This window comes from Stutzerimonas stutzeri (assembly GCF_024448935.1).
Classification (GTDB): domain Bacteria; phylum Pseudomonadota; class Gammaproteobacteria; order Pseudomonadales; family Pseudomonadaceae; genus Stutzerimonas; species Stutzerimonas stutzeri_AO.
Map to the genome: position 1 here is coordinate 1 of NZ_JAMOIE010000026.1, position 51,236 is coordinate 51,236.

The 51,236-nt window shown below is 63.6% G+C and carries 50 protein-coding genes and 1 pseudogene; 31 read left to right on the forward strand and 20 right to left on the reverse strand.

Annotation, left to right across the window (positions count from 1 at the left end):
* The 3 genes from NA637_RS09745 to NA637_RS09755 form a co-directional block, all read right to left on the reverse strand.
* The coding region (locus tag NA637_RS09745; RefSeq protein ID WP_272888976.1) for a DUF4297 domain-containing protein at positions 1-848 on the reverse strand (848 nt) is incomplete at its 3' end.
* 470 nt (positions 849-1,318) lie between these two features.
* Positions 1,319-1,879, reverse strand: coding sequence for a DUF6602 domain-containing protein (locus NA637_RS09750; protein WP_256072054.1), 561 nt, complete (start codon positions 1,877-1,879; stop codon positions 1,319-1,321).
* Between the two features lie 477 nt (positions 1,880-2,356).
* Positions 2,357-3,112: a hypothetical protein gene (locus NA637_RS09755; protein WP_256072055.1), complete on the reverse strand. Its 756-nt coding sequence runs from the start codon at positions 3,110-3,112 to the stop codon at positions 2,357-2,359.
* Between the two features lie 904 nt (positions 3,113-4,016).
* On the opposite strand from NA637_RS09755, the gene NA637_RS09760 reads away from it, so the two are divergent.
* The 4 genes and pseudogenes from NA637_RS09760 (at position 4,017) to NA637_RS09775 (ending at position 7,448) form a co-directional block, all read left to right on the forward strand.
* A complete protein-coding gene (locus NA637_RS09760) occupies positions 4,017-4,961 on the forward strand; it encodes a hypothetical protein (protein WP_256072057.1) in 945 nt (314 codons plus the stop codon).
* 22 nt (positions 4,962-4,983) lie between these two features.
* Positions 4,984-5,085 (forward strand): annotated as a pseudogene (locus NA637_RS09765) (integrase); the annotation flags it as partial.
* A gap of 556 nt (positions 5,086-5,641) precedes the next feature.
* Positions 5,642-6,526, forward strand: a complete 885-nt coding sequence (locus NA637_RS09770) for a sugar nucleotide-binding protein (RefSeq protein ID WP_256072058.1) — start codon at positions 5,642-5,644, stop codon at positions 6,524-6,526.
* Positions 6,519-7,448 (forward strand): NAD-dependent epimerase/dehydratase family protein, encoded by a 930-nt coding sequence (locus NA637_RS09775; protein WP_256072059.1) that lies wholly within the window; start codon positions 6,519-6,521, stop codon positions 7,446-7,448. The genes NA637_RS09770 and NA637_RS09775 overlap by 8 nt, the downstream gene beginning before the upstream one ends.
* Positions 7,449-7,522: 74 nt before the next feature.
* Here NA637_RS09775 and NA637_RS09780 read toward each other — a convergent pair whose 3' ends face one another.
* Positions 7,523-8,209 (reverse strand): OmpW/AlkL family protein, encoded by a 687-nt coding sequence (locus NA637_RS09780; RefSeq protein ID WP_256072060.1) that lies wholly within the window; start codon positions 8,207-8,209, stop codon positions 7,523-7,525.
* A 198-nt stretch (positions 8,210-8,407) separates the two neighbouring features.
* On the opposite strand from NA637_RS09780, the gene NA637_RS09785 reads away from it, so the two are divergent.
* From NA637_RS09785 to NA637_RS09810, 6 genes are read left to right on the forward strand one after another with little or no spacing between them, the layout of a single operon-like run.
* On the forward strand, positions 8,408-9,178 hold the full coding sequence (locus tag NA637_RS09785) for a DUF3450 domain-containing protein (RefSeq protein WP_256072061.1): 771 nt from the start codon (positions 8,408-8,410) through the stop codon (positions 9,176-9,178).
* Positions 9,175-10,521, forward strand: coding sequence for a MotA/TolQ/ExbB proton channel family protein (locus tag NA637_RS09790; protein WP_256072062.1), 1,347 nt, complete (start codon positions 9,175-9,177; stop codon positions 10,519-10,521). Before NA637_RS09785 ends, NA637_RS09790 begins: the two co-directional genes overlap by 4 nt.
* Positions 10,514-11,059, forward strand: coding sequence for a MotA/TolQ/ExbB proton channel family protein (locus NA637_RS09795; RefSeq protein WP_256072064.1), 546 nt, complete (start codon positions 10,514-10,516; stop codon positions 11,057-11,059). The genes NA637_RS09790 and NA637_RS09795 overlap by 8 nt, the downstream gene beginning before the upstream one ends.
* 10 nt (positions 11,060-11,069) lie before the next feature.
* Entirely contained in the window at positions 11,070-11,483 is a 414-nt protein-coding gene (locus tag NA637_RS09800) for an ExbD/TolR family protein (RefSeq protein WP_256072065.1), read from the forward strand.
* Positions 11,483-12,193, forward strand: a complete 711-nt coding sequence (locus tag NA637_RS09805; RefSeq protein ID WP_256072066.1) for an energy transducer TonB — start codon at positions 11,483-11,485, stop codon at positions 12,191-12,193. The genes NA637_RS09800 and NA637_RS09805 overlap by 1 nt, the downstream gene beginning before the upstream one ends.
* A gap of 1 nt (position 12,194) precedes the next feature.
* Positions 12,195-13,286, forward strand: a complete 1,092-nt coding sequence (locus NA637_RS09810; RefSeq protein WP_256072067.1) for a hypothetical protein — start codon at positions 12,195-12,197, stop codon at positions 13,284-13,286.
* A gap of 98 nt (positions 13,287-13,384) precedes the next feature.
* Here NA637_RS09810 and NA637_RS09815 read toward each other — a convergent pair whose 3' ends face one another.
* Entirely contained in the window at positions 13,385-13,888 is a 504-nt protein-coding gene (locus NA637_RS09815) for a DUF2796 domain-containing protein (RefSeq protein ID WP_256072068.1), read from the reverse strand.
* Between the two features lie 108 nt (positions 13,889-13,996).
* Between NA637_RS09815 and NA637_RS09820 the strand changes: the two genes are divergently transcribed.
* Positions 13,997-14,338, forward strand: a complete 342-nt coding sequence (locus tag NA637_RS09820) for a hypothetical protein (protein ID WP_256072069.1) — start codon at positions 13,997-13,999, stop codon at positions 14,336-14,338.
* A gap of 21 nt (positions 14,339-14,359) precedes the next feature.
* On the opposite strand, the gene ypfJ is transcribed toward NA637_RS09820, so the two are convergent.
* Together ypfJ and NA637_RS09830 are read right to left on the reverse strand one after the other, a co-directional pair.
* Positions 14,360-15,220 carry a KPN_02809 family neutral zinc metallopeptidase gene (ypfJ, locus tag NA637_RS09825; protein WP_256072070.1) on the reverse strand — a complete coding sequence of 287 codons (861 nt, stop codon included), beginning with the start codon at positions 15,218-15,220 and terminating at the stop codon, positions 14,360-14,362.
* Positions 15,221-15,309: 89 nt separating this feature from the next.
* A complete protein-coding gene (locus NA637_RS09830; protein ID WP_256072071.1) occupies positions 15,310-15,744 on the reverse strand; it encodes a DUF411 domain-containing protein in 435 nt (144 codons plus the stop codon).
* A 172-nt stretch (positions 15,745-15,916) separates the two neighbouring features.
* On the opposite strand from NA637_RS09830, the gene NA637_RS09835 reads away from it, so the two are divergent.
* The 8 genes from NA637_RS09835 to glp all read left to right on the forward strand — a co-directional run bounded on the left by NA637_RS09835 (position 15,917) and on the right by glp (position 25,563).
* Entirely contained in the window at positions 15,917-16,456 is a 540-nt protein-coding gene (locus NA637_RS09835) for a DUF4345 domain-containing protein (RefSeq protein ID WP_256072072.1), read from the forward strand.
* Positions 16,457-16,660: 204 nt separating this feature from the next.
* A complete protein-coding gene (locus NA637_RS09840) occupies positions 16,661-16,876 on the forward strand; it encodes a hypothetical protein (protein ID WP_256072073.1) in 216 nt (71 codons plus the stop codon).
* A gap of 444 nt (positions 16,877-17,320) precedes the next feature.
* Complete coding sequence (gene ttrB, locus NA637_RS09845; RefSeq protein ID WP_256072074.1) at positions 17,321-18,100, forward strand: tetrathionate reductase subunit TtrB; 780 nt, start codon at positions 17,321-17,323, stop codon at positions 18,098-18,100.
* Positions 18,081-19,199, forward strand: a complete 1,119-nt coding sequence (gene nrfD, locus NA637_RS09850; protein ID WP_256072075.1) for an NrfD/PsrC family molybdoenzyme membrane anchor subunit — start codon at positions 18,081-18,083, stop codon at positions 19,197-19,199. Before ttrB ends, nrfD begins: the two co-directional genes overlap by 20 nt.
* 19 nt (positions 19,200-19,218) lie before the next feature.
* Positions 19,219-22,308 carry a molybdopterin dinucleotide binding domain-containing protein gene (locus NA637_RS09855; RefSeq protein ID WP_256072076.1) on the forward strand — a complete coding sequence of 1,030 codons (3,090 nt, stop codon included), beginning with the start codon at positions 19,219-19,221 and terminating at the stop codon, positions 22,306-22,308.
* A 258-nt stretch (positions 22,309-22,566) separates the two neighbouring features.
* Positions 22,567-23,556, forward strand: coding sequence for a GTP 3',8-cyclase MoaA (gene moaA, locus NA637_RS09860; RefSeq protein ID WP_256072078.1), 990 nt, complete (start codon positions 22,567-22,569; stop codon positions 23,554-23,556).
* 232 nt (positions 23,557-23,788) lie between these two features.
* Positions 23,789-24,334, forward strand: a complete 546-nt coding sequence (gene moaB, locus NA637_RS09865; protein WP_256072079.1) for a molybdenum cofactor biosynthesis protein B — start codon at positions 23,789-23,791, stop codon at positions 24,332-24,334.
* The gene (gene glp / locus NA637_RS09870; RefSeq protein ID WP_256072080.1) at positions 24,331-25,563 is read left to right on the forward strand and encodes a gephyrin-like molybdotransferase Glp; all 1,233 of its coding nucleotides are present in this window, start codon (positions 24,331-24,333) and stop codon (positions 25,561-25,563) included. Before moaB ends, glp begins: the two co-directional genes overlap by 4 nt.
* Positions 25,564-25,618: 55 nt before the next feature.
* Here glp and NA637_RS09875 read toward each other — a convergent pair whose 3' ends face one another.
* From NA637_RS09875 to NA637_RS09910, 8 genes are all read right to left on the reverse strand, one after another.
* Positions 25,619-26,170 (reverse strand): cytochrome b, encoded by a 552-nt coding sequence (locus tag NA637_RS09875; RefSeq protein WP_256072081.1) that lies wholly within the window; start codon positions 26,168-26,170, stop codon positions 25,619-25,621.
* 88 nt (positions 26,171-26,258) lie between these two features.
* Complete coding sequence (locus tag NA637_RS09880; RefSeq protein ID WP_256072082.1) at positions 26,259-27,698, reverse strand: ATP-binding protein; 1,440 nt, start codon at positions 27,696-27,698, stop codon at positions 26,259-26,261.
* Positions 27,692-28,351, reverse strand: coding sequence for a response regulator (locus NA637_RS09885; RefSeq protein WP_256072083.1), 660 nt, complete (start codon positions 28,349-28,351; stop codon positions 27,692-27,694). The genes NA637_RS09880 and NA637_RS09885 overlap by 7 nt, the downstream gene beginning before the upstream one ends.
* A 62-nt stretch (positions 28,352-28,413) precedes the next feature.
* Entirely contained in the window at positions 28,414-29,064 is a 651-nt protein-coding gene (locus NA637_RS09890) for a tetratricopeptide repeat protein (protein ID WP_256072084.1), read from the reverse strand.
* A complete protein-coding gene (locus NA637_RS09895; protein WP_256072085.1) occupies positions 29,061-29,894 on the reverse strand; it encodes an SDR family oxidoreductase in 834 nt (277 codons plus the stop codon). Before NA637_RS09895 ends, NA637_RS09890 begins: the two co-directional genes overlap by 4 nt.
* A complete protein-coding gene (locus NA637_RS09900) occupies positions 29,881-30,552 on the reverse strand; it encodes a TenA family transcriptional regulator (protein WP_256072086.1) in 672 nt (223 codons plus the stop codon). The genes NA637_RS09895 and NA637_RS09900 overlap by 14 nt, the downstream gene beginning before the upstream one ends.
* Positions 30,553-30,567: 15 nt before the next feature.
* Positions 30,568-32,013, reverse strand: a complete 1,446-nt coding sequence (locus NA637_RS09905; protein ID WP_256072087.1) for an AMP-binding protein — start codon at positions 32,011-32,013, stop codon at positions 30,568-30,570.
* A complete protein-coding gene (locus NA637_RS09910; protein ID WP_256072089.1) occupies positions 31,997-32,686 on the reverse strand; it encodes a thermostable hemolysin in 690 nt (229 codons plus the stop codon). Before NA637_RS09910 ends, NA637_RS09905 begins: the two co-directional genes overlap by 17 nt.
* A gap of 200 nt (positions 32,687-32,886) precedes the next feature.
* On the opposite strand from NA637_RS09910, the gene NA637_RS09915 reads away from it, so the two are divergent.
* Together NA637_RS09915 and NA637_RS09920 are read left to right on the forward strand one after the other, a co-directional pair.
* Positions 32,887-33,837: an SdiA-regulated domain-containing protein gene (locus NA637_RS09915; RefSeq protein WP_256072090.1), complete on the forward strand. Its 951-nt coding sequence runs from the start codon at positions 32,887-32,889 to the stop codon at positions 33,835-33,837.
* A gap of 221 nt (positions 33,838-34,058) precedes the next feature.
* Positions 34,059-34,394: a hypothetical protein gene (locus NA637_RS09920; RefSeq protein ID WP_256072106.1), complete on the forward strand. Its 336-nt coding sequence runs from the start codon at positions 34,059-34,061 to the stop codon at positions 34,392-34,394.
* Between the two features lie 69 nt (positions 34,395-34,463).
* Here NA637_RS09920 and NA637_RS09925 read toward each other — a convergent pair whose 3' ends face one another.
* Together NA637_RS09925 and NA637_RS09930 are read right to left on the reverse strand one after the other, a co-directional pair.
* Complete coding sequence (locus NA637_RS09925) at positions 34,464-35,201, reverse strand: phosphatase PAP2 family protein (RefSeq protein WP_256072091.1); 738 nt, start codon at positions 35,199-35,201, stop codon at positions 34,464-34,466.
* A gap of 41 nt (positions 35,202-35,242) precedes the next feature.
* Positions 35,243-37,201 (reverse strand): LTA synthase family protein, encoded by a 1,959-nt coding sequence (locus tag NA637_RS09930; RefSeq protein ID WP_256072092.1) that lies wholly within the window; start codon positions 37,199-37,201, stop codon positions 35,243-35,245.
* A gap of 108 nt (positions 37,202-37,309) precedes the next feature.
* Between NA637_RS09930 and NA637_RS09935 the strand changes: the two genes are divergently transcribed.
* From NA637_RS09935 to NA637_RS09960, 6 genes are all read left to right on the forward strand, one after another.
* Entirely contained in the window at positions 37,310-37,993 is a 684-nt protein-coding gene (locus tag NA637_RS09935; RefSeq protein WP_256072093.1) for a response regulator transcription factor, read from the forward strand.
* 4 nt (positions 37,994-37,997) lie between these two features.
* Positions 37,998-39,275, forward strand: a complete 1,278-nt coding sequence (locus NA637_RS09940; protein ID WP_256072107.1) for a sensor histidine kinase — start codon at positions 37,998-38,000, stop codon at positions 39,273-39,275.
* A gap of 81 nt (positions 39,276-39,356) precedes the next feature.
* A complete protein-coding gene (locus tag NA637_RS09945; RefSeq protein ID WP_256072094.1) occupies positions 39,357-40,034 on the forward strand; it encodes a class I SAM-dependent methyltransferase in 678 nt (225 codons plus the stop codon).
* A 2-nt stretch (positions 40,035-40,036) separates the two neighbouring features.
* Positions 40,037-40,756, forward strand: coding sequence for a lipopolysaccharide kinase InaA family protein (locus tag NA637_RS09950; protein WP_256072095.1), 720 nt, complete (start codon positions 40,037-40,039; stop codon positions 40,754-40,756).
* 13 nt (positions 40,757-40,769) lie between these two features.
* Positions 40,770-41,174, forward strand: a complete 405-nt coding sequence (locus NA637_RS09955; RefSeq protein WP_256072108.1) for a diacylglycerol kinase — start codon at positions 40,770-40,772, stop codon at positions 41,172-41,174.
* A gap of 11 nt (positions 41,175-41,185) precedes the next feature.
* Positions 41,186-43,351: an LTA synthase family protein gene (locus tag NA637_RS09960; protein ID WP_256072096.1), complete on the forward strand. Its 2,166-nt coding sequence runs from the start codon at positions 41,186-41,188 to the stop codon at positions 43,349-43,351.
* A gap of 85 nt (positions 43,352-43,436) precedes the next feature.
* Here the strand turns inward: NA637_RS09960 and NA637_RS09965 are convergent, their stop codons facing one another.
* From NA637_RS09965 to NA637_RS09975, 3 genes are all read right to left on the reverse strand, one after another.
* Positions 43,437-43,667 carry a diheme cytochrome c gene (locus tag NA637_RS09965; protein WP_256072097.1) on the reverse strand — a complete coding sequence of 77 codons (231 nt, stop codon included), beginning with the start codon at positions 43,665-43,667 and terminating at the stop codon, positions 43,437-43,439.
* A gap of 7 nt (positions 43,668-43,674) precedes the next feature.
* A complete protein-coding gene (trmA, locus tag NA637_RS09970; protein ID WP_256072099.1) occupies positions 43,675-44,763 on the reverse strand; it encodes a tRNA (uridine(54)-C5)-methyltransferase TrmA in 1,089 nt (362 codons plus the stop codon).
* A gap of 194 nt (positions 44,764-44,957) precedes the next feature.
* A complete protein-coding gene (locus NA637_RS09975; protein ID WP_256072100.1) occupies positions 44,958-46,253 on the reverse strand; it encodes an NCS2 family permease in 1,296 nt (431 codons plus the stop codon).
* Positions 46,254-46,610: 357 nt separating this feature from the next.
* On the opposite strand from NA637_RS09975, the gene NA637_RS09980 reads away from it, so the two are divergent.
* From NA637_RS09980 to NA637_RS09995, 4 genes are all read left to right on the forward strand, one after another.
* A complete protein-coding gene (locus tag NA637_RS09980) occupies positions 46,611-47,213 on the forward strand; it encodes a nucleotidyltransferase family protein (RefSeq protein WP_256072101.1) in 603 nt (200 codons plus the stop codon).
* A gap of 205 nt (positions 47,214-47,418) precedes the next feature.
* A complete protein-coding gene (locus tag NA637_RS09985; RefSeq protein ID WP_256072102.1) occupies positions 47,419-47,952 on the forward strand; it encodes a (2Fe-2S)-binding protein in 534 nt (177 codons plus the stop codon).
* Positions 47,949-48,935: an FAD binding domain-containing protein gene (locus tag NA637_RS09990; RefSeq protein ID WP_256072103.1), complete on the forward strand. Its 987-nt coding sequence runs from the start codon at positions 47,949-47,951 to the stop codon at positions 48,933-48,935. Before NA637_RS09985 ends, NA637_RS09990 begins: the two co-directional genes overlap by 4 nt.
* Positions 48,932-51,136 (forward strand): xanthine dehydrogenase family protein molybdopterin-binding subunit, encoded by a 2,205-nt coding sequence (locus tag NA637_RS09995; RefSeq protein ID WP_256072104.1) that lies wholly within the window; start codon positions 48,932-48,934, stop codon positions 51,134-51,136. The genes NA637_RS09990 and NA637_RS09995 overlap by 4 nt, the downstream gene beginning before the upstream one ends.
* Positions 51,137-51,236: the final 100 nt, after the last annotated feature.

Genomic DNA, 51,236 nt, shown 5'->3' on the forward strand with positions numbered 1-51,236 from the left:
CCAGTCCGCCTGGCGCAAGAGGTAGCAAGCGGATTGCGAAACGGAACTAGGATATGAGGTAGCTGGCGTTTGACGTAGACCTTACGTCCAGCTCGCTTCTGATCCTGCTCGACCAGGACTTCGAACCACTTATTCAAATCTGCGCGAAGGTAGGATTTGCTGTCGACGGAGTGGATTCTGCGCGACAAAGCTCCTTTGCGGGTAACCGTGTCCAGAATGTCTCGCCAGATGTCCTCTGCCGATGCCTCGGTGCTCAATATCACACCGTGAAGGTCATACGCCGCTCTTCGTATGTTGCTCATACCCAGCAGTTCGATCTCGCGCATGGTTCGGAGCACTTGCCAGAGAGTAGCGTCTACCCAGGCCGCTACGTTCACTCCACTGGGGGCGACATAGCTGTTGCTCTTACCATTCAGGTAGTCGACTAGATCTTCGCGCCCAGGTTTTCCGGCGCGCTCGTCATGGTTGATGAGCAAGTACTCAAGAGTGACATTGACCGGATGCTCTGTGACGATCCTGAATTTTCTAGGCACGGTAAGTGAGGGTTCGCTCTGCATGGACTTATGCATGATTGAACTGCTTGGTATCTTCTTTTTGTCGGCACCTTTGCTGAGGACTAAAAGATCGTTTCTTGCCCAATGGGCCTTCGTGGTCGTTTTCACCTGCACGAATTCGACGAAGTCGTCACAGACGACATCAATATCGTCTGTGACTTCACATCGAATACGTTGAATTTTTTTGTCACGCAGCATCTGAGTGACGTAATAGGCGGCGACACAATCCTGGAAGATGAAGCCGTGCTTGGCAGCGACTCCGCCAGCGTCATTAGGTTCCATCTCGACATCCATGGCAGCTTTGACCACGGAATTTATGGCAATAGCCTCTCTGCGTCCAGATTACAGATGGCTCATTGCCTTATTTAGTTAGACCATCACTGTCATGTGGATCAATCCGAGGACCGTAACCCTAAGCGCAGAAACGACTTGTCCCCCCAAATAATCAAGGTAATCACCTGCGACTTCAGGCGGGCGATTAAAATAAAATTGCTTGGTGTCAGGCCTTGCGATTGAGCAAATTTTGCAGGAGTGACGTGTTGAGAGTTCGAGACCAATCAATCGGAAGCAAATCAATCCAACTCAGCGCTTGAAGGAGCACTACAAGCCCCAGGCCGTACGCATTACCCACGGCCGGCTCCACACGAAGCCCCGACCAATATTTGGCGTCATAGAAGAGCGACGACTTGATCCCGTCTGGGCCTAGATTAATGCTCTGAGTCGCGATGTAGTCATTCCCGAGAATCAGCAAATCTGGCGTGTACTCATCCCCAGCTGTGCGCGGAAGGGGCAACGTCAGAAGAATATTTGCGAGAAAACACTGCGCAAAACGGTTGGTTCTTGAGCGGCGGAAACTCTCTCGGCCAGTCACGTATCTTATTGCCGTATCTTGGCCCTTCTGCCTCGTAGTCAGGATTGGATAGAGATCGCCGGGTCAGCACCAATCTCTTCACGGCTTCGGTTTGGCTGATGGCCTTTTCTAGGACAGTCGGATCGGATATAGAATGCTTGCACTCGATGTAGGCAAACACCGCATCAACCGGAATTTGCTCCTTGACTGGAAACTGACGGCTCATGCCAGAACGCAAAATGGGGCTAGCCATCCTGTCGTAGATTATAACGTCATCCCCAGCGGTTGAGCCGTCCTCAGCAACGACAAACCCTCGACATACGCCATATTTCGCGGGCAGTAGACCCTCTAACAGAGCGCAGATTGCGAGTTCAAACTCGTCCCCTAAGTCGAAGTTGTAGATCGCTTCAATATCCTGCAGACGAGCCTCTACTTTCCTGGCCAGTCTCTCTATGTACCCGCCGTACAAACCCATTCTCCCTCCTTCCATTTCGTGGTCAACACCAGTTAAGTGCCTCTCAGTCGCAAAAAACTGATGACGTCGAACCAGGCGAATGTTACCTATATATCCTCAAGCCCAACACGTGCTTTTATAACGGTGATAAATTCACCAAAAGCGGCAAAGAGCGTACGAACGACAGGCTAAAATGGGTCGAATTGAGCGTAGTACCCCCCAGCGCGAATGGCGATGAAACAGGATTGAAGTGTGCTGGAGTTGAGGTGGCCGATAAGTCAGTCACCAGAGGTTCGACACTTGATCAAAGTAGCCGGGCTCCAAGCCCACACCTACCAAGAGCCGCACTGAAACTTCATCGCCACGGCAGCTATTAGCCGGTTCCTGCTTGTAGGCGACAGCCAGGAGCCGGCCAGAAGCGGACGCTTCAATGAGACTCCGCTCTCTTAGTATTCCCATTCTGCCAGGTCTTAAGCAGGCTAGAAACGATTGCGATCGCTAGCGGTGTTCAGTTTTCGAACTAGAGTCTTCAAGCATTTTACAGACTTCTCTAGCATTTCGCCTTTGAGTTTCGAGCCGCTTGATCGCCTCTCTCCGAACGTCCCCTAGGGCTTCACTCAAAATATGCCTATACAACTCGTTAGGTAATGCCAGTTCCTTCAAGGAGAGTGGCGTTTTGACATAGAGTTTGGCTTTGGATTGGAGAATAGTACTGAGCTGGGTGAAGTAATCCTCATTAACGCCCTTCAGGTAAATAACTGGCTCCTCACCTGCTGCTTGCATAGTTACTAAGCGAGGCCGAATAAGATCTTTGCCTAACGAGATAACGTCAGTTTGGCTGAGGCTCAGGAACTGCATTACTTCTCCCCTATCTAACCGCTGAGGGAATGCACTGCCTTTTGGAAGCCGTTCAGCAAGATCTATTGAATCCAAGTGGTCATGTTCAATATGAGCGCCTAAGATAGTCACTGGGGCGTGTCCTTCTGACACAATTCCCAATGCAATTCCGCTGGATTTCATATCGTAATGCATAATTATCCGTGGTTTCTCACGCTCCTGTTGACGATGTACCTGCCACAGGGCCGTAGCAACGGCAAGCAAAGCCCCGATACCTGATACCCAGTCGCCTACACTCCCCCAATCAGGAACAAAATGAACGGTGGAGGATGGGTTTAAATTAATTCCTGCTGTAAGCCCCAACAGCGCGAACAACGAGGAAGTGCAAATTGAGGCAATAATCCAAGCCAGTTTCAAGGGGCACCACCAATTAAAAAGCCAAATTATAGCATTTGAGCTGTCCCTGTTGAACATTCGACGACCTCTCTCACCACCCCTTCGCAGCGCGCATACTGTAGGCCTTGCATCATGCGGCATCTGGGAGTTGAAAGCAGACTCAGCGGATGAAGGATGAAGCCCCTGCTTTCACTGATACCTGATGCGGGCCTACAGACAACTATTGGCCAGAAGCGGTCATCGCCCTGGCGGCTGCTGACCCGTTGCGGATCTCTCTACCGGAGAGGTAACCGAACGCACCTGGCCATATGGGATATACGGAAACAAGAAAACCCGAGGGGAGCGGGTTTATTAGCGGTTTTCGCTGTAGGGGACGTTTGAACGTAACAGTTAACTAACTGTTTTAAAAAGATTATATCGATTAAGCGAGTTTCAGGGATAAACGGAGGAATACCCTGCCCAAGTTGCTAGGGCTATGGGCGAGAGGTCAGTTATCGATTTTTTAATTTCGCAAGCGTGTAAGAACGATTGGGAGCACGGTGTCGAGCTTATGAGGCTCCAGGAAATTCCCCCCTCCTTGTAAGCACGCTAGGGTCGGTTGCGGCGCGGGTTGTGGAGTGTCTGGCCAGGTGCTAGGGAGCATTGCCGTGTCCACCTTGCCACCTTTTCTTCAGGCCGTGGACGCGGGGAAAAACAACACGTTAGGCGTTCGTTTTGCCTGCTTTCTAGCCAAAAAGGGTGGACAAAAAAGCACCGATTTGTCGGGGTGGAAAAATCCGCGAACCGTGCGGGCCTGATGACCGTGATATGAAGACTCATTGCTGGAGGGGCCGAGCCTGATTTCGGGAGCACACGCTAACGACTTTGGCTGAACATAGGGCATGTTAAGGATTAGGTTCGCGGTGAAACGACTAAGGGGTGTGAGATGGTTAAGGAAACTGAGAGCAGTGCTGAGCAGGATGCCCGTAACGAAGCAGCGGCCAAAGCTTTGGTTGAGACCCTTCAACCATATATACCAGCCATAGGGGAATCGCTTCGCACCGTTCAAAATTACGCAAACACTTACGTAACCAGCTTCCAAGCATTCGCCAAAGAGTTTGAGCGAAAGTGGCAGGGGGCAATGCGGCAGGCCTGGCCTGTGCTAGAAACCCTGTCCAAGATTGACTGGAAGGCCGTCCAAGCCAAGCTTGAAAAGCTACCGCTTCGTTCTAAAAACGCGATGCATCTTGCAGCAGAGCAAGGATGGTTCTTTGGCTGGAATGGTTCACTTCAGGATGTGCTAGAGCTAGTCGATGGAGTGGAGGGGCGAGAGGCATGCGACCTGGATGAATTTCTAGCCCAATACCATCGAGACAATTTAGAAGAATTCTCAACCGCTCTAATGAGCTGCTATCCACACCGACTGGAGGCTATTAGTGCTGCGCTGGAGGCTCACAAACTAGCAAGCCGAAGCGGTTATCTACTATCGATTCCTGTCTTGCTTTCTCAGGCCGATGGAATTCTTTCTGAAGTCACTGAAACCGAGTCTGCATTGCAGAAGGCTGGGCGAAATGAGGACCAAACCCGGGCGGCAAAGTGGCTCAAGGCTCGATTTTCTAAGAGCCCTCAATCGCTGGATTTAGTACACCCTCTCCTGAACTTACATGCAAATGATCTATTTAAGTCCGCAAAACAAAGGCAAGCAGTTAGCACGGCTTCGGGAAGTGCTTTTACTGCGTTGAATCGACACCAAGTCATGCATGGTGAAATATCTGACTACGGAACTGAACTGAACAGTCTTAAAGCTTTTTCTTTCTTGTTTTTTGTCGGACTGCACCTGCCCGATATTCTTGTCTACGCAGCCGATGAGGAACCTGCCGCGCAAGATTGAGTGTGCCAATCGCTTAGGGAAGCAAGCAGGGCTCCGCAGCGAAGACTGCCTTATTCCGAGCCGGCTGCATACCTCAGGCCATATATTCACTCGTCAATACGCTCGTATCGTCAAAGGCTGGGTGTAAGCCACTGGCCTTGATGCAGTCATGTGTGGCACTCACACAATGAGAGTTGTGAGCATGTATAGCGACGGTCGAAGTCATGCCGTCGCTAACCGGCCAAAAGCAGGCGCTCTTGAGAGAGCAGGCAGAAGCGAGCCGGCCATCTCCCTGTTCAGCCAAGCGCTTGGCTGCTGGGTGCGTCGATGCCACCCGGCTCTCTAATTAAGGAATTTTCCAGTTTAGAGCACTGGCCTGCGGTCCTCAGATTCACATAGGATGGCTATGTATGCCTACCGCTCTGCCGTAGGAACGGGGTAGCTGGCCGCCTAATCAGCATTCATGAGCAGAGTCGTCGCATTCTGCGATCGAAAAGGCAAAGGGGGTATCCGCGGTCGCGGTACCTTCTGCAGCCCCTACGGGTATCATGTCATTTCGTAAAGTTTTAGGCGCTCTAAAGTCTAAAAATTTACGAAATTATTTACGAGAATGCGGTTATGTGCTGCAAGTTGCTGAAATACAAAGGATTTTATATGTTGCTTGGGTGTCAGGTGCTCATTGCCGTTCTAGAGTTCACTCCATGCGAATGCGCCTGATGCTGTTGGGCGGCGGTAATGCCCTGGGTCAGGCGCTTATCCGCCTGGGTGCCGAGGAGGACATCGGCTTCCTCGCGCCGCGCCCGCCCAGTCAGGGCTGGGATGCGCCAAGTCTGACTACGTTGCTCGACGATAACCGTCCGGATGTCGTGATCAACCTCGCCTATTACTTCGACTGGTTCCAGAGCGGGCGTGTCGATGAAGCGGTGCTCGCCAGTCAAGAGCGCGCAATCGAGCGCCTGGCCGAGCTGGGCCAGCATCATCAGTTTGTACTGATGCAACCGTCCAGCTACCGCGTCTTTGACGGGGCCAGAACCACCTCCTACAGCGAAAAAGACGAGGTGGCACCACTGGACGCGCGAAGCTGCGCGCTTTGGCGTATGGAGCAGAGTGTGCGTTCGCTTTGCCCTCGGCACGTATTGCTACGGTTTGGCTGGTTGCTCGACGATAGCTCAGATGGCTTGCTGGGTCGGTTCCTCCAGCGTCTTGAGCAGAACGACGAGCTGTGTCTCGCTGATGATCGTCGCGGCAATCCTACGCCTGTTGAAGATGCTGCGCGGGTCATCCTGGCGGTGTTGAAGCAGCTCGATTGCGAGGCGCCGTTGTGGGGCACCTATCACTATGGTGGGCACGAGGCGTCAACCCCGTTGGTGGTTGGCCAGGCGCTTCTGGCCGAAGCGGCTAATCATCGCCAGCTGGCGGTTGAGCGCCTGACGCCCGTCGCCCACGCCGCCTGCGCGGATGCAGCGGACGAGCCGCAGCATGGCGTGCTGGCGTGCAAGAAGATATTCAATACCTTCGGCATCAAGCCGCGCGCCTGGCGCACCGGGCTGCCGAGCCTGCTGGAGCGCTACTATCGACATGGCTGACTTACCGATTCTGGTTACCGGTGGCGCCGGTTTCATCGGCTCCAACCTTATCGATGCGCTTGTCGCGCGAGGCTACTCCGTTAGGGTGCTGGACAACCTGTCCAGCGGAAAACGCAGCAATTTACCGGATGATCCGAGCGTCGAGCTGATTGTGGCTGATGTGGCGGATGCACAAGCCATGCGCAGCGCAGTTCAGGGCTGTCGCGCCGTGGTGCACCTTGCCGCGGTGGCGTCGGTACAGGCTTCGGTCGATGACCCGGTTGGCACGCACCAGAGCAATCTGGTCGGCACGCTGAATCTCTGTGAGGCCATGCGTGAGACGGGCGTACGCCGGGTTGTTTTCGCCTCCAGCGCGGCGATTTACGGCAACAATGGCGAAGGCCAGCCCATCGACGAGGACACGCCCAAGGCGCCCTTGACTCCATACGCGGCGGACAAGCTGGCCAGTGAGCACTATCTTGATTTCTACCGGCGTCAGCATGGGCTTGAGCCGGCCGTCTTGCGCTTCTTCAATATCTACGGCCCGCGGCAGGATCCATCCTCCCCCTATTCAGGTGTGATCAGCATTTTTACCGAGCGGGCAAAGCAGGGATTGCCTATTGCTGTTTATGGGGATGGAGAACAGACCCGCGATTTCCTCTACGTAGGCGATCTGGTAGAGCTGCTGCTGCAGGCGCTGGAGATGCCGGTGCTGGAAGCGGGCGCTGTAAATGTTGGTCTGAACCAGGCGACCTCGTTGAACCAGCTGCTCGATGCGGTTGGCGATGTGCTGGGCGGATTGCCCGAGGTGAAGTACCAGGCGGCGCGACCGGGAGATATCCGTCATTCGCGAGCTAACAATGCGCGGCTGCTACAGCGCTATCGGTTACCCGAGCCTGCTACCGGAATGCGCGACGGTCTGGCGAAACTGCTCGGTTTGTAGCGGTTTCCGCGGGTATGGAAAAGGCGCCGAGAGGCGCCTTTGTCTTTGTCTGAGAGTCGGCTATGCCGACGGCTTCAGAACTTGTAGCCGAGACCGACCATGTACACCATCGGATCGACGTCCACATCGATTTTGACCTTGGCGCCGCCGTAGTTCGTTGTGCCTTCCGTATCGATGTCGATATAGCGAACCTGGGCGTTGAGCATTACATTGTCGGTCAGCATGTAATCCATGCCCACTTGTGCAGCCAGACCCCATGAGTCATCCATGTCCAGGCCGCTGAAGCCCTTGCCCTCGGCTTCGCTGCTGAGCTTGTCATCGAAGAACCAGGTGTAGTTGATGCCAGCGCCTACGTAGGGTTGGAACGCTGACTTGCTGGCGAGCGGGTAGTATATGACGCTTAGGGTCGGCGGCAGTTGCTTGAGCTCGCCCAGCTTGCCGTTCAACGCTGCAAAACCGCCGGGCATGCCAGCAACACCGACGTCATGGGTGAAAGGGCTAGCGGCGAGCAATTCGATGCCGATTTTGTCGGTAACCATGTAGGCGAAGTTCAGGCCCAGCTGGGTATCGCTATCGAGGGTGGCCTTGGTCCCTGCAACGCTCGTGGACAGCGCGCCTACATAGATGTCGTCGCTTTCCTCGCGCGGATCAACAGTGATCGCACCAGCACGGACAATCACATCGCCCGCCTGATAGGCCTGGGCGAAAGGGGAGGCGAGGGCTACGGCAAGCAAGGACGCGGTAAACAGAGTCTTACGCATAATGGAACTCCATCCAGACATGGTGTGTTGCAACTGGTGGCCATGGTAGGGCGTGCGGGCTCGACGACTTTGATCCAGCTCAACGAAACGTTCTGCTTTATTCGGGCTGCGACGTATTGTCCGGGTTGTCTTCTTTTGCGGATACGGATGATAATGGTTCTCTTTTCTGGTCTGACCTTCGTCTGCAAGGACCCATCAATGCAAGCCCTTATACCCCGCCTCTTGGCGGTCGCCGTGTTGCCCTGCTGCGTGCAGCTCCATGCAGCGCCGCTGGACGCTGCGCTGGAAGAAAGCCAGCAGCTGGCTGCAGAAGCCAAGGCGTCGCAGGCGCGTATCGAGCAGCTCGATGATGCGACGCGGCAGATGCTCGCCGAATACCGCAACGCCGTTCAGCAGGCGGAGGCCTTGACGGCCTACAACGAGCAGTTGGTCGAGCTGACCGCTGCGCAGCGCAAGGAACTGGACGGATTCCAGCGTCAGTTGGACAGCATCGAACGCACCCAGGCAGCCGTTGCACCGCAGATGGGGCGGATGATCGAGGTGCTCGAGGAGTTCATTGCGGCAGACCTTCCGTTCCTCCCCGACGAGCGCGCCGATCGCCTCGCCAGCCTGCAGGACATGCAGGCGCGCGCAGACGTCAGTCTCGCTGAGAAATACCGGCGCATCCTCGAGGCCTATCAGATCGAGAGCGATTACGGACGCACCCTGGAAGCCTGGCGCGGCGAGCTGCCGGTCGAAGGTGGCAGCCGCAGCGTCGAGTTCCTGCGCCTGGGGCGGACCATGCTGTATTACCAGACGCTGGATGCTCACGAAAGCGGTTGGTGGAATCCGCAGACCCGTGCCTGGGAAGTACTCGATGGCAACGCGCGTCGGCCAATCACCAAGGCCATCGCCATTGCTCGGCAACAGCAAGCCCCAGCCTGGCTCGAGCTGCCCATCAAGACCCTGGTCAAGGAGGCTGCGCAATGAGCCGCTGGTTGACGTTGTTGCTCATCGGCTTGTTGCCAACAATGGCTCAGGCTGCCGAACCCTTGAGTCCTGATCAGCTGCTGCAGCGCATTCGCAGCGAGCGGGCCGCGGAAGTCGATGCCATGCAAGCGCGCGAGCAGGCCTTCATCCGGAATCGCAGCGAGCAAGCCCAACTGCTGGCACGCGCCAATGCCGCGCTTGAACAACAGAAAGCCGAAGCCGAGCGCCTGAAAGCTGAATTCGACCGCCAGGAAGCCGAACTGGCCGAACAGGAAAAACTGCTGGCGCAGCGGGTTGGACACCTTGGCGAACTGTTCGGTGTGGTGCGGCAGAGCGCTGGCGATATCGCCGGTCAATGGCAGGACAGCCTGCTCAACGCGCAAGACCCGGAGCGCCTGCAGCGTCTGCGGGCATTGGCGGAAAGCCGCACGCTGCCATCGGCGGAGGAGTTGGACAGTTTCTGGATGACCCTGCTTGAAGACCTCACGGCCAGCGGTCAGATCGAGCGCGTCGAACTGCCGGTAGTGGGTGTCGACGGGCAGCGCAGCGAGCAATCGGTGCTGCGTGTCGGCAACTTCTCGGCGTTCACTGAGGACAGCTTCCTGCGCTACGACAGTGACGCTCGCGAGCTGCTGACGCCCAGCCGCCAGCCTTCGGGCGTGGGAATGGTCAGCGACTACCTGAACAGCAATGACGCGTTATCCGCTTTGCCGATCGACCCGACCCGCGGCTCGTTGCTGGCTCAGCTGCAGCGTCAGCCACAACTGTGGGACCGCGTTCAGCAGGGCGGGCTGGTCGGTTGGGTGATTCTTGCCCTGGGCGCCGTCGGCCTGATCCTCGCCATCTGGCGCATGGTCTACCTGGCACGGGTTGGGCGAGCAGTGAGTCGGCAGGCGCGCGCGCTCAATCAACCGCGTGACGACAATCCGCTGGGGCGCATCATCGGCGTGCTCGGACCCAAGCCGCAGCTGTCGGATCTGGAGACCCTGGAGCTCAAGCTCGACGAAGCGATCCTTCAAGAAACACCGCCACTGGAGCACGGCCAGTCACTGCTCAAGCTGCTTAGCGCCGTCGCGCCGTTGCTCGGCCTGCTGGGTACGGTGACCGGCATGATCGTGACCTTCCAGGCCATCACCCAGAGTGGTGGCGGCGACTCTCGGCTGATGGCCGACGGTATTTCCCAGGCCCTGGTCACCACCGTGCTGGGCCTGGTGGTGGCGATTCCGCTGCTGTTTCTGCACAGCCTGCTGGCCAGCCGCAGCAAGGCGCTGATCCAGCTGCTCGAACAGCAAAGCGCGGGGCTGATCGCGCTGCATCTGTCGCGGACGCCGCGTCGTGACTGATCTGCACGGCCAATGGCTGCGGCTGGTCGACAGCGCTTATGCGCTGCTCGACTTCATGGCCGCGGGCGGCGCGGTGATGTGGGCGCTGGCTGCGCTGTGCGTGCTGTATTGGACGCTGGTGTTCGAGCGCTTGTGGTTCATGCGCCGGGTGTTTCCGCGCTGGGTGGAAGCCCGCCGCCAGGCTTGGTCACGCCTGGGCAGCGAGCCCGGTAGCTGGCAGCGTGCCGTGCGCAGTGCCTGGCTGGCGCAGGCCCAGCAGCAATTGGTCGGTCCCTTGCGCATGAGCAAGACGCTGGTGGCGATGTATCCGCTGCTCGGATTGCTGGGCACCGTCAGCGGCATGATCGCGGTGTTCGATGTGCTGGCGCTCAACGGCACCGGCAACCCTCGCGGCATGGCCGCCGGCGTCTGGCAGGCGACCCTGCCGACCATGGCCGGCATGGTGCTGGCCATCACTGGACTGTTCAGCCTGGCGCGTCTCGAACGTCTTTCACGCCAGGCGCTCGACCGGCTGGCCGACCAGCTGCGTCACGATTGAGGATCAACGGATGCGTATGCGCCGTCACCACTACCAGCAGGAAGAAGACACCGGCATCGACCTGACGCCGATGCTCGACGTGGTCTTCATCATGCTGATCTTCTTCATCGTCACCAGCTCCTTCATCAAGGAATCCGGTGTCGAGGTCCAACGCCCGCAGGCTGACACCGCCAGCGCCCAGGACCAAGGCAACATCTTGATTGCGGTGACCGCGGATGGTCAGGTCTGGATCGACAAGCAGGCCGTGGATGTACGCAGCGTGCGGGCGCACGTCGAGCGCCTGCGCGTCGACCAGCCGGAAGGCGCAGTGGTGGTGCAGGCCGATCAGGATGCACGCACGGGGCTGGTGGTCCAGGTGATGGATCAGGCGCGTCTCGCCGGGGTCCGGGACGTGGCCCTGGCCGCCAGTTCGGGCGCGCAGTGATGGTTTCTGGACTGACCCGCGTCGGGTTGTCCTTGATCGCTGCCTGCGTGGTGGCGCTGTTGCTGTTCGCCCTGATGCTGAGCATGGTCAGCCCGCCCCGTAGCGAGGTGACCGACGACCCGGTTGCCATCGCCAATTTCGTGCGGATGGACAACCGCAACGAAAGCACTGCGACCCGCTCGCGGCAGCAGGCACCGCAACCGCCTCCACCGAAGACACCGCAGACCCCCACGCCGCCGACACCGAGCATGGCGACGCCGAGTGCCAATCTGCCGAAGCTCGATCTGCCCTTGCCGAACATCGATACCGGTGTGTCGGTTGCACGTGCTCCGGTGCCCAGCCTCGCGGGACTCACGGCCGCCTCTGCTCCGGCAGCACCCCCGGCACCGGCAGCGCCGTCAGCGGACGAGACGGCGTCCCAGTCCGGACCGGAGCAGGAGGTCATGCCGCTCAATGATGTGCGTCCCGAATATCCCTATCGGGCGCGCCAACGCGGTATCGAGGGCCATATCACGCTCGCGTTTACCATCACCGCCGCCGGCAAGGTCGAAAATATTCGCGTGATGGAGGCTTCGCCGCCCAACGTGTTCGATCGCGAGGCCCGCCGTGCCGCCGCCCGCTGGCGTTTCGCAGCGCGCACCGAAAACGGTTCGGCGGTATCGCGCGAAGCGGTTAAGACCCTGCATTTCCGCCTGCAAGGAGAACCCTGACATGCCCCGTTTGCTGTTATTGATCTCATTGTTGTTTGCTGTATCGGCTCAAGCGGCGCAGAGCATCGATCCCTCGGTGTTCAAAGCGCTGGAACGTGCCCGGAGCGCGCAGGAGAACGGGGACTACGGCGCTGCCCACCGAGCGCTCAAGCAGGCCGAGGCGAAACCGGGCAGCACAGAGGAAGCACTGTTGTGGCGCAGCCGTGCCTACCTGGCCTGGGCTGAAGGCAACAATCGCCAAGCGCTCGAATTGCTCGACAAGGCGCTCGCCAGCGGCAAGCTTGACGAGTCGATACTGCCCAACGAGCGGCTCAATCTGGCGAAACTCAACCTGGTCGAGCGCCGCTATGCCAAGGTCGTCAGCCTGCTGGGCTCGCCCGCCAATGCAAGCGAAGAAGCCCTGCAGATGCGGGTGCAGGCTTATCAGGGGCTCGGCCAGCATGCCAAGGCATTGCCACTGGCTGAGCGCTACGTCCAGGCCAACCCGGGCGCGGCCGACACCTGGTTGCAGTTTCTGGTAGGCGGAAATGCGGAGCTGAAGCGTTACGAGACGGCAGAGCGTTGGCAAAGCAGGCTGCTCGCCCGTCATCCGGATCAAGCCAAGAGCTGGCGGCAATTGGCGGGCTTGCAGCAGATGGCCGGCGATGAGGACAAGGCGCTGGCAACCCTGCGTGCGGCCCATGCCAAGGGGCTGCGCTTCAGCGAAGCCGAGCTGGACAATCTGGTATTGCTGGCCGGCGCCGCCGGCCAGCCCTGGCAAGGCGCGAAGCTGCTCCAGGGCATGCTTGAGTCGCGCCTGCTGGCCAGCGATGCCCAGCGACGCGAACGTCTGGGCATGCTCTGGTGGCAGGCCCGCGAGCGTTCGGAGGCGGCGCAGATCTACCGCGATCTGGCGGCTCAATCCGGTAGCGCCAAGTTCTGGCTGAACGTTGCTCAGCTGGAACTGGAGCAAGCCCACTGGCAGGCCGGTCTCGATGCGCTGAAACAGGCCGAGCGCGCGGGCGCCGAACAGCGCAAGGTTCGTTCCTGGCGCGAATGGGCCGAAGGCGAGCTCAGCTTCGAGCGGCAGCGCCAGGTCGCCAGCACTCGTTGATGGCTTGGAAGGTACAGTCGTGCATCGCGCGTGGCGGGTCTGCGTCGAGTTGGGCGCCCCGTCGACCCTTTGGACCGATCAAGCTGTGCCTGGATTTTCTAAGTGCCGGGGAACGCCTTGAACACGCCTTGCCGATCGAGCGCCTGCAGCACTTGGGGCGTGGCGCAATCGAAGTGGGGGTGCGCGTGCAATTCGCTGTGCTGGTTATCACGATCTTCAGCGTGCTCGTCGTGACGGCCACGGGCCTCGCCTTCGAATAGCGGACTCTCGAGCTCACTTACGGCCAGGGTGCAGCCAGCTGCTGCAGGCAGGCCGAACAGGCCGTTCGGCTGTTCCAGCTGTTTGCGAGCGCCGGCGATCTTGCGCGTGTCCGCTTCGCTGCTCGGCGCATGCTCGAAGCCCACCAGATTCATCGCCGGGCGGCGCAGCTCGATTTCCAGCGTGGCGCCGTCCAGCGCTGCATCCAGTTCCGCGGCGCCATGCTCATGGGCGCTGAGACTGTCGTGGTGCGCCTGGTCATGGTCATGGTCATGGTCGTGTTCAGCAGCCAGAGCAAAACCGGGCAGTAAGGCGAAGGGCAGGGCAGGCAGCAGACGACCCATGGTGATTTCCAGATGCTTGATCGTTACGTTAAAACAAGCCTGCGTAACGACTGGCCAGTCGTCCACCTCCCATGGGAGCATGTGACCTGGTTTTGCAGGAGAGTGGCGATGATTCGAATTCGCGGCCATGTCGGCGGTCTGGCGGTCGACCTCAGCATTGATATGGATGATCACGACTGGGCGCAGTTGGCGCGTCAGATGCCCGCTGCTCAGGTTACGGCTGCCCCGCCGCAGCCGGCCGACACGCCTATCGTTGATCCTCATTGGCACGAGGCGCAGCAGTTGCTGCGAGCGGCAGAGCGCATGGACGGGCCGCAGCTGTTGGCCGAGCTGCAAGCGCTGACGGGCAGTGCTCAGATGGGTAAGCGTATGCTGGTGCGCTTGCGTCACTGCGCGCAGGTCAAGGTGGATGGCGGTGCGGATGCACCTGTCTACCGTTGGGTCGACTGAACGGCGCGACTGCGATCCGGGTTACAGACGCTGCGTCTGCAAGGTATCGCAGCGTGTCGGGTCGCCACTGTCGAATCCAATACGAAACCACTTCACCCGTTGCGCAGACGTGCCATGGGTGAAGGCGTCTGGAACGACCCGGCCCTGACCTTGTTGCTGCAAACGGTCATCGCCGATCGCGTTCGCCGCATTCAATGCTTCCTCCAGATCCCCTTCCTCGAGCCAGTCATGACGCTGCTGAGCGTGGTTGGCCCAGACCCCTGCGAAGCAATCCGCCTGCAACTCCTGACGAACCAGAAGCCCCTTGTCGCCCTCCATGCGCGCGCCGCGCTGACGGGCAGCCTGCATCTGTTGCGAGACGCCTAACAGTGTCTGTACGTGGTGGCCGACCTCGTGGGCGATCACATAAGCCTGAGCGAAATCGCCCGCGACCGAAAAGCGCGACGCCATCTCGTCGAAGAACTGCAGGTCGAGATACACCTGCTGGTCGCCCGGACAGTAGAAGGGGCCGACTGCCGAATTGGCGAAGCCACAGGCCGAGTTCACGCCGCCACGAAATAGCACCAGCGTCGGGTCGCGGTACTGCTGGCCGGACTGCTGAAACAAGGCGCGCCAGGTGTCCTCGGTGTCGCCCAGGATCGACTGGACGAAGGCAACCTGCGGGTCCTCACCCTTGGCTGGGGCGTTGCTCCGCTGGGTCGTTGCGGGACCTGATTGATCGGCCAGCTGACCGAGGATCTGCATGGGATCCTGGCCGGACAACAGGCCGATCACCACCACGACTGCGACGCCCGCCAGGGTCAGGCGCCCGCCACCGATGCCACCGCTTCGGCCGCGAGCGTGCACCACATTGTCACTGCGACGAGCCTTCTTCCAACGCATGCCTGAGTCCTTCTGCCAGTTCTTGGCTGGGTCAGACCGGCCTCAGCGTCAGCAAATTCAGCGGCGCTACAAACGTTTCGTCTGTTACGTCAGTCTGCCGGGTACTCGGCCAGCACCGACTGCTCACCGTCGTCGCTCACAGCGATTACTTTGAACGCGTCTTTACGGTCGCCCATCTCCATGCCTGGCGAACCCATCGGCATGCCGGGTACCGCCGCACCGATCAGATCGGGCTGTGCTCGAAGCTTGAGAATGTCGGCAGCCGGGACGTGGCCCTCGACGAATTTTCCATCGATCACGCCGGTATGGCAGGAACCCAGGCCATGTGGCACGCCGAGGCGGGTTTTGACGGCGGCCATGTCGGGTTCAACGTGGTCGTCGACCTCGAACCCGTTGGCTTCCAGATGTTCTATCCAGGCCTTGCAGCAACCGCAATTGGCGTCGCGGTGCACCTCGATGGCGATGGGCTCGGCGGCTTGAGCGAGGCTGGCGAAAAGAGCGGTGACAAGCAATAAACGACGCATGAAGGTTTCTCCGGCGGGGTTGTGCGCAGCATAGCCCCATGTTCGCAGGCACCCAAGCCTGCTGCTGTGAGCGAATGTCACAGGAGCTGGCGACACGCGGGGAGCGAACCAAAACGGGGCGATCCGGTCAGATATCCATCATGGTGCGGCGCCGCTGTCAGGAGAGTTTTCGATGCGTTTTGCCCGTTTCGTTCTGCTCGCGCAGGCATTGGTGATGGCTGGTCTCAGTTTGGCCTACTGGCTGCGGCCTCACGAGATGGCCAATCTCAACGGCATGCTGCTGATGGAAACCGCGTCGGTCAGTCACATGCGTGTCTATTACGGCGGCCTGCAGCTGGGGCTGGCATTGTTCCTGATCTGGGCCGCGCGTGCACCGGAGCGAGCCCGGCCAGCGCTGATCATGCTGGTGATGACCATGGCGGCGCTGGTGCTGGGGCGGTTGGTGTCGCTCTGGCTGGATGGCGGTGACTTGGTCGGCTTCGATCTCGCCTCCATGCTCTATCGCGTGCTGGCTGTGGTGTTCGCCGGTCTCGCCTGGCGCGCTGTTCGCGAGCGTCCGGAGCCAGAGCCTGAGCGCCTTGAGCCTGCCACCCATCGCCTTGTCAGCGAATCACCGATGCCATTCAAGCTTGGTGACACGCCTCCGGCCGTAGAGCCTGCGTCAGGTGACTCGGCACCGCAGCCGTTCCGCCGAGGGGATCCCCTCGCCTGACCGAGGCCGCCGGAAGCAGGTCAGCTTCGCGGTGGCGCTGACGAAGCGCCGTTTCCGCTTGATTGAGCCGGAGGGCTCTGCCCAAGTGCACCCATCGGCCGATCCCGGCCAGGCGTTCGCGATCCAGCGTTAGTGATCCAGCGTTAATAGTTCAAGCTTGCGCAGCAGCGAGTCGCTGGTGGTGACGATCACGGTCGGGACAAAATGCGCGTCGTCGGCGAGGCTGAAACCGGCTCGGGCGAAACGCCATTGCGCGCCGATCTGATCGAGCTGGCGATTGATCTGCGCGGTGTTCTGCGGCGCCTTGTTCAGCTCTTCCAGGCCGCGCTCGAACGCTCCGCCACTGCCCGTCGAAGTCGCCGCGTAGGTCTAGAAGCTTCCAGCTCATGGCCAGGTAAAGCATGGCGATGCGCTGGCTGAGCATGCGCTGCATGCCGCGCGGTTGACGGCTTCCGCGTCACTGACGGCAGCCTGGCACGACAGACTGCCGGCCAGCAGGCCGAGCAGCAGTGAGGTGGGTAGCAGGAATCTGAACATGGGCGCTCCTTACATCCGGGCGGGGCGCGATGCTGGCTGTGCAGTCAGCTCGGCGAGGACGAGACGATAGAGCGCTTCACTGCGATGGCATTGATGATCGTCAAGGGCGTGTCGGCGTCGCTGCGGGTTGGGCTTTTGCGCACCTACACCAGAAGCCCCGCCAGCCTCGTGCTGCGCAGGGCTTTGCAGTTCTATGGCCGTGCATGTCGGTCACGCTTCAGGGGGGAGTTGACCCGTATCAATCGGGGACCGACCTATCGATGCTATAAATTCAATCAGTTAGCTGACTAAGCATCTTCGCACATACGCTCCTACTGGGAGGAAGCCATGGATTTTTCTCGCCGCACCCTGCTGGGCCAGATGGCGCGCCTCACCGCTGGCGCAGCACTGGTTCCGCTGAGCAGCCTTGCCAATGCCGGTATCAATGATCAGCCGCCCCGACGGGAAGGTGACGGCTCGAAGCGCTATGCCATGCTGATCGACCTGCGCCAGTGCATTGGCTGCCAGGCCTGTACCGTATCCTGCCATATCGAGAACGAAGCACCCCTGGGCAGCTTCCGCACCATTGTCTCCCAGTACGAGGTGGCGAACGAGGCCACCGGCGATATCGCCACCATGATGCTGCCCCGCCTGTGCAACCACTGCGACGCCCCCCCTTGCGTACCGGTGTGCCCGGTACAGGCCACTTATCAGCGCGAGGACGGCATCGTGGTGGTGGACAACGAGGCCTGCGTAGGTTGCGCCTACTGTGTCCAGGCCTGCCCCTACGATGCACGGTTCATCAACGAGCACACCCAGACCGCCGACAAGTGCACCTTCTGTGCCCACCGTCTGGACGTGGGGCTGCTGCCGGCCTGCGTGGAATCCTGTGTAGGTGGCGCGCGGATCATCGGCGACATACGGGATCCGGACAGCCAGATCAGCCGGTTGCTGGCCGAACATCATGACGACCTGATGGTACTGAAGCCGGAGCAGGGCACATCTCCCCATGTGTTCTACCTGGGTATGGACGAGCGTTTCGTGACTCGTCCGTTGGCGAACCCCGCCATCTGGGATGTCCGGGATAACGATGGCAAGGAGATCGGCTATGAATTTGCTGGCCACTGAAATACTCACACCGCGCTATGCGCTTGCCTGGTATCCCTGGGCGGTGCAGTACTTTTTCCTGATCGCGATTTCCTACTCGGCACTGATGCTGTCGCTGCCGGGACTGGTGTTCCGCCGGGAGCGCTTCATGCCTCTGGCCCGGCTGGCGTTGCTGGTGGCGGTAAGCTGCACCCTGGTGGGCCCCGTGGCACTCTTGGCGGACCTGCACCAGCCGGCCCGGTTCTGGCACTTCTATGCCAGCGCGGCCCCCTGGTCCTGGATGTCCATTGGCGCGCTACTGCTGCCGCCTTATGTGGTACTGACCATTCTCTACGGCTACTTTGCCTGGCGCCCGGCGTTGATGGCCAGGGGCGCCGAGGAGCAGCGCTGGGATGCGCAGCTGGCCCGATTGCTGTGCCTGGGCAACTGGCAGGCTCCCCGTCTGACGGTGGTCGTGTTCGGCCTGCTGGCGGCGCTGTTTGCCTGCGGCATCATGCTCTACACCGGAGCCGAGATTGCCATTCTTGCGTCCCGGCCGCTGTGGAATACCCACTGGCTGCCGGTGATGTTCGTGCTCACCGGTCTGATCGCGGCCTCCGGCCTGGTCATGCTGCTCAACCGGCTGATGCTCGGTGCCAATGCTGATGTCTACCGCCAGGGCCTGAAAGTGATGCTGGTTGCCATCCTCGGCGCCGCGTTGGTTGCCGCTACCTGGTTTATCCAGGGTATTACCGGCTACAGCTCCTCGGTGCAGGCAGCGCTGGAGTCTGTTCGTCACAACCCGGACTGGACCACCGTTGCGGTCTGGGCGTTGAGTGCCGGCATCCTGCTGTTCCTGGTCACCGTCGCCATGCTGCGGACACCGAAGTGGCAGCGATGGGCCTGGCTGTTGGGCCTGCTGGCCATCCACATGGGCTGGGCGTTCCGCTGGCTGGTGCTGATGGAGGTGCAGACCGTCGCCAAGAATACTGCCGGCTACTATCACCTGGCAGTGGCTGCGGGGTCCTATGGCCTGCTGGGCATTATCGGCACCTTCGGACTGTGGCTGGCGGTACTGCTGATCATCGACATTCTGGTGCCCTGGCGTGACATGAACAACGCCAGCGCCGCCACCCATTGACTTGAGCCGGAGTCTTACCATGGACAAGAATCGCCGCAATTTCCTCAAGGGCGCCGTTGCCGCGGGTGGCGTGGCCACTTTCGCCGCCGGCTATTCCGGCCCTCTGGAAAAGAGTGGCAAGGGCCTGCTCAACGGAACCGCCGGCAAGGACACCGACCACCGCATTCACGGCAACTCCCTGGCCCCGGAGTACACCGTAGACCCGGTGACCGGAGAAGTCAGCCTGAACCCGGACCAGCGCATCGCCTTCACCGTCTGTTACGGCTGCACCACCACGTGCGGTGTCCGGGTCCGCATCGACAACAACACCGAACAGGTTCTGCGGGTGGCGGGCAACCCCTACCATCCGCTGTCCGCGGATGAGCATCTGGACGAACAGACCCCGGTCATGCAAGCGTTGCAGAAACTCAGCACCTTCAAGGACCAGGGACAGCTCAATCGCTCCACCGCCTGTGCCCGGGGCAACGCCGCCATGGCGCAACTGACCAGTGAGAAGCGGGTGACGGAGGTGCTCAAGCGGGTCGGTCCCCGTGGCGGCCGGCAGTGGCAGCGCATTTCCTTCGAGCAGATGCTGGATGAGGTGGTCAATGGGGGCGACCTGTTTGGCGAGGGCGCTGTAGAAGGTCTGAAGGACCTTTACGACCATGACACCCCGCTGGACCCGGAAAATCCGGAATTCGGCCCCAAAGCCAACCAGCTACTGGTGATGGAGGCCACCGATTACGGCCGCTCCTCGGTGCTGAAGCGCTTTGCCATGAATGCCTTCGGCACCCGCAACTATGGGCACCACGGCTCCTATTGTGGCCTGGCGTTCCGCATGGGCTCCGGCGCCATGTACGGCGACTTGGACCAGAATACCCACACCAAGCCGGATTACAACAACGTCCGCTTCGCCCTGTTTATCGGCACCGCGCCGAGCCAGGCCGGCAACCCCTTCAAGCGGCAGGGGCGCCTGCTGGCGGCAGCCCGGGCCACCGGCAAGCTCGAATACGTGGTGGTGGACCCGGCGCTGAACGCCACCGCTTCACACGCTGCCGGCGACCGCAGCCGCTGGATTCCCATCACACCAGGCACCGATACGGCGTTGGCTATGGGCCTGATTCGCTGGATGCTGGAGAACGAGGGCTTTGCAGCGGATTACCTGTCCATTCCCGGCCAGACGGGAGCCCAGGCCGCTGGTGAAACCGTCCACACCAATGCCACACACTTGGTGATCGAGAGCGAAGATCACCCCGGCGTGGGTCATTTCCTGCGCTTGTCGGACCTGGGCCGTGCCGAGGCGGGTGCCGACGATGATGTGCCCGTGGTGATGTCTGTTGACGGCAACCTGGAAAGCTCCGAGGTCCTCGACCGCGCTGAACTCTTCGTGGAAACCGAGGTAGAGACCGCAGCGGGCATGACACGGGTGAAAAGCGCCCTGTTCAAGCTGCGCGAGCAGGCCCAGCGCCAGACCATCGAGGAATATGCCGAAAACTGTGGCATTCCCGCCGGCACCCTCCGCAAGCTGGCAGCGAAGTTCGCGTCCCATGGCCGGGAGTCGGTGGCGGATACCCATGGCGGCATGATGTCCGGCACCGGTTTCTATGCCACCTTTGGCATCAACATGCTCAACCTGCTGGCGGGTAGCGTCAACCAGCAGGGTGGCATGGCCTTGGGTGGCGGCTCCTTCAACGGTACTGGCGCGGGCCCGCGGTACGACCTGGCCAACTTCCCGGGTAAACGTGATCCCAAGGGCGTGTTCCTGTCCCGGTCACGATTCCCCTACGAAAAGACTGCCGAGTACAAGCGGCGGGTGACCAATGGCGAATCTCCCTACCCGGCCCCGGCACCCTGGCGCACCCTGGCGCCGCCGCTGCTGACCGAGCACCTGATGTCCGGCCTGGAAGGCTACCCATACCAGGCCAAGGCGCTGATCAGCTGCATGGCCAATCCATTGTATGGCCAGGCCGGTCTCGCGGCGCTGATAGAGGACAAGCTCAAGGATCCGAAACGGATTGGCCTGTTCGTTGCCGTTGACGGTTTTATTAACGAAACCAACCGCTTTGCAGACTACATTGTGCCGGATTCGGTGATGTACGAAGTCTGGGGCTTCACCGGTGCCTGGAGCGGCACGCTGACCAAAATGACCACCGCCTGCTGGCCGGTGGTTGAACCTCGCCAGGCGAAAACCGCCGACGGCGACCCGGTGAGCCTGGAGACCTTCTTTATCGGCCTGGCCAGGCGTCTTGGGCTGCCCGGATTCGGGGAGGGGGCGATTTCCGACAAGGAAGGCAATACTTATCCGCTGAATCGGGCCGAGGATTACTATCTGCGGGCGGCCGCCAATATTGCCCTGACCGGCGCCCCACTACCAGACGCATCCGCAGAAGACATCCGCGCGGCTGGGGTGGAATCCCTGATGGAGCGGCTGCATGCGCACCTGAAGCCGGAAGAAGTCGGGCCGGTGGCGCATCTGTACTCACGGGGCGGCCGCTTCGAGAAGCACAGTGCGGCCTACAAGGGCGACAAGCTGACCCACGGCTGGAAAAAGCCGCTGTGTGTGTATAACGAGCAGGTGGGGACTACCCGGGACAGCTACACCGGCGAACGGCTTGCCGGAACCCCGTGTTTCCAAGAGGCGACGTTCTGGGACGGTACCCCGATGCGTGAGCACTTTCCACAAACCGAGTGGCCGCTGCTGGCATTTTCTTTCAAGTCCAACCTGATGAATCCATATGCAATCGGTCTTGAGCGCCTGCGGATGATCAAGCCCTACAACCCGGTGTTGCTGCATCGTGAAGATGCCGAGCGGTTCGGGGTAGGCCATGGTGACACCATCACCATCGAAAGCCCGGGCGGCTCGATTACCGGTGTTGCTTTGGTCTGCGAAGGGGTACAGCGGGGCGCCATCGGTATCGAACATGGCTACGGCCACCGGGAACTGGGTGCTTCTGATCACACTATCGACGGCCAGTTGCATGCTGGGCAGAAATTCCTGGGAGCAGGCGTCAACCTGAACGATCTGGGGTTCGCCGACCCGACCAGAGGTGGCGCGGCAACCTGGCTTGAGAACGTGACCGGCGCGTCCATACGGCAGGGTTTGCCGGTGCGGGTGCAGAAGGCGAGCTGAGCGGCAGCGGCGCATACCCCGGGCTGATGAAACAGCTGAGCAATGATGAATCAAGCGGTTCGGGAACTGCACGACAGGCTAGCAGGTAGTTTTTCAACGGTCTGCTAGGCCGGGAGATGGTGCTTCAGCCATCCACCGAGCAGGGCCACTGTTGGATGGCGCCTCATCCATCCAGCTGGCGGTAAATGAGCGAGCCTGCGAGGGCCCCGGCGGATGAGCAGAGTGGCATCCGCCCCACGAAGTACAGAGAGCCTGGCGATGACTCAACTACGCGATGCCCACAACCGCCCAATCGACTACCTGCGCATGTCGGTGACCGACCGCTGCGACTTCCGCTGCGTCTACTGCATGGCCGAGGACATGACCTTCCTGCCGCGCCAGCAGGTGCTCGGTCTGGAGGAACTGGAGCGCATCGCGCGGATCTTCGTCGGCCTGGGGGTGAAGAAGATTCGCCTCACCGGCGGCGAGCCGCTGGTACGCCAGGGCATCGTCGGTCTCTGCGAGCGCATCGCGGCCTTGCCCGGCCTGCGCGAACTGGTGATGACCACCAATGGCTCGCAGCTGGTCAAGCTTGCCGCGCCGCTGGCGCGCGCCGGGGTGAAGCGGCTGAACATCAGCCTGGATAGCCTGGACGCCGCCAAATTCCCCGCCATCACCCGCACCGGTCAGCTGCAGCAGGTGCTCGACGGCATCGATGCAGCGCGCGCCGCCGGCTTCGAGCGGATCAAGCTCAATGCCGTGGTGATGAAGGGTCGCAACGCCGAGGAGGTCGCCGACCTGGTGGATTTCGCCATCGCCGGCGGGCTGGACCTGAGCTTCATCGAGGAAATGCCGCTGGGCGACGTCGGTCGCTCCCGTGGCGAGAGCTTCTGCTCCAGCGACGAGGTACGCGCGCTGATCGCCGAGCGCCACGCGCTGATCGATTCGGCCGAGCAGAGCGGCGGGCCGGCGCGCTACGTGCGCCTGGCGGGCCATCCGCAGACGCGCATCGGCTTCATCTCGCCGCATTCCCACAACTTCTGCGCCACCTGCAACCGCGTGCGGCTGACGGTGGAAGGGCGACTGTTGCTGTGCCTGGGCCACGAGCATTCCATCGACCTGCGCGCACTGCTGCGCCGCCATCCGACCAGCGACCAGCCGGTGATCGACGCTATTCACGCTGCGCTGCAGCGCAAACCGCTGCGCCATGAATTCTCCAGCAGCGGCGAGGTCCAGGTGTTGCGCTTCATGAATGCCAGCGGCGGTTGAGACGGGCTACGAGTCGACCGCCTAATTCGCTACCATCGACCGGCATCGCCGGTTTGACCCACGTGCCCAGCTGCCGCAGCCGGGCCATGTCGCAGAGCCAGGTCGCACAATCGCCTGCAGCGTTGTCAGACCTCATGGCACCCGTGCCGCGCGGACATACCTCCAATGGGGAATGGGTTCGCATACGGCGCCGGTGCAACCTGCGCACACATCTTCAAGGGAGTTTCGAGCCATGGCTCATCTGTCCAACACCGAATTCCAGCCGCTGAGCATTGCGGTGCTCACGGTGAGCGACACCCGTAACATCGATTCCGATACCTCCGGCCAGGCCCTGATCGACGGCCTGCAGAGCGCCGGCCATACGCTGGCCGAACGGGCCATCGTCAAGGACGATATCTGGCAGATTCGCGTCCGCGTCTGCAACTGGATCGCCAGCGAAAACGTGCAGGTGGTGCTGATCACCGGCGGCACCGGTTTCACCGCCCGCGACAACACCCCGCAGGCGGTACAGCCGCTGCTGGACAAGGACGTCGACGGCTTCGGCGAGCTGTTCCGCTACGTTTCGCTGGGCGAGATCGGCACCTCCACCGTGCAGTCCCGCGCGCTGGCCGGCATGAGCAACGGCACCCTGGTCTGCTGCCTGCCCGGTTCGACCAATGCCTGCCGCACCGCCTGGAACAAGATCCTCGTCGAGCAGCTGGACAGCCGCACCAAGCCCTGCAACTTCGTACCGCACCTCAAGGCCAGCGCAGTCGAATATTGCGGGCCACGCGCATGAGCGCCCGTGGCTGCGACACCAGTGGCCTGAAGCCGGTCGACGAGGCCATCGCCGAACTGCTGGCGCGGGTGCCGGCGTTGCCGCCGGTGGAACACGTCGCGCTGTCCGATGCCCTCGGCCGGGTGCTGGCCGAATCGCTCGACGCACCCTTCCCGGTGCCGGCCTGGGATAACAGCGCGATGGACGGCTACGCCCTGCGCGCTGCCGATCTGCCGGCAGACGGCGGCTGGCTGCCGCTGGCCGGGCGCATCGCCGCCGGTGATGCCGCCGACCAGCAACTGCCTGCCGGCCACGCCGTGCGCATCTTCACCGGCGCGCCGCTGCCGCCGGGCGCCGACACCGTGGTGGCGCAGGAGGATTGCCAGATCGAGGCCGATCGCGTGCATTTCCCCGGTGTCACCCAGGGCGCCCATGTGCGTCGTCAAGGCGAGGAGCTAGAGGCTGGCGCCCCGGTGCTGCAGGCCGGCAAGCGTCTGCGCCCGCAGGAGATCGGCCTGCTGGCGAGCTTCGGCGTGGCCCGCGTGGCGGTCTATCGGCGTTTGCGCATCGGACTGCTCTCCAGCGGCAACGAACTGCGCGAACCCGGCGAGCCGCTGGCGCCCGGGCAGATCTACAACTCCAATCGCTACTGCCTGCTCAGCGTGCTGCGCAGCCTCGGGATGGAAGTGCACGACTACGAAATCCTCGTCGACGAACTGGCCGCCAGCCGTGACGCTCTGGCGCTGGCCGCGTCCGAATGGGACATGCTGATCACCTCCGGCGGCGTCTCGGTCGGCGAGGAGGATCACCTCAAGCAGGCCATTCGCGAACTGGGCGAGCTGCACCTGTGGCGCCTGGCGATCCAGCCCGGCAAGCCGCTGGCCTTTGGCGAGGTGAATGGCAAGCCGTGGATCGGCCTGCCGGGCAATCCGGCGGCGGCGCTGATCACCTCGCTGGTGGTGGCGCGGCCGTTTTTGCTCAGTGCCCAGGGTTGCACCGAGGTGCTGCCCAGACCGCTGCGCCTGACCGCCGGCTTCGCCTGGCGCAAACCGAACAACCGCCGCCAGTACCTGCGCGCGCGGCTGGAGCAGGTGGATGGCGAGATGCGCGTGTGCCTGCACCCGCGGCAGGGTTCGGCGATGCTGACCTCGGCCAGCTGGGCCGAAGGCCTGGCCATCGTCGAGCGCAACCGCACGCTGGAAGAGGGTGAGACGGTGGAGTATCTGCCGTTCAGCGAACTGCTCGGCTGAGACGTGAAAACGCCCGGTCGATGATCGGTCGACCGGGCGTTTCTGCGTCTGCGCGTCAGGCCTGACGGTGACGCGGCAGCATGCGTTGCAGGGTGCCGTCGCGGCGCACGTACTGGTGGAACAGCGCGGCCGCCGCATGCAGGCCGATCAGCCAGTAGCCGGCCACCGCCAGCGTTTCATGCAGCTCCTTGAACTCGCCGGCCAGCTCCTTGTCCGCGCCGATCAGCGCCGGCAGCTCGAGGCCGAAGAAGGGAATCGGGTTGTCTGCCGCGCTCAGGGTCAGCCAGCCGAGCAGCGGCAGGCCAATCATCAGGGCGTATAGCGCCAGGTGCATCAGCTTGGCCAGCGCCCGTTCCCAGCCGGCCCCGGCGACCGCCTTCGGCGCCGGATGCAGCCAGCGCGCAATCAGACGCAGCCAGACCAGTGCGAAAACGCTCAGCCCGAGCATGAAATGCCAGTGCTTGAGCAACTCCCGCGGTTCGCTGCCCTTGGGGAAATTGCCCTTCAGTTCGATGGTCGCGTATACCGCCGCGATCAACAGCAGCATCAGCCAGTGCAGTCCGATGGAAAGCCGCCCGTATCTCGCCGCTTCTGCCTTGATGTTCATTTCACCTACTCCACGTGTGGGTAACGTGGCGATTCTAGGTGGCGAAACTTAAGCGAAGCTTAGCGGCGGGCGGGACCGTTTGCCGCAGCTAGGCGGAAGCAGGCACCGCGAGAACCCGCGGCAGCTGCACGATGACCCGCAGGCCGCCCAGTGGCGAGTCCAGCAGCTCGACGCTGGCACCGTGCAGCTCGGCGATACGCGCGACAATGGACAAACCGAGCCCGGCACCCTGGCCGCCGCCGAGGCGGAAGAAGCGCTCGAACAGCCGGGGGCGCAGGTCGGCGCTGATGCCCGGCCCGCTGTCGTCAATCGCCAGGATCAGGTGCTCGGCATCGCCCTGCAGCTGCACCTCGATCCGCCCTCCATGGGGGGTGTATTCCAGCGCATTGCTCACCAGGTTCTGCAACAACGTGGTCAGGCTCGCGGCATCGCCGGTGAGGCAGCAATCGGCCTGCTCGTCCACCTCCAGGGTCAGCGCCTGGTCCTGGGCGATGGCCAGCGGGGTGAGCTCGGCCAGTGTCTCGCGTGCCAGCATGCGCAGGTCCAGCGGCGCCAGACGCAACTGCTGGGCGCTGGGTTCAAGGCGGGCCAGGGTGAGCAGCTGGGTGACCACGCGGGTGGTGCGGTCCACGCCGACAACCAGTTGCTCGAGTGCTTGCGCACGCTCCTGTTCGTTCTGTGCCTGCTGGGCGTTCTGCGCATGGATGCGCAGCACCGCCAGCGGGGTGCGCAATTCATGGGCGGCGTCGGCGATGAAGCGCTTCTCGCGTTCGACCAGCTGGTTGACCTGTTGCAGCAGGCGATTGAGCGAGGCCGCCACCGGTTCCAGTTCCAGTGGCAGTGGTGCCAGCAACAGCGGCGCGAGGTTGTCCGGACCGCGGCTCTTGAGCAACTGCGCCATGCGTGCCAGTGGCCGAAGGCCCCAGCCGACCGCGAACCAGATCAGCAGCGCCAGCAGCGGCAGACCGATCAGATCCGGCAGCAGGCTGCGGCGGGCGATCTTGCCGACCAGCTCGCCGCGCACGTCGCCACGCTCGCTGAGCAGAATCCACAGGTTGTCTTCGCGGTCCTGCAACAGGAACAGGCGCCAGGCATGGCCGTCGAGCATCACGTCGTGGTAGCCGGCGGACAGGCGCGCAAGAGGCGCCGCCGTCGCGCCGAGACCGGCCTGCAGTTGCTGTAGCGCGCCGTTGGGCGCGCCGGCCGATTGCAGCAGGGTACTGCCATCGGCGGCATACACCTGAAACCCCAGCTTGGTCTCGTAGTCATGGCCGGGTACGCCCTGGTCGCGGCGTGCGTTCACCGCCGCATCCAGCGCGGTTTGCAGGGCCTGGCGGGCCTGCGGGTCCATCTCGCGCATCACCAGCCCCTGCACCAGCCGCGCGCTCTGCGCCAGCTGGGCGTCGAACAGCTCTTCGATCTCGTGGCGAGCGTCGCGATAACTGCGCCAGGAGATCAGGCTCAGCGACAGCAGCAGGATGCCCAGCACCAGCGCCAGGGTGCGGTTGCGGATCGAGCGCCTCAGCATTTGTCCACCAGATAGCCGACCCCGCGCACGGTGCGAATCAGCTCGGGAAAGAACTTCTTGCGCAGGTGGTGGATGTGCACCTCCAGCGCATTGCTCTCGACTTCCTCGTCCCAGCCGTAGAGCACCTGCTGTAGCCGATCGCGGGTCAGCACGCGGCCGGGCTGGGCGAGCAGTTCGTGGAGCAGGACGAACTCCTTGCGCGGCAGGTTGATCGGCGTGCCCTGGTAGCTGACCTGCTGGTTGACCGGGTCGAGCAGGATGCCGCGGTATTCAAGCACCGGCTCCGGGCGGTTGAAGCTGCGCCGGAGCAGGGCGCGCAGGCGGGCCTTGAGTTCGGCCACGTCGAACGGCTTGACCAGGTAGTCGTCGGCGCCGGCATCCAGCCCGGCGATGCGGTCGCTGGTGGCATCGCGCGCGGTGAGCACCAGCACCGGCACCGGGTTGCCGGCGGCACGCAACCGCTTGAGCAGCTCCAGGCCGTCCATACGCGGCAGGCCGAGGTCGAGGATCGCCAGCTCGAAGCTTTCGTGGCTCAGTGCGTGCAGGGCGCTGGCGCCGTCCTGCAGCCAGTCCACGGTATAGCCCTCGGGCTTGAGTGCGGTGCGGATGCCCTCGCCGAGGGCGCGATCGTCTTCCACCAGCAGAATGCGCATGTCGTTCCTGTCGTTTTCAAGGGGGTGCGGCATTGCTGTGCATTCAACGCCGCCGCTCGTGGTTATTCCAGCTTTTCCTTGACCTTGGCGAGCAGCGCGCGGGCCTCGTCGCGGCGGCCGGCGTCGGCCACTTCACGGCCGGGGCGATCGGGCGCGGCGAGGGCCTTTTCCAGCGCGGCGCGTGCTTCGCCATAGCGCTTCTGGCGCAGCAGGAAGTCACCGTGGAAATAGTTGGGGTCGATGCCGTCCGGGTTCAGCGTCAGCGCCTGCTGGAACAGCGCCGCGGCCTGGTCCTCGTCGCCAAAGCCGATCGGCCAGCCGGGCACCTGGTAGTAGAGGCTGGCCAGGCTGGTATAGGCCGAGCCGTCGAGTGCCTGCGGGTCGAGTTCGATGGCTGTTTCCAGTTCGGCCTTGGCCTGCTTGACCAGGCCCAGCGCACCGAGCCCTCCCTTGGCGCCAGCCCAGGTGCTGAGCACGATGCCGTGCCAGATATGCAGCTCGGCGGCCTGCGGTTCGCCGACCACCGCGCTTTCGGCCTCCGAGGCGAGCCTGGCGAATGCCGCCTCGCGCTGTGCCGCCGGTAGCTGGTAGTTGATCTCGGCCCAGCGCGTCTGGATCTGGCGCAGCGACGATTCGCCGGCCGGGCTGAGGGCGAAGGAAGGCTGGCAGGCCAGCGCCAGCACAAGGGTGCACAGGCCGAGCAGATGCTTCATGGGTGATCTCCGGTCGAAGTGGATTGGGAGGGCGGTAGCGGTTGTCCGGCGCGGGCGAAGCGCTTGATCACCGGCAACTGCTTGCGCAGGGCCTGGTCGACCAGCCGCGGCAAGAGGCCGTTGAGGCGCACGAAGAGCTTTTCCGGCCAGCCGAGGTAGAGCTCCTCGCGCTCGACGGTGATGGCGTGGACGATCTGCCGCGCGACTTCCTGTGGATCATCCATCTCCACCTTCAGCTCATCGTTCATCGCCACCACATCGTCGCTGTTCATTGTCGTACGGGTGGCGCGCGGGGCGATGTAGAGCACCTTGACGTGACTGTCGGCCAATTCGCGCCGGAGCGCCTCGGAGAAGCCGCGCAGGGCAAACTTGCTCGCGCAGTAGGCGGCGAAGCCGGGATAGCCGATAGAGCCGAAGGTCGAACCGAGGTTGACCAGCAGCGCCTGCGGTTGCTGGCGCAGCAGCGGCAGCAGCAGGTGGGTCAGCTGCAGCGTGGCGGTGACGTTGACGTCGATCAGTCGGGCGATGGCGTCCTCGTCCTGTTCCTCCAGCAGGCTGAACTGGTTGACCCCGGCGGCGTTGATCACGCAGTTGAGCGCGCCGAAGCGGCGTGCGGCGGCGAGCACCGTATGCCGCCCGATGCGCTGGCTGAGGTCGGCGCAGACCAGGCTGACCTGGCCGGGAAAGCGGCGGGCGACCGCTTCCAGGGCAAGGCTGTCGCGGCCGACCAGCAGCAGTCGGGCCTCGCCAGCGCAGAGTCGCTCGACCAGCGCCCGGCCGATCCCGCCGCTGGCGCCGGTGAGCAGGATGCGCGCGTCACGCAGCTGCATGGTCGTGCTCCGCCGCGGTCAGGCTGCGAAAGATGTCGCCGTAGAGGCGGTAGACCACCCGTGCGGTATGCACCACGGCGGCCTTGTCGTCCCCGTTATCGAGGCGGTTCATCAGGCGCTTGAAGAACTCGATGTGTTCCAGGTCCAGGCTGCCGTGGGAAGTCAGGTAGCTGAACGCCTTGGCCGGCAGGCCGAGCTTGTCCTGCAGCACACCGGCGGCCTGGGTGGCCAGGGCAATGCTGGTGCCTTCCAGCACGTTGACCATGCCGAAGAAGCTCGCCGGATTGTGCCGCGCGATGCGGTCATAGACGTAGGCGACCATCAGCTCGGTGGGCAGCGCCGGCTGGCCATGGCGCACCGCCTCGGCGTCACCGCCACAGGCGCGGATGTCGTTGAGGATCCATTCCTGGTGGCCGATCTCTTCCTCGATGTATTCGGCGATCGCCTCACGCAGCCATTCCAGCCGTTCCGGCAGGCGCGCGCCGCAGGCCATCAGCAGCGGCACGGTGTGCTTGACGTGGTGGTAGGCCTGGGTGAGGAAGGCGATGTACTGCGCGCGGGTCGCTGTGCCGGCGAGCGCGGCATGAATGATCGGCGCGGCCAACAGGTATTCGCGTTCGGCATTGGTCTGGTGTTGCAACTGGTCGAAGAAATCCATGATGAACCTCGAAAGTCAGGACGGAAGGGCGTTGATCGCCGATTGGTAATGGTTGAAGAGGGCGTTGCGGCGCAGGCGGCCATTGGCGGTGGCCAGGCCGTTGCCGGCAGCGAAAGGCGCATCGGCACGCAGCCAGCGGTGCACGCGCGCGTAGTCCGGCAGGCCGGCGTTGACCCGGTCGACTGCCGCCTGCAGCTCGGCATCGCTGCAATCGCCGCGTCTGGGCACCAGCACGGCGACGTTCTGTGGCAGGGCTTCGCCATGCAGCCAGGCCTGGGCGATCGGCGCCTGCTGGATCAGCTCGGCCTCGACCCACTCGGGGTTGACGTTGCGCCCGTAGGCAGTGACGAACTGGTGCTTCTTGCGCCCGTGCAGGACCAGGAAGCCGTCCTCGAAATGGCCGAGGTCGCCGGTTGGCAGCCACTCGCCAGCTTGCGGCGGTTCGCCGAGGTAGCCAAGCATGCGTGGGCCCTTGACCAGCACCTCGCCGTCATCGGCCAGGCGCAACTCGACGTGCGCCAGCGGCCGGCCGACCGTGCCGATACGCCGTGCTTCGGGCGTGTTCAGGCAGACCACCGAGGCGCATTCGGACAAGCCGTAGCCCTCGAACACCGGCAACCCGAGTCGCTCGGCGCGTTCAAGCAGTTGCGGCGCGACGCGACCGCCACCGACGGCGACGAAGCGCAGCGAAGTCGGCAGCGGTACGCCCTGTTCAGCGGCGCCGACCAGCGCCAGCAGCAGCTGCGGCAGCAGGATCAGGCTGTGCGGCCGGTTCTCGTTCAGCGTCGCGACAAAGCGCGGCAGCTCGAAACCTGCGGCGCCGCTGAAACCGATCTCAGCCAGCGGGCGCAAGTCGATCCGTGCCCCCGCCAGCAGCGGCGCATAGAGCCCGGCGATGTTCTCCAGCAGCGTGGCCAGCGGCAGCACGCACAGGTGCCGCTGCACATCGCAAGGCAGGCTGGCCTGCCGCAGGCTCTCGGCCACCGCCAGCTGCGCCTCGGCATCCAGGCAGACGCCCTTGGGCTGGCCGGTGGTGCCGGAGGTGTAGGTGATCTTCAGTGTGCCGGGCGGCACCGGCGTGACGGTATCCGGCTGGCGCAACAGCAGGCCGGCTTCGCCTGGCTGGAAGCCGCAGCGTTCGCTGAGTGGACTGACGGCCCCGATCAGGCAGTCGATACCAGCGTGCTGCAGAACGTGCTCCTGCTGCGCCGGGGAAAAGAACCCCGGCAGTGGCACACAGACCAGCCTGGCACGCAGCAGGGCCAGATCCCACAGCGCCCATTCCAGGCCGTTGTCCAGCGCCAGGGCGACGCGCTGCACGCCAAGCTGCTGCAGCTGGCAGGCGCGGGTCGCGACCTCGTGGCGCAGTTCGGCATAGCTCAGCTGGCGCGGCCCCTCGCTCAGGGCGATGCCGGCATGCCGCTCGAGCGCCGTCCAGAAGCGTTCAGCTGCAGGCTGCATGGGGCACTTCCGTGGCATCGAACAGCGGCTGATAGCCGAGTCGGGCATAGATGCCGAGTTGCAGCAGGCGCTGGTGGCCGGGCAGGATCTCGCCCGTCATCAGCTGCGGACGGCTGGCGTAGTAGCTGCCCCAGTCGGCCAGCTCATCGCCCATCCGTGTCGGGTCGGCCAGGCCCAGCGACAGCGGCTCGAGCGCCAGGCGCTGGAAGCTGTTGAGCAGGGCCGGCGTGCCGGTGAACACCACCCAGCGAAAGCCCTGAGCGACCAGCAGATCGGTCAGCGCGACGATCAGCAGCCGCGCCGAGGCATTGCCGAAAGCGGCCAGGTTGCCGACTTCGACGATTTCCGCGCGCGTCACCTCCACGCCGCAGCGCTGGCTGACCGCCCGCTCGATCGGCTCATCCAGATAGCGTTCGAGAAACAGCGGCCGGCGCTGGGCGCTGCGCAGACCGACCGCGCCCTGCACCTCGCCGTTCTGGTCGTGCAGGCCCAGCAGGCAGGGCATGAAGTGCCGCGCCCGTGCCTGATAGTGCTCGGCGAAGCGTTGACGGATGAAGCCTTCCAGCGCTACGCGCCGCTCGCCGGCATCGGTCTGCGCCAGTTGCAGGGTCAGCGCCGGCTCGCGGCCGATACGTGCCAGTACGTCAGTGTGATCAACCCAGGGCAGTTCCATCGGGGAACCTCGGTTAGAAGCCTGGGGCGATTGTTGGGCGGCAAACTTAAGGCAGCCTTAAGCCCGGTCCCGGTCCTGGCGGCTGGCGAAACGATCTGCGTGCGCGACGATTTTTTCACATGTGCCTGGCTATGCTCGGCCGCGGTTGCTCCTCGGAGCAATCCACATTGGCAGCGCCAGCGATGAAGGAAAGAACCGCAATGATGCAAACAAGCCTTTACAACGCCCAACGCCTGCCGCTGCGCCGACGTCGCTACCACCTGGTCGGCCTTGCCGGCTTGCTGCTCACTGTTCTCGCGACGGCGCTGGCGTTGCACTGGAACGAGCGGCTGTACTTCTACCTGACCCATCAGTTGAACGTCAGTGGCGACGCCGCGGTGGATCGCTGGTTGCCCGATTACCGCGTGGTGATCGACGGCAAGCCGGTCGAAGGCATTGAGCGCAACCTGTCGGCGATTACCTACGACGCCGATCTCGACCGCCTGCTGGCGGTGGTCAATGGCGGGCCGACCGAACTGGTGGTGCTGAGCCGGACCGGTGACTTGCTCGCGCACTACCCCTTGACCGGCTTCGGCGACATCGAGGGCGTGACCTACATGGGGCATGGTCGCGTGGCCGTTTCCGATGAGCGTGCGCAGCAGGTGAGCATCTTTCAGCTGCCGTCGGCGCCCCGGTCGATCGATGTATCCGAAGCGCAGTTCTTTTCCCTGGGCATCAACCTCAACGGCAACAAGGGTTTCGAAGGGCTGACCTACGACGCGGCGGGTGATCGGCTGTTCATCGTCAAGGAGCGCGATCCACGCCAGCTCTACGAAGTGCGAGGGGTCGCCGCCAGCCTCGACGGCCCGCTGCAGCTGAAGATTCTCGACCGCAGCGACTGGATCGCCGACCAGGTATTCGCCACCGATCTGTCCGATATCCATTTCGATGCCGAGACCGGCCATCTGATCCTGCTCAGCGATGAGTCGCACCTGGTCATGGAACTCAGCGACAGCGGGCGCATGCTCAGCTACCGCAGCCTCAATCGGTTCTCCAGTGATCTGCAGCGATCCGCGCCGCATCCCGAGGGCGTCACCATCGACAACGAGGGCACCCTGTTCGTCGTCAGCGAGCCGAATCTGTTCTACAGCTTCCGCCGCGCGGAGGGCTGACGCCCGCTCAGTGTATTCACGCTTCGTTCACACCGGTTTGACGAAACCCTGACAGCAAGCCGAGCAGACTCTGAAGCGTACCGTGGCAGCCGTTGTGGCGTTCCGCGGGCTTCGTTCCCTCATGCTCGGGTGATCGCATGTCTTCTCGCCTTCCGCGTCCACACCGCGCCAGCAAACGGCGTGGCTCCACTTCACGTCATCGGCGGGCGCTGCTTGCCCTGATGCTCGCCGGCCTTTCACTGAGCGGCTGCCAGAGCGCACCGGAGCTGCTGGCGGGCGACGACTATCCACCCGAATATGCCGAAGGCTTCCGCGCGGGCTGTGGCAGTGGCCGGCAGGCTGCCGGGGCGCTTGGCCAGTTCCGCAAGGACGTGCCGCGTTATATGAGCCAGCCGTTGTATGCGGAGGGCTGGAATGATGGCTACCGGCAATGCCAGGCGCTGCAGATGGACACCGGAGGGCTGACCGCCTGGCGCAGCAACGCGCTCGAGCGTGATCGCGACCGGGCCTGGCGCCACCACGTCGATCAGGCCAAGGCGCAAGCCCTTCACCGCTGAGCGCATGCGTAGCGCGTTAAAAAGGCGCACGGGATCAGGTCCGGTGCGCCTCGAAACCAACCGGCGTGACTAGCGTGCGGGGTGCCCGGCACCTAGTGGCCGCATCGCCACCGTCGCTCGGTACAGCACCAGCCGGTAACAGGCCAGGCAGATCGTCCAGTCGAACAGTAGGGTCCACAGGTTGTGCGAGAAGAAGTGCGCCCCCTGCATTACCCGCCCTGCCGACATCACAGTCCCCAATCCCAGCGCCACCGCAAGGGCAACCCGTGCGGCACGTGGTCTGCGATCACGCAGCACGAAGAACAGCGCCAGCAGGGAGAAACCTGCCGATGCATGACCGCCTGGCCAGCAGCGACCCGGCTTGAGGGCCGGGGCGCGCTCGCTGAGCAGTGGTGTGAAGGTTTCAGCGCCGCCGAATTCCGTGAGGCTCCATGGGCAATGAACGCCGGTGAGCGTCTTCAGCGGCGTGACGATGCTGGTCGACAGGCCCAGCGCAAGCACCAGATAGCCCAGTGAGCGGCGCCAGGGCGCGAGCCGTGTCGGCAGCAGGCTGAGCAGGAAACCGACAATGGCGAGCACGCCGATGACGATCACCAGCTGCTTGACCCGATCGTGCAGGAAGTCTTCGAGTAGCCAGCTGTGGCGACCGACAAAGCCGATTCCCGGCTCGTAGAACTGTCGCGACAGGGCGAAGTCGAGGGCGCTCGGGTCGCCAAACAGCAGCGCTGCCATCAGCAGGGCGGGCAGGCCGAAGCCTAGGGTGAAGTTGAATGGTCGGCTGTGGGGAAGCTGATTCGGCAGGTTCATCGTTGCATGCTCCAGAGGCGCCGCGAACGGCGCCGGCAGGTTCAGCGCTGGCTGAGTTGGGTGGCGCTTGAGGACGGACCTTTCCAGCTCAGCAGGGCATGGCCGTAGTCGTAGCTCGCGCCCTGGTAGTAGGCGATATCGCGCATCACCAGCGGGTCATCGATACCAGCGATGGCTTCGCGGCTGGCTTGCAGTGCGTCATCGTGACGGCGGATGCCGCGACGCGGGCTGAGGATCGCCAGGTCCTTGCCGTCGAACAGGCCGAGGTGCTGGTAGTTGCCGATCAGTGCGCGTCCAGGCTGGCCGTCGTCGCGCAGCAGGTTGCGGCCGAAGAAGGTCGAGACATAGTCCAGGTTGAGCAGGCCGAGCAGGGTCGGCGCCAGGTCGATCTGGCTGGCCAGGGTGTCCACCTCGCGTGGCGCGACCAGACCCGGGGCATAGATGAACAGCGGGATGTGGTAGTTGGCCACCGGCAGGTCCTGGGCACCGGCGCTGCCGGCGGTGTGGTCGGCGACGATGACGAACAGCGTCTGGGCGAACCAGGGTTTGGCGCGGGCCTGTTCGAGGAACTGGCCGATGGCCAGGTCAGTGTACTTCACCGCGCCCTCGCGGCCGTCACCGGAAGGGATGTCGATACGCCCTACAGGATAGGTGTAGGGACGATGATTGGAGGTGGTCATCAGCTGCAGCAGGAACGGCTTGCCCACGGCATAGTCGGCGTCCGCCTCGCGGATCGCCAGCCGATAGAGGTCCTCGTCGGCCATGCCCCAGGCGTTCTTGAAATGGATATCGGCCTCGGCCGCGCTGCTCTGGTCGACCACCCGGTAGCCGTTGCCACTGAAGAAGGCACCCATGTTGTCGAAGTAGCCGCGCCCGCCGTAGAGAAACACGCTGTCGTAGCCCTGCAGGTGCAACTGCTGGCCGAGGCTGGCGAAGCCGCTCTCGCGGCCAACGCGCTTGACGATCGAGCGACCGGGCGTTGGCGGTACGGACAGGGTGATCGCCTCCAGGCCGCGGTCGGTGCGCGTACCGGTGGCGTAGAACTGGCTGAAGGCCAGGCTCTGCGGGCGCAGCCGGTCGAGGTTGGGGGTCAGGCCGCGGCTGTCGCCGAAGCTGCCGAGGTATTTGGCACTGAGACTTTCCACGGTGATCAGCACGACGTTGAGTTTGCGCGCCTGGCCGGGGTTGTCGATTACCCGGCGAATGTCCAGCGGGTCCTGGCCGATGAAGCGTGCGTTGGGCTCTGCGACTTCCGTCCGCAGACCTTCGGCAACACCGCGCTCGGGCAGCGTGGCGTAGAACTGTTCGTAGTCCAGCTCGTTGTTGCGAAAGGCGGCGAAGAACTGGAACGGCCCGTTGCTCGCCAGTTCCCGTTGATAGGCGTTGCCGCCATCGCCCCGCGGGAAGTCCTGGCCGACGATCAGTGCACTGGCAGTCGCAGCGCCCAGCAGGCCGGCGAGTACCGTTACGCGGCCGCGCCAGGGCAGGCCTGGTGCGCCCAGAGCACCTTTGAGCGGCCCTTGCAGCACGGCGGTGGCAAGTAACGTGATCAGTGCCAGCAGGGCCAACAGCGCAAAGACCGGATACGACTCGAGGATGTTGTGCAGCACCTCGTCGGAATAGACCAGGTAGTCGACCGCGATGAAATTGAAGCGCACGCCGAATTCGTCCCAGAACAGCCACTCGGCCAGCGCCGTGAACAGCATCGCGTAGAGACTCAGGGCCAGCAGCAAGGTGAGCCCGCGCTGGTGCCAGCGATTCGCCCAGAGCCGCTGCGGACACAGCATGAGGTAGCAGCAAAGGGGCAATGTGGCAAAGGTCAGGAACGCCAGGTCATAGATCGTACCCAGGCCAAGGACGCGCAACAGCCCGCCCGGGCCGGCAGCTGCATCCTGCCAGTGGGCGGCGAGCAGCGCGCCGCGGGTGATCAGGAAAACGCCCAGCCAGAGGCCGGCAAGCAGCGACAGATAACGAAGTTGAGCATGGCGCAGGAGTGTCATCGTATGATCCACAGGCAAGATTGAACGCGCCGAAGTCTGCGCACCCGCCTGTGAGCCCTTCGTAAAGAAGGCGTGAAAATTCCATCATTTGCCTGCTAGCGAACCGATATGCGCATTCTCGTCATCGAAGACAACCGCGACATCCTGGCCAACGTCCTGGACTACCTGGAGCTCAAGGGCTACGTGGTGGATTGCGCCCAGGACGGCCTCAGCGGCCTGCACCTGGCCGCCACCGAGCACTACGATCTGATCGTGCTGGACATCATGCTGCCGGGCATCGACGGGCTGCAGGTCTGCAAACGGCTGCGTGACGATGCCGGGCGCGATACCCCGATCATCATGCTCACCGCGCGCGATGCGCTGGCCGACCGGCTGCAGGGGCTCGGGGCCGGCGCCGACGACTATCTGGTCAAGCCGTTCGCGCTGTCCGAGCTGGTCGCCCGTATCGAGGCGATCCTGCGGCGCAGCCAGGGCTCGCGCAAACGCAAACTGCAGGTCGCTGACCTGCACTATGACCTCGATACTCTGCAGGCAACCCGTGCCGGCCAGCCGCTGCGATTGAATCCCATCGGCCACAAACTGCTGGCGATCCTCATGCAGAAGAGCCCGGCGGTGGTGCGCCGCGAGCAGCTGGAAGAGGCGCTGTGGGGCGACGACGTGCCCGACAGCGATAGCCTGCGCAGCCATATTCACCAGCTGCGTCAGGTGCTCGACAAGCCGTTCGCGACAGCGCTGCTGCACACCGTGCATGGCGTCGGTTTCCGTCTCGCGGAGCGCGACCATGCTGGCTAAGCACATGCTGGCTAAGCAACCGTTCGCGCGACGCATCGTCATTGCCTTCACGCTGATGACGCTGGTGGTCAGCGGGACCTTTTCGCTCGGCATCGTCGCGGTCGTGCATTTCATCGAGGAGCACCTGGTGACCCAGGAGCTGGGGCACGAACTGGACAGCGCGCTCAACGACGTCATGGGGCACGGGGACGCACCCCGGCTCGACGCGACTACCCGATTCTTCGCCTCTAACCTGCCTGGCTACGCCATTCCCGAGGCCTTCAGGGGGCTTGCCGATGGGTTCACCGAGCTGGTCCGCAACGACGGTGCCTACTACGTCTATCAGCGCGAAATCGACGGCGCCAAGTATCTGCTGGTCGAGGAACAGCACGAGTTCGAGGCGCGCGAGAAGGCCTTGTTCAGGGTGGTGCTGGCGGGATTCGTGCTGAGCATCCTCGGTGCCTGGGGGCTTGGCTGGCTGATGGCGAGGAAAGTCATGGCCCCGCTGTCACGCCTGGCACAGCAGGTACGTCATCGTGACCAGCTGCACCCGCTGGCGCCGCCACTGGCGTTGCAATATCCGGACGACGAGGTCGGCCATGTGGCGGCGGCCTTCGACAGCACCCTCGGCCAGCTGCGCCAGAGCCTGGAGCGCGAGCGGCTGTTCACCAGCGATGTCAGCCATGAGCTGCGCACCCCGCTGATGGTGGTGCTCGGCGCCTGCGAGCTGCTTGAACAGCAGGCCGAGCTGCCGCCAGCCGCACAGCGACCGCTGGCGCGCATCCAGCGTGCCGCGCAGGAAATGCACGAGCTGGTGGAAACCTTCCTGATGCTGGCGCGGGCGCGTCCGCAACAGGCGTCCCTGGCGGGTGACACCAGCTTGCGGAGCGTGGCGCAGGAGCAGAGCGAGCGCTGGGCGCCGCTGTTTGTTGAAAAGGGGCTGGCCTTCGAGCTGCGGGAGGAGGGTGAGGACCGCGGCGTCTACAACCACACCTTGCTCGGCACGGTGATGTCCAATCTGCTGCGCAACGCCCTGCACTACACCGACCGCGGCACGGTGCGCCTGGTCCTGAGCGAGGGTGGCTTTCGCGTCGAGGATAGCGGTGTGGGCATTCCGCTGGCGGAGCAGGAGCGCATGTTCCAGCCATTCGTGCGCGGCGCCGAGGGGCGCGGCGAAGGACTGGGGCTGGGGCTGTCGCTGGTCAAGCGTATCTGCGCCCACCAGAGCTGGCAGGTGGGTGTGGTGCCGCGGCAACCGCAGGGCAGCTGCTTCCAGGTGCGCTTTCATGACGGCGTGGTTTGACGTCTTTTTCACATCCTGTTGACGGGCCCTTGATGTCCGTCTGGTTAGTTTGGTGTTCCGTTTCCAACCGGAATGCCCGCCATGCCCACATCGAGCCCTATCGAACTGGAGTTCTCGCGCAAGTACGACCGCCAGCACGCCTACGAATACCTGCACAAGCACCAGGACGGGCTGGCCCGGCGGCTGTCGCACTGGCGTGACGAGCAGATGGCGCGCCGCGCACTGAAGATCGCCGGCGACCCCGATCTGGTGCTCGACCTGCCCTGTGGCGCCGGGCGCTTCTGGCCGCTGCTGGCCAAACATCCGAGCCGGATGATCTTCGCCGCGGACAACTCCGCCGACATGCTGGCGATCGCCGAGTCGGCGCAGCCGCTGGAAGTGCTCAAGCGGGTGGAGACCTTTCAGACGTCGGCGTTTGCCATCGACATGGGCGACAACGCGGTAGACACCATCTTCTGCATGCGCCTGCTGCACCACATCGCCGATCCGGCGCATCGCCTGGCGATGCTGCGTGAGTTCCACCGCGTCACCCGTGACACGCTGATCGTCTCGCTGTGGGTCGATGGCAACTACAAGGCCTGGAAGCGCAAGCGCCTGGAGCGTCGCCGGCCGGCGAAGGACAACCAGAACCGTTTCGTCGTCGCGCGCGCGGTGATCGAGGCGGAATTCGCCGAGGCCGGCTTCGACATTCTCGACCGCAATGACTTTCTGCCGGGCTATGCCATGTGGCGGGTCTACGTGCTGCGCAAGCGGGGTTGAGCATGAGTGGTCCTCTCGTACTGCCGGCCCGCGAAGCACGTACCAGCACCTTCCAGCGCTGGTGGAACACACAGGGCGAATGGGTCGAGGAACCCAACCAGCGCCGCGCCGGCGAAAGCGGTGTGCAACGGATACGGCTGCGCGATCCGCAGCAGCCGCTGCTGTACTGCAAACGGCAGATCGGCCACCTGTACCGCTCGCTGCTGCATCCGTTCGGCAGCCCCACGGTACGACGTGAACTGCAGGCGCTGCAGGCCATCGGCCGGCTGGGCGTGCGGGTGCCGGACCTGGTCTACTGCGGCACCCGGCAACAGGCCGGCCAGTGGCAGGCGCTGCTGGTGACGGCGGAGCTGGAAGGTTTCGTCAGCCTGGAGGACTGGTACGGCGAAGACATGCCCGCCTATTACGGCGACACGCTGCAGGCGCGCATGCTCGCGGCGGTCGGCAGCACCCTCGGCCGTATCCATCAGGCGCGCTGGCAGCATGGCTGCTGCTACCCCAAGCACATCTTTCTCAAGGTTCACGGCGAGGGCTCGGCGGCCCGGGTCGAGGTGGCGCTGCTCGATCTGGAAAAGAGCCGTCGCCGGCTTCGTCGTAGCGCGGCGGCACGGCATGACCTGCGCCAGCTCAAGCGTCATCGCCAGGCCATGCCTGAGCCAGACTGGCAACGATTGCTGGCCGCCCACCGCACGTTCAGCGAGGTGCGCTGCGATGTCATCTGAGCCGGCCCGCGTGATGAGCGATGACGCGGCAAGCGTTGACGTGCCGGTTGGTGGTGCGGTCATGAAAGGGCGCAGCGGGCTGGCGCGGATCTGGTACGCGTCCGGCTATTCGGCTGCAGGTCTCAAGGCCGCCTATATAGGCGAAGCGGCATTCCGCCAGCTGGTGCTGCTGAACGTGCTGCTGATTCCGCTGGCCTTCCTGCTCGACGTCAGCCGCGTCGAGCGCGCCGTGCTGATCGCCGTGGTGTTTCTCGGCCTGATCGTCGAACTGCTCAACTCGGCCATCGAGGCGACGGTCGATCGCATCTCCCTCGAACTGCACCCGCTCTCCAAGCAGGCCAAGGACATGGGCAGCGCCGCGCAACTGCTGGCGCTGTGCCTGATCGGCCTGGTCTGGGCGGCGATTCTGATCCCCTGAAGGACATACCCATGCTTTCCTCATTGCGACGCCCCGGTCGACAGCGCCCGCTGCCCGGCTTCAACGCCCTGGCCGCGCACCTGCGCTTCACGTTGGCCAGTGCGCTGGCCCTGCTGGCGGTGTTTGCCCTGCTGCGCCTGGCCTTGCTGCTGTTCAACCGCGAGCTGATCGGCAGCACGCCGCTGGCCAGTTTCGTCGAGGCATTCGGCAACGGCCTGCGCTTCGACCTGCGGATGACGGTGTACATCCTGCTGCCACTGCTGCTCGGCGTGCTGAGCGTGCGTGTGATGGCTGCCCGCGGCCTGCTGCGGCTGTGGTTGACTGTGTGCGCCAGCCTGACGATCCTGCTCGGGCTGATCGAGCTGAACTTCTATCGCGAGTTTCATCAGCGCCTCAACAGCCTGGTGTTCCAGTATCTGCAGGAAGATCCGGCCACGGTGCTGAGCATGCTCTGGCACGGCTTCCCGGTGCTGCAGCTGCTGGCGGCCTGGGGCGCGGCGAGCGTAGCGATGTACGCCCTGTTCGGCTGGCTGGAGCGGCTGACCCATGCCGCGCCGGTCGTTCATTCAGGCGGCGCAAGCCGCAGTGGCGCGGCCTGGTATACCCGCACCGCGGTGTTCACGCTGCTGGTGCTGGTCTGTGTGGTGGCCGCGCGTGGCACGCTGCGCCAGGGCCCGCCGCTGCGCTGGGGCGATGCCTTCACCACCGAGTCGATGTTCGCCAACCACCTCGGCCTGAACGCGACGCTGTCACTCTACGATGCCGCCAGGAACCGCTTCTCCAGCCACCGTGACAACAGCTGGAAGGCGACGCTGCCGGCCGAGCAGGCGCAGGCGATCACCCGCGAACTGCTGCTGACCGGCAACGACCAACTGGTGGATGCCGGGCTGGCGGCGGTACGCCGTGATTTCCGGCCGCCAGCGGACGGGCAGCTGCCGGTGCGCAACGTGGTGGTGATCCTGATGGAAAGCTTCGCCGGGCGTTTCGTTGGGGCGCTGGGCAGCCAGGAAGGCATCACACCGAACTTCGACCGCCTCGCCGAAGAGGGCCTGCTGTTCAGCCGCTTCTTCGCCAACGGCACCCATACCCACCAGGGCATGTTCGCCAGCATGGCCTGCTTCCCCAACCTGCCGGGCTTCGAGTACCTGATGCAGACGCCCGAGGGTGGCAACCGCTTCTCCGGCTTGCCGCAACTGCTCAGCGCACGGCAGTTCAACGACGTCTATGTCTACAACGGCGATTTCGCCTGGGACAACCAGTCCGGCTTCTTCAGCAACCAGGGCATGACCCGCTTCATCGGTCGCGACGACTACGTCGATCCGGTGGTGGCCGATCCGACCTGGGGCGTTTCCGATCAGGACATGTTCACCCGCGCTGCCGAGGAGCTAGGACAGCTTGACCGCAGCAAGCCGTTCTATGCGCTGCTGCAGACGCTGTCCAACCACACGCCCTATGCGCTGCCGGAGCAACTGCCGGTCGCTCCGGTACAGGGGCACGGCAATCTGGATCAGCACCTGACCGCGATGCGCTATTCGGACTGGGCGCTGGGGCAGTTCTTCGACAGGGTGCGGGGCGAGCCCTGGTTCGAGCAGACGCTGTTCGTGGTGGTCGGCGATCACGGCTTCGGGGTGCCGGAGGAGCTTACCGAGATGGACCTGTTCCGCTTCAACGTGCCGCTGCTGCTGATTGCGCCGGGCATCACCGAGCGCTTCGGCAGCCGGCGCGATGTGGTCGGGACGCAGGTCGACGTGGTGCCGACCATCATGGGGCGGCTCGGTGGCGAGGTGCGGCACCAGTGCTGGGGGCGTGACCTGCTCAGCCTGGCGGCGAACGATCCGGGGTTCGGCATCATCAAACCGTCGGGCAGCGATCAGACGGTGGCGATGATTCGCGGTGACCGCGTGCTGGTGCAGCCCAAGGAGCAAGCGGCGCGCCTGTATCGCTATCGCCTGGGAGCCAACCCGCAGGGCGAACGACTCGCAGCGGATGCCGAGGCGGCGCAATTGCAGCGCCAGCTGGAAGCCTACCTGCAGACCGCGACCGCCAGCCTGCTGGCCAATCGCAGCGCGGATCGCGAGCGCGAGGCAGCGCCCGGCAGCGTGCCGCTGGCCAGAGTGGTGCTGCCGGCAAAGCCGCCCAAGGCGCCGATCCGGGTACGCCAGGTGAGCGAAGGCTGAGCTCCGGTGACGAACCCTCTGAGCTCCGGTGACGAACCCTCATGGATTGCCTCAGTGGGAAGAAGTGGCGCTCAACGCGGGATCTTCACCTGGCCCCATCGAAGTCGCCGCGTTCGGCGTCCCGGTGGCAGGCCAGGCAGTTGAAGCACTGCTTGCCGATCAAGCCGTCGCCGACCGCCGGCGAGCCGCCACGCATCAGCCAGACCCGCTGGTGCAAACCCAAGACGAGGTCAGCGACGCCACGTTCGCTCGCGGGTCGGTCGACGGCCGCTGAATGGTTACGGATGCGGAACGCCGACCAGTTGCCCGCGTCCACTGGGTGGTCACCTGCGAACCAGCAACACGCCCGACTCCATGTGGTGGGTGTAGGGGAACTGGTCGAACAGCGCGCAGCGCTCGATGCGGTGGGTATCGTGCAGCTGGGCGATGTTCGCCGCCAGGGTGTCGGGGTTGCAGGAAATATAGAGGATGCGCTCGAAACGGCGGGTCAGTTCGCAGGTGGCCGGGTCCATGCCGGCGCGGGGCGGATCGACGAACACGCTGCCGAAGGCGTAGCGCTTCAGGTCGATGTGGGCCAGGCGGCGGAACGGCCGCACTTCGTTGAGAGCCTGGGTCAGCTCCTCGGCGGAGAGGCGCACCAGCTCGATATTCTCGATACCGTTGCCTTCGATGTTGGCCAGCGCGGCGTTGACCGAGGATTTGCTGATCTCGGTGGCCAGCACGCGGCGCACGCGGGTGGACAGCGGCAGGGTGAAGTTGCCATTGCCGCAATAGAGTTCGAGCAGATCGTCGCTGCGCTCGCCAAGCACGTCGTAGGCCCAGTTCAGCATCTTCTGGCATACGTCGCCGTTGGGCTGGGTGAAGGCACCTTCGGGTTGTCGGTAGCGGAAGGTGCGGCCCGCGACGGTCAGTTGCTCGGTCACGTAGTCGCGGCCGATGACGATGCGCTTGCCCTTGGAGCGGCCGACGATGCTGGCGCCCAGTGCCTCGGCTAGCTTTTCTGCCTCCTGCTGCCAGGCAGCGTCCAGCGGGCGGTGGTAGGCGAGGGTGATCAGCGCATCGCCGGAGAGCGTGGTCAGGAACTCGACCTGGAACAGCTTGAAACTCAGGGTCTCGCTGGCTTGCCAGGCGGCCTTGAGCTGCGGCATCAGCTCGTTGATGCGACGGCTGGCGATGGGGAACTCGTCGATCAGAATGGGCGTGTGCTTGTCGCCCTGCTCGAACATCGCGTAATGGCGTTGGCCGTCCTCGCGCCACAGGCGGAACTCGGTGCGAAGCCGATAGTGTTCACGTGGCGAGTCGAAGACTTCCGGCGCGGGTGCGTCGAAGGGCGCCAGCAGGTCCACCAGCCGGGCGGTCTTGTCGGCGAGTTGGGCGTCGTAGGTGGCGGGGTCGAATTGCGGAGCGCTCATGAAGACTCTTGGAGTGGTAGGTAAATGGGGTGGATCGGGGCGCGCAGCTGACGCTTCAACCACCCCCCGTCTCCGTATGAAAGGTGGATGAAAAAAACGTCATCCACGGCTCGGAAGATGACGACAGATGGCGCGGAGTGCGCCACGCTTTTGCTTGCAGCTTGCAGCTTGCAGCTTGCAGCTTGCAGCTGCCTTCAGCCGGCAAACCAGCCCAGCTTCACCACGAACAGTGCCGAGAGAATCCACATGGCCGGGCTCAGCTCGCGCCAGCGGCCGGCCAGCAGCTTGATCGCGGTCCAGGCGATGAAGCCGAAGGCGATGCCGTTGGCGATGGAGAAGGTCAGCGGCATGGCCAGCGCGGCGATGGCAACCGGTGCGGCGACGGTAAGGTCGTCCCAGTCGATGTTGGCCAGGCTGCTCATCATCAGCACGGCGACGAACAGCAGCGCCGGTGCGGTGGCGTAGGCCGGCACGGCACCGGCCAACGGGGCGAAGAACAGGCTGAGCAGGAACAGCAGCGCCACCACGCAGGCGGTCAGGCCGGTGCGCCCGCCGGCGCTGATGCCGGCGGCCGATTCGATGTAGCTGGTGGTGGTCGAGGTGCCCAGTGCGGCGCCAGCCATGGTCGCGGTGCTGTCAGCCAGCAGCGCGCGGCCGAGGCGAGGCATGCGACCGTCCTTGTCCAGCAGGTTGGCTTTCTGGGCGACACCGATGAGGGTGCCTGAGGTGTCAAACAGGTCGACGAAGAGGAAAGCGAAGATCACGCTGAGCAGGCCAATGTCCAGCGCGCCCATGATGTCCAGCTGCATGAAGGTCGGCACCAGCGAAGGCGGCATCGAGACCACGCCGTTGAGCTCGGAAAGGCCCAGCAGGATCGACAACCCGGTCACCACCAGAATGCCGATCATGACGGCACCGGTGACCTTGCGATAAGCCAGCGCGGCGATCAGGAAGAAGCCGAGGCAGGCGAGCAGCGGTCCGCCGGCGGTGAGGTCACCGAGGCCCACCAGAGTGGCTGGGTTGTCGACGACGATGCCAGCATTTTTCAGCGCGATGATTGCCAGGAACAGGCCGATACCCGCCGCGATGCCCGAACGCAGCGCCAGCGGAATGCTGTGGATGATCCACTCGCGAATCTTGAAGATCGACAGCAGGAAGAAAATAGCGCCCGAGAGAAACACCGCACCCAGCGCGGTCTGCCAGGTGTAGCCCATGGTCAGCACCACGGTGTAGGTGAAGAAGGCGTTGAGGCCCATGCCCGGCGCCAGCGCGATGGGGTAGTTGGCGACCAGGCCCATGATCGCCGAGCCGATGGCCGCGGCCAGGCAGGTGGCGACGAATACCGCGCCGTGATCCATGCCGGTTTCGGCGAGGATGCTCGGGTTGACGAAGAGGATGTAGGCCATCGTCAGAAAGGTGGTGAGACCGGCCAGGATCTCGGTGCGCAGCGTGGTGTGGTGCGCCTTGAGTTGGAACAGTTTCTCCAGCATGGTGATTCCTCTTCTTGCCGGTCTTTCGTGCGGTTGGGGTACAGCAAAGCTTATCCGGGCGAAGCCCGCAAAAAGCGGGGCATCTTACACCGTCGCTCGAGCGGGTTGAATTTCCATTCGGTGACTGGTGAATGCTGCTTTTCACGGTAGGGTCGCGCCGCCCTGTAGCCGGCACCGGGCGAGATTGTGAAGCCGGCGCGCAACGGTTGTACTCGGGACGGGTCTGTGTGACTGACGGCCCGATTGGCCCCGTTCTGCGAGGAGGGAACATGACCGAACAGCAGGCCGACCGACGGTTGGGTGAGCGCCACAGGCGCCTCGGCATGCCCGGCTCGCTGCACATGAGGAAGCACCCGCATGGTTGAACCCGTCCGCGGTGTATGCGCCCTGGTGCTGGCGGCGGGGCAGGGCAGCCGTTACCGCGAGCATGCCGATCAGGACAAACTGCTCGCTCCCTGCAACCGCACGCCTGATGCCCCGCCCGTGCTGGCGGCGACGCTTGGCGCGCTGTGCGGGGTCGCCGAGCGGCTGGTCGTCGTGACCCGTGACGACAACAGCGAGCTGCTTGCCTGGCTTGGGCTGCAGGCTGACCGGTACGCTGCCGAGGTGTTCGCCGTGCACACCCGGGGGTTGGGCCACAGCCTGGCGCAGGCGGTCAGGCAGTACCCGAGCGACAAGGGCTGGCTGGTCGCGCTCGGCGACATGCCCTATGTGCGGCCCGCCACCTTCCGTCGCATCGCTGAGCAGATCGAGCCACCGCGCCTGGTGGTGGCAAGCCATCAGGGGCAGCGCGGCCATCCGCGCGGGATCGGTCGCGACCAGGCATTGCAGGTGATGTCGCTGGACGGCGAGTGCGGTGCTCAGGCGCTGTTTTCGAGTGGTGCCGCCTGGGACATCGAGGTCGATGACTCCGGCGTGTTGCAGGACATTGATCGCCCCGATGATCGACGCAGCAGCTGACCGGCTGTCGCTGCCTGCCGGTCCGTGTCGCCCCGGCACCTATATATAAAGCACCTTGCATGGCTGTGTGCGTGCCCGGCTGAACGATTTTTCCGCCTGGGCAGTCGTACTTCCTAGACGCACGGACAGCGCGCCCAATGCCTGAGGTCTTCGGCGATCCTGCATAGAACAGCCAGCCGAAGCCCCCCCAAACCGTGAGGCTGCCATGAGCGAAACGTCTTCCGCCCCAGGTGGGATTGCCGCCTGTTCCATTTCCCTCCAACTGAACGGCCAGCGCCGTGAAGTCGAGGTCTATCCCTGGACCACCCTGCTCGATCTGCTGCGCGAACAACTGCACCTGACCGGCACCAAGAAAGGCTGTGACCACGGCCAGTGTGGCGCCTGTACCGTGCTGCTCAACGGCAAGCGGATCAATAGCTGCCTGACCCTCGCCGTGATGCACGACGGCGCAGAGCTGACCACCATCGAAGGGCTGGCGCAGGGCGAGCAACTGCACCCCATGCAGGCCGCCTTCGTCAAACACGACGCCTTCCAGTGCGGCTATTGCACGCCCGGGCAGATCTGCTCGGCGGTGGGCATGATCGCCGAAGGACGGGCACAAACCCGTGATGATCTGCGCGAACAGATGAGTGGCAATGTCTGCCGTTGCGGCGCCTACCCGAACATTGTCGCCGCCATCGAGGACGCGACGGCGGAAACGCGCGAGCGTCTGGCCAGTGCGAAGGAGGTGACGCCATGAATCCCTTCAGCTATGCACGCCCGAGCAGTGTCGAGGAAGCCATCGGGCAATTCCGTCCGGACAGCCGCTACATTGCCGGTGGCACCAACCTGCTGGACCTGATGAAGGAAAACGTCACCCGTCCGTCGCAACTGATCGACATCACCCAGCTACCACTGGCCGATATCGAAGAGACGGCTGACGGTGGCCTGCGCATCGGGGCTTTGGTGAGCAATGCGGATCTGGCCTGGCACCCGCTGGTGGAGCAGCGCTACCCGCTGCTGGCCCAGGCGATCCTGGCTGGCGCCTCCCCCCAGCTGCGCAACATGGCCACCACCGGTGGCAACCTGCTGCAGCGCACTCGCTGCTTCTATTTCTATGACAGCACCACGCCCTGCAACAAACGCGAGCCGGGCAGCGGCTGCTCGGCGCGTGACGGCTTGAATCGCATTCACGCTATTGTCGGCCACAGCGACGCCTGCATTGCCGTGCATCCCTCCGATATGTGCGTGGCGCTGGCGGCGCTCGAGGCGGTGGTCCATGTGCAGGGCCAGCGAGGCGAGCGGCGTATCGATTTTGCCGACTTCCACCGCCTGCCGGGACAAGCGCCCGAGCACGACAACACCCTGGTCGATGGCGAATTGATCACTGCGGTCGAGTTGCCGGCGCAGGATTTCTCCGCACACAGCAACTACCTCAAGGTGCGTGATCGCGCCTCCTATGCCTTCGCGCTTGTTGCCGTTGCCGCCGCGCTGGACATGGACGGCAGGGACATCCGCAGCGCCCGAATTGCCATGGGCGGGGTGGCACACAAGCCCTGGCGCAAGACCGAAGCCGAGGCGGCGCTGGTCGGCAAGACGGCTGATGATTCCGCGTTCACCGCCGCTGCGGACATCCTGCTCGAGGGAGCCAGTGGCTTCGAACACAACGCCTTCAAGATCGAACTCGGCCGCCGCGCCATCGTTCGCGCCCTGACCGACGCCGCCAGAGGAGCCGCCCAATGAAATCAGCCAATTCCCCGTTCGGGCAGCCGCTAAACCGAGTCGATGGCCCGCTGAAAGTCACGGGACAGGCCCGTTACGCCGGTGAGTTCGATGTGCCCGGCCTGCTCTACGGCAGCGTGGTCAACAGCAGCATCGCGCGGGGTCGAATCATCAGTATCGATGCCAGTGCCGCCGAGGCCGTGCCCGGTGTAGCGCTGGTGCTGACCCACCAGAACCGTCCGCCCATCGCCAGCTACGACGAGCCCTACGAGGACGACGATGCCGCCGATGGCTCGCCGTTCCGGCCGCTGTTCAACGACCGTATTCTCTACAGCGGCCAGCCGATCGCGCTGGTGGTCGCGGAAAACCTCGAACTGGCCCGCTACGCCGGCAGCCTGGTGCGCGTCGAATACCAGCGCGAGCCCCATCACACCGACCTGCTCAGCGAGCTGGAAACCATGCGCAAGGCACCGGCCGACCTGCCGAAGCCGCGCGGTGATGTGGCCAGCGCCCTGGCCAGCGCGCCATTCAGGGTGGATGTGCAGTACACCACGCCGGTCGAGCACCACAATCCGATGGAGCCGCATGCCTCGACCGTTCACTACTTTGCCGAAGGCAACCTGGAGATCTACGACAAGACCCAGGGCGTGCAGAATTGCATGCGCTATCTGGAAGGGGTGTTCGACATGGAGGGCAAGATCCGCATCCTCTCGCCGTTTGTCGGCGGCGCCTTCGGTTCCGGCTTGCGCCCTCAGTACCAGCTGACGCTGGCGGTGATGGCGGCGCTCAAGCTCAAGCGCTCGGTGCGTGTCACCCTCAAGCGCCAGCAGATGTTCACCTTCGGCTATCGGCCGCGGGCCGTGCAGCGGCTGTCGATCGGCGCAAACGCCGGCGGGGAACTGCAGGCCATCACCCACCAGGCGATCGGTCAGACGTCCACCTTTGAGGATTTCACCGAGCATGAGGTCGAGTGGTCCGGGATGCTTTACAAGTGCCCGAACGCAAGGCTCGACTATCAACTGGTGCCGCTGGATGTATACACGCCGCTGGATATGCGCGCACCGGGCGCCACCATTGGCGTCTACGCCCTGGAAAGCGCGATGGACGAACTGGCCTACGCAGTGAATGTCGATCCGCTGCAGTTGCGTCTGACCAACTATTCCGAGCGCAACGCCAACGAGGACAAGCCCTATTCGAGCAAGGAGCTGCGCCAGTGCTACGAGCAGGGTGCCGAACGTTTCGGCTGGTCACGCCGCTCGATGGCGCCGCGCTCCATGCGCGACGGCAACCAGCTGATCGGCTGGGGCATGGCGACCGGGGTGTGGGAGGCGCTGCAGATGCCGGCCGCCGCCAAGGCGTGCCTGGAGCCCGACGGACGGCTGGTGGTCAGCAGTGCCACGTCCGACATCGGCACCGGCACCTACACGGTGATGACCCAAATAGCGGCGGCGGCCATGGGCCTGCCGATGGCGCAGGTCGAGTTTCGCCTGGGTGATTCGAACCTGTCGCAGGCGCCCCTGGAAGGCGGCTCCTTCACGGTGTCGTCGGTCGGGACAGCCGTCCAGCAGGCGTGTGAGGGGCTGCAGGCCAAATTACTCGACGCCGCTCAGCAGTCGCCGGTATCGCCGTTCACCGGGGCCAAGCTCGAGGATGTGGAGTTCGTTGACGGCCAGATGCGCTTGAAGGCCTCGCCCGAGCAGCGGGTCGAGCTGGCGAAGATCGTCTCCGCCAGCGGCGTGCTCGAAGCGGAAGTCAGCGCCAAGCCGGGCGAGAAACGCAACGAGTATTCGATCTCTACGCACTCGGCGATATTCGTCGAGGTACGGGTGGACGAATCGCTGGGCACGGTAAAGGTGAGTCGCGTGGTCAGCGCCGTAGCCGCCGGGCGCGTGGTCAATCCGAAGACCGCGGGTAACCAGATCGCCGGTGGTGTGGTCTGGGGCATCGGGCAGGCGCTGCATGAGGAAAGCATGATCGACCACAACCTCGGTCGTTACATGAACCACAACCTGTCCGAGTACCACGTCCCGATCAATGCCGATATCAACGACATCGACGTGTTCTTCGTCGAGGAAAAGGACGAAATCGTCAACGCGCTGGGTTCCAAGGGCGTGGGCGAGATCGGCATCGTCGGTGTGGCGGCGGCGGTGGGTAACGCCATCTTCCACGCCACCGGCAAGCGGGTGCGCGACCTGCCGATCACCATGGACAAGTTGCTTTAAAAGCAGCCGCAAGCTGCAAGCCATAAGCGGCAAGTGAAAGCAGAGAGCGGAAAGCAAAAAAGCTTGACGGCAGTTTAGCGACAGCCCCGACACTGATTCG

Bases quoted from the DNA above. Each gene is read 5' to 3' on its own strand.
- NA637_RS09915 (WP_256072090.1), top strand. From the start codon at position 32,887: ATGATGCAAACAAGCCTTTACAACGCCCAACGCCTGCCGCTGCGCCGA.
- NA637_RS09775 (WP_256072059.1), top strand. From the start codon at position 6,519: ATGGCTGACTTACCGATTCTGGTTACCGGTGGCGCCGGTTTCATCGGC.
- NA637_RS09830 (WP_256072071.1), bottom strand. From the start codon at position 15,744: ATGCGTCGTTTATTGCTTGTCACCGCTCTTTTCGCCAGCCTCGCTCAA.
- glp (WP_256072080.1), top strand. From the start codon at position 24,331: ATGAGCGCCCGTGGCTGCGACACCAGTGGCCTGAAGCCGGTCGACGAG.
- NA637_RS09785 (WP_256072061.1), top strand. From the start codon at position 8,408: ATGCAAGCCCTTATACCCCGCCTCTTGGCGGTCGCCGTGTTGCCCTGC.
- NA637_RS09770 (WP_256072058.1), top strand. From the start codon at position 5,642: ATGCGAATGCGCCTGATGCTGTTGGGCGGCGGTAATGCCCTGGGTCAG.
- NA637_RS09960 (WP_256072096.1), top strand. From the start codon at position 41,186: ATGCTTTCCTCATTGCGACGCCCCGGTCGACAGCGCCCGCTGCCCGGC.
- NA637_RS09900 (WP_256072086.1), bottom strand. From the start codon at position 30,552: ATGGATTTCTTCGACCAGTTGCAACACCAGACCAATGCCGAACGCGAA.
- ttrB (WP_256072074.1), top strand. From the start codon at position 17,321: ATGGATTTTTCTCGCCGCACCCTGCTGGGCCAGATGGCGCGCCTCACC.
- NA637_RS09815 (WP_256072068.1), bottom strand. From the start codon at position 13,888: ATGGGTCGTCTGCTGCCTGCCCTGCCCTTCGCCTTACTGCCCGGTTTT.
- moaA (WP_256072078.1), top strand. From the start codon at position 22,567: ATGACTCAACTACGCGATGCCCACAACCGCCCAATCGACTACCTGCGC.
- NA637_RS09890 (WP_256072084.1), bottom strand. From the start codon at position 29,064: ATGAAGCATCTGCTCGGCCTGTGCACCCTTGTGCTGGCGCTGGCCTGC.
- NA637_RS09950 (WP_256072095.1), top strand. From the start codon at position 40,037: ATGAGTGGTCCTCTCGTACTGCCGGCCCGCGAAGCACGTACCAGCACC.
- NA637_RS09985 (WP_256072102.1), top strand. From the start codon at position 47,419: ATGAGCGAAACGTCTTCCGCCCCAGGTGGGATTGCCGCCTGTTCCATT.
- NA637_RS09940 (WP_256072107.1), top strand. From the start codon at position 37,998: ATGCTGGCTAAGCAACCGTTCGCGCGACGCATCGTCATTGCCTTCACG.
- NA637_RS09925 (WP_256072091.1), bottom strand. From the start codon at position 35,201: ATGAACCTGCCGAATCAGCTTCCCCACAGCCGACCATTCAACTTCACC.
- NA637_RS09820 (WP_256072069.1), top strand. From the start codon at position 13,997: ATGATTCGAATTCGCGGCCATGTCGGCGGTCTGGCGGTCGACCTCAGC.
- NA637_RS09930 (WP_256072092.1), bottom strand. From the start codon at position 37,201: ATGACACTCCTGCGCCATGCTCAACTTCGTTATCTGTCGCTGCTTGCC.
- trmA (WP_256072099.1), bottom strand. From the start codon at position 44,763: ATGAGCGCTCCGCAATTCGACCCCGCCACCTACGACGCCCAACTCGCC.
- NA637_RS09805 (WP_256072066.1), top strand. From the start codon at position 11,483: ATGGTTTCTGGACTGACCCGCGTCGGGTTGTCCTTGATCGCTGCCTGC.
- NA637_RS09810 (WP_256072067.1), top strand. From the start codon at position 12,195: ATGCCCCGTTTGCTGTTATTGATCTCATTGTTGTTTGCTGTATCGGCT.
- NA637_RS09875 (WP_256072081.1), bottom strand. From the start codon at position 26,170: ATGAACATCAAGGCAGAAGCGGCGAGATACGGGCGGCTTTCCATCGGA.
- NA637_RS09750 (WP_256072054.1), bottom strand. From the start codon at position 1,879: ATGGGTTTGTACGGCGGGTACATAGAGAGACTGGCCAGGAAAGTAGAG.
- NA637_RS09980 (WP_256072101.1), top strand. From the start codon at position 46,611: ATGGTTGAACCCGTCCGCGGTGTATGCGCCCTGGTGCTGGCGGCGGGG.
- NA637_RS09840 (WP_256072073.1), top strand. From the start codon at position 16,661: ATGCGCGTCGTCGGCGAGGCTGAAACCGGCTCGGGCGAAACGCCATTG.
- NA637_RS09780 (WP_256072060.1), bottom strand. From the start codon at position 8,209: ATGCGTAAGACTCTGTTTACCGCGTCCTTGCTTGCCGTAGCCCTCGCC.
- NA637_RS09800 (WP_256072065.1), top strand. From the start codon at position 11,070: ATGCGTATGCGCCGTCACCACTACCAGCAGGAAGAAGACACCGGCATC.
- NA637_RS09910 (WP_256072089.1), bottom strand. From the start codon at position 32,686: ATGGAACTGCCCTGGGTTGATCACACTGACGTACTGGCACGTATCGGC.
- NA637_RS09880 (WP_256072082.1), bottom strand. From the start codon at position 27,698: ATGCTGAGGCGCTCGATCCGCAACCGCACCCTGGCGCTGGTGCTGGGC.
- NA637_RS09955 (WP_256072108.1), top strand. From the start codon at position 40,770: ATGAGCGATGACGCGGCAAGCGTTGACGTGCCGGTTGGTGGTGCGGTC.
- NA637_RS09790 (WP_256072062.1), top strand. From the start codon at position 9,175: ATGAGCCGCTGGTTGACGTTGTTGCTCATCGGCTTGTTGCCAACAATG.
- NA637_RS09945 (WP_256072094.1), top strand. From the start codon at position 39,357: ATGCCCACATCGAGCCCTATCGAACTGGAGTTCTCGCGCAAGTACGAC.
- NA637_RS09935 (WP_256072093.1), top strand. From the start codon at position 37,310: ATGCGCATTCTCGTCATCGAAGACAACCGCGACATCCTGGCCAACGTC.
- NA637_RS09855 (WP_256072076.1), top strand. From the start codon at position 19,219: ATGGACAAGAATCGCCGCAATTTCCTCAAGGGCGCCGTTGCCGCGGGT.
- NA637_RS09905 (WP_256072087.1), bottom strand. From the start codon at position 32,013: ATGCAGCCTGCAGCTGAACGCTTCTGGACGGCGCTCGAGCGGCATGCC.
- NA637_RS09920 (WP_256072106.1), top strand. From the start codon at position 34,059: ATGCTCGCCGGCCTTTCACTGAGCGGCTGCCAGAGCGCACCGGAGCTG.
- NA637_RS09990 (WP_256072103.1), top strand. From the start codon at position 47,949: ATGAATCCCTTCAGCTATGCACGCCCGAGCAGTGTCGAGGAAGCCATC.
- moaB (WP_256072079.1), top strand. From the start codon at position 23,789: ATGGCTCATCTGTCCAACACCGAATTCCAGCCGCTGAGCATTGCGGTG.
- NA637_RS09975 (WP_256072100.1), bottom strand. From the start codon at position 46,253: ATGCTGGAGAAACTGTTCCAACTCAAGGCGCACCACACCACGCTGCGC.
- NA637_RS09885 (WP_256072083.1), bottom strand. From the start codon at position 28,351: ATGCGCATTCTGCTGGTGGAAGACGATCGCGCCCTCGGCGAGGGCATC.
- NA637_RS09760 (WP_256072057.1), top strand. From the start codon at position 4,017: ATGGTTAAGGAAACTGAGAGCAGTGCTGAGCAGGATGCCCGTAACGAA.
- nrfD (WP_256072075.1), top strand. From the start codon at position 18,081: ATGAATTTGCTGGCCACTGAAATACTCACACCGCGCTATGCGCTTGCC.
- ypfJ (WP_256072070.1), bottom strand. From the start codon at position 15,220: ATGCGTTGGAAGAAGGCTCGTCGCAGTGACAATGTGGTGCACGCTCGC.
- NA637_RS09995 (WP_256072104.1), top strand. From the start codon at position 48,932: ATGAAATCAGCCAATTCCCCGTTCGGGCAGCCGCTAAACCGAGTCGAT.
- NA637_RS09895 (WP_256072085.1), bottom strand. From the start codon at position 29,894: ATGCAGCTGCGTGACGCGCGCATCCTGCTCACCGGCGCCAGCGGCGGG.
- NA637_RS09835 (WP_256072072.1), top strand. From the start codon at position 15,917: ATGCGTTTTGCCCGTTTCGTTCTGCTCGCGCAGGCATTGGTGATGGCT.